52 protein-coding genes (2 of these 52 only partly in view) are annotated in these 57,411 nt (G+C 70.1%); 18 read left to right on the forward strand and 34 right to left on the reverse strand.

What is annotated here, in order from left to right; all coding sequences use genetic code 11:
* The 15 genes from EAH86_RS00775 to EAH86_RS00845 form a co-directional block, all read right to left on the reverse strand.
* Positions 1 to 777, reverse strand: the 5' portion of a protein-coding gene (locus tag EAH86_RS00775; RefSeq protein WP_241668109.1) for an alpha/beta fold hydrolase. It extends 315 nt beyond the left edge of the window; the window shows 777 of its 1,092 coding nt (coding positions 1–777); it begins with the start codon at positions 775 to 777; its stop codon lies beyond the left edge, outside the window.
* 29 nt (positions 778 to 806) lie between these two features.
* Positions 807 to 1,997 (reverse strand): CaiB/BaiF CoA transferase family protein, encoded by a 1,191-nt coding sequence (locus tag EAH86_RS00780; protein WP_140736727.1) that lies wholly within the window; start codon positions 1,995 to 1,997, stop codon positions 807 to 809.
* Entirely contained in the window at positions 1,994 to 2,596 is a 603-nt protein-coding gene (locus EAH86_RS00785; RefSeq protein ID WP_140736728.1) for a DUF1700 domain-containing protein, read from the reverse strand. The genes EAH86_RS00780 and EAH86_RS00785 overlap by 4 nt, the downstream gene beginning before the upstream one ends.
* On the reverse strand, positions 2,593 to 2,937 hold the full coding sequence (locus EAH86_RS00790; protein WP_140736729.1) for a PadR family transcriptional regulator: 345 nt from the start codon (positions 2,935 to 2,937) through the stop codon (positions 2,593 to 2,595). The genes EAH86_RS00785 and EAH86_RS00790 overlap by 4 nt, the downstream gene beginning before the upstream one ends.
* A 135-nt stretch (positions 2,938 to 3,072) precedes the next feature.
* Positions 3,073 to 5,001, reverse strand: coding sequence for a hydantoinase B/oxoprolinase family protein (locus EAH86_RS00795; protein ID WP_140736730.1), 1,929 nt, complete (start codon positions 4,999 to 5,001; stop codon positions 3,073 to 3,075).
* Complete coding sequence (locus EAH86_RS00800; RefSeq protein ID WP_140736731.1) at positions 4,998 to 7,178, reverse strand: hydantoinase/oxoprolinase family protein; 2,181 nt, start codon at positions 7,176 to 7,178, stop codon at positions 4,998 to 5,000. The genes EAH86_RS00795 and EAH86_RS00800 overlap by 4 nt, the downstream gene beginning before the upstream one ends.
* Before the next feature lie 75 nt (positions 7,179 to 7,253).
* Positions 7,254 to 8,732 carry a serine hydrolase domain-containing protein gene (locus EAH86_RS00805; protein ID WP_161988534.1) on the reverse strand — a complete coding sequence of 493 codons (1,479 nt, stop codon included), beginning with the start codon at positions 8,730 to 8,732 and terminating at the stop codon, positions 7,254 to 7,256.
* Positions 8,733 to 8,740: 8 nt separating this feature from the next.
* Positions 8,741 to 9,175, reverse strand: a complete 435-nt coding sequence (locus EAH86_RS00810; RefSeq protein WP_140736733.1) for a VOC family protein — start codon at positions 9,173 to 9,175, stop codon at positions 8,741 to 8,743.
* A gap of 158 nt (positions 9,176 to 9,333) precedes the next feature.
* Positions 9,334 to 10,230, reverse strand: a complete 897-nt coding sequence (locus EAH86_RS00815; RefSeq protein ID WP_140736734.1) for a carbon-nitrogen hydrolase family protein — start codon at positions 10,228 to 10,230, stop codon at positions 9,334 to 9,336.
* Complete coding sequence (locus tag EAH86_RS00820) at positions 10,230 to 10,844, reverse strand: SRPBCC family protein (RefSeq protein WP_140736735.1); 615 nt, start codon at positions 10,842 to 10,844, stop codon at positions 10,230 to 10,232. The genes EAH86_RS00815 and EAH86_RS00820 overlap by 1 nt, the downstream gene beginning before the upstream one ends.
* On the reverse strand, positions 10,841 to 13,300 hold the full coding sequence (cutA, locus tag EAH86_RS00825) for an aerobic carbon-monoxide dehydrogenase large subunit (RefSeq protein WP_140736736.1): 2,460 nt from the start codon (positions 13,298 to 13,300) through the stop codon (positions 10,841 to 10,843). Before cutA ends, EAH86_RS00820 begins: the two co-directional genes overlap by 4 nt.
* A complete protein-coding gene (locus EAH86_RS00830; protein WP_140736737.1) occupies positions 13,297 to 13,848 on the reverse strand; it encodes a (2Fe-2S)-binding protein in 552 nt (183 codons plus the stop codon). Before EAH86_RS00830 ends, cutA begins: the two co-directional genes overlap by 4 nt.
* Complete coding sequence (locus EAH86_RS00835; RefSeq protein WP_140736738.1) at positions 13,845 to 14,747, reverse strand: FAD binding domain-containing protein; 903 nt, start codon at positions 14,745 to 14,747, stop codon at positions 13,845 to 13,847. Before EAH86_RS00835 ends, EAH86_RS00830 begins: the two co-directional genes overlap by 4 nt.
* 97 nt (positions 14,748 to 14,844) lie before the next feature.
* Positions 14,845 to 16,308: a uracil-xanthine permease family protein gene (locus EAH86_RS00840; RefSeq protein WP_140736739.1), complete on the reverse strand. Its 1,464-nt coding sequence runs from the start codon at positions 16,306 to 16,308 to the stop codon at positions 14,845 to 14,847.
* A 289-nt stretch (positions 16,309 to 16,597) separates the two neighbouring features.
* On the reverse strand, positions 16,598 to 18,211 hold the full coding sequence (locus EAH86_RS00845; RefSeq protein WP_241668110.1) for a PucR family transcriptional regulator: 1,614 nt from the start codon (positions 18,209 to 18,211) through the stop codon (positions 16,598 to 16,600).
* 225 nt (positions 18,212 to 18,436) lie between these two features.
* On the opposite strand from EAH86_RS00845, the gene EAH86_RS20140 reads away from it, so the two are divergent.
* From EAH86_RS20140 to EAH86_RS00870, 5 genes are read left to right on the forward strand one after another with little or no spacing between them, the layout of a single operon-like run.
* Entirely contained in the window at positions 18,437 to 19,321 is an 885-nt protein-coding gene (locus EAH86_RS20140) for a DUF2877 domain-containing protein (RefSeq protein WP_161988535.1), read from the forward strand.
* A complete protein-coding gene (locus EAH86_RS00855; RefSeq protein ID WP_241668111.1) occupies positions 19,318 to 20,889 on the forward strand; it encodes an FdrA family protein in 1,572 nt (523 codons plus the stop codon). The genes EAH86_RS20140 and EAH86_RS00855 overlap by 4 nt, the downstream gene beginning before the upstream one ends.
* On the forward strand, positions 20,886 to 22,292 hold the full coding sequence (locus EAH86_RS00860; protein WP_140736741.1) for a DUF1116 domain-containing protein: 1,407 nt from the start codon (positions 20,886 to 20,888) through the stop codon (positions 22,290 to 22,292). Before EAH86_RS00855 ends, EAH86_RS00860 begins: the two co-directional genes overlap by 4 nt.
* Positions 22,293 to 22,342: 50 nt before the next feature.
* Positions 22,343 to 23,215: a bifunctional methylenetetrahydrofolate dehydrogenase/methenyltetrahydrofolate cyclohydrolase gene (locus tag EAH86_RS00865; RefSeq protein WP_140736742.1), complete on the forward strand. Its 873-nt coding sequence runs from the start codon at positions 22,343 to 22,345 to the stop codon at positions 23,213 to 23,215.
* A 5-nt stretch (positions 23,216 to 23,220) separates the two neighbouring features.
* Positions 23,221 to 23,490, forward strand: coding sequence for a DUF3017 domain-containing protein (locus EAH86_RS00870; protein WP_140736743.1), 270 nt, complete (start codon positions 23,221 to 23,223; stop codon positions 23,488 to 23,490).
* Positions 23,491 to 23,638: 148 nt separating this feature from the next.
* Here EAH86_RS00870 and EAH86_RS00875 read toward each other — a convergent pair whose 3' ends face one another.
* The gene (locus EAH86_RS00875; RefSeq protein ID WP_140736744.1) at positions 23,639 to 24,631 is read right to left on the reverse strand and encodes a malate dehydrogenase; all 993 of its coding nucleotides are present in this window, start codon (positions 24,629 to 24,631) and stop codon (positions 23,639 to 23,641) included.
* A gap of 90 nt (positions 24,632 to 24,721) precedes the next feature.
* Between EAH86_RS00875 and EAH86_RS20950 the strand changes: the two genes are divergently transcribed.
* Positions 24,722 to 25,732 (forward strand): GNAT family N-acetyltransferase, encoded by a 1,011-nt coding sequence (locus EAH86_RS20950; protein WP_338325220.1) that lies wholly within the window; start codon positions 24,722 to 24,724, stop codon positions 25,730 to 25,732.
* Between the two features lie 32 nt (positions 25,733 to 25,764).
* Entirely contained in the window at positions 25,765 to 26,169 is a 405-nt protein-coding gene (locus tag EAH86_RS00885; protein ID WP_140736745.1) for a DUF6855 family protein, read from the forward strand.
* 19 nt (positions 26,170 to 26,188) lie between these two features.
* Here EAH86_RS00885 and EAH86_RS00890 read toward each other — a convergent pair whose 3' ends face one another.
* The 3 genes from EAH86_RS00890 to aqpZ form a co-directional block, all read right to left on the reverse strand.
* On the reverse strand, positions 26,189 to 26,599 hold the full coding sequence (locus EAH86_RS00890) for a nitroreductase family deazaflavin-dependent oxidoreductase (RefSeq protein ID WP_140736746.1): 411 nt from the start codon (positions 26,597 to 26,599) through the stop codon (positions 26,189 to 26,191).
* A gap of 121 nt (positions 26,600 to 26,720) precedes the next feature.
* The gene (locus EAH86_RS00895; RefSeq protein WP_140736747.1) at positions 26,721 to 28,934 is read right to left on the reverse strand and encodes an NADP-dependent isocitrate dehydrogenase; all 2,214 of its coding nucleotides are present in this window, start codon (positions 28,932 to 28,934) and stop codon (positions 26,721 to 26,723) included.
* A 159-nt stretch (positions 28,935 to 29,093) separates the two neighbouring features.
* Positions 29,094 to 29,885 carry an aquaporin Z gene (gene aqpZ / locus EAH86_RS00900; protein WP_140736748.1) on the reverse strand — a complete coding sequence of 264 codons (792 nt, stop codon included), beginning with the start codon at positions 29,883 to 29,885 and terminating at the stop codon, positions 29,094 to 29,096.
* Between the two features lie 348 nt (positions 29,886 to 30,233).
* On the opposite strand from aqpZ, the gene EAH86_RS20385 reads away from it, so the two are divergent.
* Positions 30,234 to 30,683, forward strand: coding sequence for a hypothetical protein (locus EAH86_RS20385; protein WP_140736749.1), 450 nt, complete (start codon positions 30,234 to 30,236; stop codon positions 30,681 to 30,683).
* On the opposite strand, the gene EAH86_RS00910 is transcribed toward EAH86_RS20385, so the two are convergent.
* From EAH86_RS00910 to EAH86_RS00920, 3 genes are read right to left on the reverse strand one after another with little or no spacing between them, the layout of a single operon-like run.
* On the reverse strand, positions 30,676 to 30,990 hold the full coding sequence (locus EAH86_RS00910) for a PqqD family protein (protein WP_161988536.1): 315 nt from the start codon (positions 30,988 to 30,990) through the stop codon (positions 30,676 to 30,678). The two genes, EAH86_RS20385 and EAH86_RS00910, sit on opposite strands and share 8 nt — an antisense overlap.
* Entirely contained in the window at positions 30,983 to 31,243 is a 261-nt protein-coding gene (locus EAH86_RS00915) for a hypothetical protein (protein ID WP_140736751.1), read from the reverse strand. The genes EAH86_RS00910 and EAH86_RS00915 overlap by 8 nt, the downstream gene beginning before the upstream one ends.
* On the reverse strand, positions 31,240 to 32,067 hold the full coding sequence (locus EAH86_RS00920; protein ID WP_140736752.1) for a hypothetical protein: 828 nt from the start codon (positions 32,065 to 32,067) through the stop codon (positions 31,240 to 31,242). The genes EAH86_RS00915 and EAH86_RS00920 overlap by 4 nt, the downstream gene beginning before the upstream one ends.
* Before the next feature lie 89 nt (positions 32,068 to 32,156).
* Between EAH86_RS00920 and EAH86_RS00925 the strand changes: the two genes are divergently transcribed.
* Positions 32,157 to 33,848: a polysaccharide biosynthesis tyrosine autokinase gene (locus EAH86_RS00925; RefSeq protein WP_140736753.1), complete on the forward strand. Its 1,692-nt coding sequence runs from the start codon at positions 32,157 to 32,159 to the stop codon at positions 33,846 to 33,848.
* Between the two features lie 12 nt (positions 33,849 to 33,860).
* Here the strand turns inward: EAH86_RS00925 and EAH86_RS00930 are convergent, their stop codons facing one another.
* A complete protein-coding gene (locus EAH86_RS00930) occupies positions 33,861 to 35,408 on the reverse strand; it encodes a S10 family peptidase (protein ID WP_140736754.1) in 1,548 nt (515 codons plus the stop codon).
* A 94-nt stretch (positions 35,409 to 35,502) separates the two neighbouring features.
* Between EAH86_RS00930 and EAH86_RS00935 the strand changes: the two genes are divergently transcribed.
* Positions 35,503 to 37,359: a Type 1 glutamine amidotransferase-like domain-containing protein gene (locus EAH86_RS00935; protein WP_140736755.1), complete on the forward strand. Its 1,857-nt coding sequence runs from the start codon at positions 35,503 to 35,505 to the stop codon at positions 37,357 to 37,359.
* 39 nt (positions 37,360 to 37,398) lie between these two features.
* On the opposite strand, the gene galK is transcribed toward EAH86_RS00935, so the two are convergent.
* The 4 genes from galK to EAH86_RS00955 are packed head-to-tail and all read right to left on the reverse strand — an operon-like array spanning position 37,399 to position 42,487.
* A complete protein-coding gene (gene galK, locus EAH86_RS00940; protein ID WP_140736756.1) occupies positions 37,399 to 38,562 on the reverse strand; it encodes a galactokinase in 1,164 nt (387 codons plus the stop codon).
* The gene (galT, locus tag EAH86_RS00945) at positions 38,559 to 39,689 is read right to left on the reverse strand and encodes a galactose-1-phosphate uridylyltransferase (RefSeq protein WP_140736757.1); all 1,131 of its coding nucleotides are present in this window, start codon (positions 39,687 to 39,689) and stop codon (positions 38,559 to 38,561) included. The genes galK and galT overlap by 4 nt, the downstream gene beginning before the upstream one ends.
* Positions 39,686 to 40,498 (reverse strand): DeoR/GlpR family DNA-binding transcription regulator, encoded by an 813-nt coding sequence (locus tag EAH86_RS00950; RefSeq protein ID WP_140736758.1) that lies wholly within the window; start codon positions 40,496 to 40,498, stop codon positions 39,686 to 39,688. The genes galT and EAH86_RS00950 overlap by 4 nt, the downstream gene beginning before the upstream one ends.
* Entirely contained in the window at positions 40,499 to 42,487 is a 1,989-nt protein-coding gene (locus EAH86_RS00955) for a beta-galactosidase (RefSeq protein ID WP_140736759.1), read from the reverse strand.
* 357 nt (positions 42,488 to 42,844) lie between these two features.
* Here EAH86_RS00955 and EAH86_RS00960 point away from each other — a divergent pair, with 357 nt between their 5' ends.
* From EAH86_RS00960 to EAH86_RS00990, 7 genes are read left to right on the forward strand one after another with little or no spacing between them, the layout of a single operon-like run.
* A complete protein-coding gene (locus tag EAH86_RS00960; RefSeq protein WP_140736760.1) occupies positions 42,845 to 44,191 on the forward strand; it encodes an ABC transporter substrate-binding protein in 1,347 nt (448 codons plus the stop codon).
* A 27-nt stretch (positions 44,192 to 44,218) separates the two neighbouring features.
* Entirely contained in the window at positions 44,219 to 45,160 is a 942-nt protein-coding gene (locus tag EAH86_RS00965) for a carbohydrate ABC transporter permease (RefSeq protein ID WP_241668112.1), read from the forward strand.
* Complete coding sequence (locus EAH86_RS00970) at positions 45,157 to 46,089, forward strand: carbohydrate ABC transporter permease (RefSeq protein WP_140736761.1); 933 nt, start codon at positions 45,157 to 45,159, stop codon at positions 46,087 to 46,089. The genes EAH86_RS00965 and EAH86_RS00970 overlap by 4 nt, the downstream gene beginning before the upstream one ends.
* Positions 46,086 to 48,251 (forward strand): alpha-galactosidase, encoded by a 2,166-nt coding sequence (locus tag EAH86_RS00975; protein ID WP_140736762.1) that lies wholly within the window; start codon positions 46,086 to 46,088, stop codon positions 48,249 to 48,251. Before EAH86_RS00970 ends, EAH86_RS00975 begins: the two co-directional genes overlap by 4 nt.
* Positions 48,252 to 48,255: 4 nt before the next feature.
* Complete coding sequence (gene trpS, locus EAH86_RS00980; protein WP_194150724.1) at positions 48,256 to 49,287, forward strand: tryptophan--tRNA ligase; 1,032 nt, start codon at positions 48,256 to 48,258, stop codon at positions 49,285 to 49,287.
* A 41-nt stretch (positions 49,288 to 49,328) separates the two neighbouring features.
* A complete protein-coding gene (locus EAH86_RS00985; protein ID WP_140736764.1) occupies positions 49,329 to 49,844 on the forward strand; it encodes a 2'-5' RNA ligase family protein in 516 nt (171 codons plus the stop codon).
* A gap of 1 nt (position 49,845) precedes the next feature.
* Positions 49,846 to 50,925 carry a YihY/virulence factor BrkB family protein gene (locus EAH86_RS00990; RefSeq protein ID WP_140736765.1) on the forward strand — a complete coding sequence of 360 codons (1,080 nt, stop codon included), beginning with the start codon at positions 49,846 to 49,848 and terminating at the stop codon, positions 50,923 to 50,925.
* 3 nt (positions 50,926 to 50,928) lie between these two features.
* Here the strand turns inward: EAH86_RS00990 and EAH86_RS00995 are convergent, their stop codons facing one another.
* The 5 genes from EAH86_RS00995 to sdhC all read right to left on the reverse strand — a co-directional run bounded on the left by EAH86_RS00995 (position 50,929) and on the right by sdhC (position 55,749).
* On the reverse strand, positions 50,929 to 52,188 hold the full coding sequence (locus EAH86_RS00995; protein ID WP_140736766.1) for a D-alanyl-D-alanine carboxypeptidase family protein: 1,260 nt from the start codon (positions 52,186 to 52,188) through the stop codon (positions 50,929 to 50,931).
* Positions 52,189 to 52,301: 113 nt separating this feature from the next.
* Complete coding sequence (locus EAH86_RS01000; RefSeq protein WP_140736767.1) at positions 52,302 to 53,081, reverse strand: succinate dehydrogenase iron-sulfur subunit; 780 nt, start codon at positions 53,079 to 53,081, stop codon at positions 52,302 to 52,304.
* Complete coding sequence (sdhA, locus tag EAH86_RS01005; protein WP_140736768.1) at positions 53,081 to 54,856, reverse strand: succinate dehydrogenase flavoprotein subunit; 1,776 nt, start codon at positions 54,854 to 54,856, stop codon at positions 53,081 to 53,083. Before sdhA ends, EAH86_RS01000 begins: the two co-directional genes overlap by 1 nt.
* A 28-nt stretch (positions 54,857 to 54,884) precedes the next feature.
* Positions 54,885 to 55,355, reverse strand: coding sequence for a succinate dehydrogenase hydrophobic membrane anchor subunit (locus EAH86_RS01010; protein WP_140736769.1), 471 nt, complete (start codon positions 55,353 to 55,355; stop codon positions 54,885 to 54,887).
* A gap of 16 nt (positions 55,356 to 55,371) precedes the next feature.
* Entirely contained in the window at positions 55,372 to 55,749 is a 378-nt protein-coding gene (gene sdhC / locus EAH86_RS01015) for a succinate dehydrogenase, cytochrome b556 subunit (protein WP_140736770.1), read from the reverse strand.
* 197 nt (positions 55,750 to 55,946) lie between these two features.
* Here sdhC and EAH86_RS01020 point away from each other — a divergent pair, with 197 nt between their 5' ends.
* Positions 55,947 to 56,315, forward strand: coding sequence for a MerR family transcriptional regulator (locus EAH86_RS01020; protein WP_140736771.1), 369 nt, complete (start codon positions 55,947 to 55,949; stop codon positions 56,313 to 56,315).
* Positions 56,316 to 56,340: 25 nt separating this feature from the next.
* Here the strand turns inward: EAH86_RS01020 and EAH86_RS01025 are convergent, their stop codons facing one another.
* Together EAH86_RS01025 and EAH86_RS01030 are read right to left on the reverse strand one after the other, a co-directional pair.
* Complete coding sequence (locus EAH86_RS01025) at positions 56,341 to 57,330, reverse strand: aldo/keto reductase (RefSeq protein ID WP_140736772.1); 990 nt, start codon at positions 57,328 to 57,330, stop codon at positions 56,341 to 56,343.
* A 55-nt stretch (positions 57,331 to 57,385) separates the two neighbouring features.
* Positions 57,386 to 57,411, reverse strand: the end of a protein-coding gene (locus tag EAH86_RS01030; RefSeq protein ID WP_206665694.1) for a glycosyltransferase family 4 protein. 1,132 nt of this gene lie beyond the right edge of the window; 26 of the gene's 1,158 nt are visible here — the last part of the coding sequence; its start codon lies off the right edge, out of view; it ends in the stop codon at positions 57,386 to 57,388.

The following is a 57,411-nucleotide window of genomic DNA, read 5'->3' on the forward strand; positions in this document are numbered from 1 at the left end:
GTCGCTCTCGAGCGCCACCAGCCGCGCCCCGGCGATCCCTGCAGTGAGGCGGCGAGCCTCTTCGAAGGGGTTCATCCGATCGCCGCGTGAGTGCAGCACGAGGGTGGGGACTTCGAGGCCGGCCAACAGCGCGGAGCTGTCGGCCAGACGTCGCTGCCGCCTCGAGGCCCGTGCGGTCTCGGCGGAGGTGGACACCCGTTGGAGCTCGTCGAGCCAGACGTGCTGCTCCTCCGTGGCCCGCGGGATCATCATCGAGGTGAAGACCCGGCGGAACGCGGAGTCCGGGCGGGCCCAGCCGACCTTGATGAGCTGGTCGAAGGTGTCGTTGAGCTGCTCATCCTCAGGGTCGTCGGAGACACCGCAGGCGTAGCTGCCGTAGAAGACCAGCCGGGAGACGCGCTCGGGATGCCTGGTCGCGTAGGCGATGGCCACGGGGCCGCCCTGGGCCATCGCCTGCAACGCGAAACGCTCGTACCCGGCATCGGCGACCACGGCCTCCAGGTCGCCGAGTCGTGCCTCGAGACTGTGGTCGGTGACGTCGCGGTCGGACAGCCCGTGGCCGCGCTCGTCGAACCTGATCACCGTGTTGCTGCGGCCCCACTCCGCGAGGTAGTGCCGCCAGACCGGTGACTGCCAGTCGTACTGCAGGTGGCTGAGCCAGCAGGAGTCCACGACCATGGGCGGCCCGCTGCCGTGCACGGCATACGCGATCCGGACGCCGTCCGGCGCACGGCAGAAGCGGATCTCCTGCCTCGGCTGCTGCGCATCCACGCCCACCTCACCGATGGTACGACGCGCCCTCGGGCTCAGCCGGGGTGTTCGTCGAGCTCGTCGAGCCAGGCGCGGACACTCTCGTTGTGCTGCCCCAGCGAAGGCGGCGCGAGGTGCTCACTGCGCCCACCGGCATACGTGTTGTCGTCGAAGCGGATCGGCGGGCCGGGGATCTCGATCGGGCCGAGCACGGGGTGGTCGATGTCGAGGACCAGGCCCTGCGAACGCGTCTGGTCCCAGTCGTAGACGCGGTCGATGGTGCGGACCTCACCGGCCGGGATGCCCAGCTCGGCAAGGCGCGGGAGGAGGACGGCGAGGGGGTATGCCGCGAACGCGGCGTTGAGCGCGGCCGTCACCTGGTCGCGGGCCACCGTGCGCTCGCGGTTGGTCGCCATGCCGGGGGTCGCGGGGTCGAGGTCGAACGCCTCGGCGAGCTTGACCCACAAGGACTCGCTGCCGCAGGCGACCTGGATGTCGCCGTCCTGGCAGTGGAACAGGCCGTAGGGCGACAGCGACGGGTGGTGGTTCCCTTGGGCGCGGCCGACGTGACCGGCCACGGTGTAGGCGGTGCCCTGGAACGCGTGCGCGCCGACCAGAGCGGCGAGCAGGCTGGTGCGGACCACGCGGCCGACGCCGGTGGTGTTGCGTTCGTGCAGGGCGGTGACGATGCCGTAGGCGCCGTACATGCCGGCCAGCAGGTCGCCGATGGGGACGCCGACGCGCTGCGGGGTGTCGGCGTCGGGTCCGGTGACCGACATCAGCCCGGCCTCGCCCTGGGCGATCTGGTCGTAGCCGGGGCGACCGCCCTGAGGTCCGTCGTGGCCGAACCCGCTGATGCTCAACAGGACCAGTCTCGGGTTCAGGTCGTGCAGGCGCTCGGCCGAGAAGCCCAGCCGGTCGAGGACGCCGGGGCGGAAGTTCTCGATCAGCACGTCGCAGTGGGTGACCAGCCGGGTGAGGACGTCGCGGCCGTCGTCCGACTTCAGGTCGAGGGTGATCGACTCCTTGTTGCGGTTGGCGGCGAGGAAGTACGTCGAGATCGGGTCGTCCTCGGGTCCGACGAAGGGTGGCCCCCATCCCCGGGTGTCGTCACCGGTGCCCGGCGTCTCGACCTTGATGACGCGGGCGCCCATGTCTCCCAACATCATTCCTGCGTGCGGGCCTGCGAGGGCGCGCGACAGGTCGATGACGGTGATGTCGTGCAGGGGCCCTGTCTGGTCGGTCATCGCAGGGCTGCCTTGGTCAGCCGGACCAGGACGACAGCAGCGAGAACGAACAGGGCCACCGTGGGGATCAGGTTGAAGAATGCCGGCCCGACCAGGGCCAGCATCACAGCCATCAATGCGCCCATGCCCAGCAGGGTTGCGGGGTAGAGCAGCGCCGAGGCCAGGCGCTGTCGGGGCGTCCAGGTCCGGGCCAGCATCGACAGCGCGAAGGCCGCACACCAAGGAAGGGCGAAGAGCAGCCCCGATGCGATCACCTCCCAAGGGCCCATCGCCCACACGGTCGAGAAGGCGACCAGGAGGAGGCCCAGGGCGTTGATGGCACACGCCGTGACGGGCTGCCAGCGGGAGGGGGTGTCGTGTGTCGGGCTGGGAGCCGGGCGACCGGCATACGCCTCGTCGGCGATGGCCTGCGGAGGGCCGAGCTCGGCGAGCACGGCGCGCACCGACGCATCATCGGCGCCGGGAGCGAGGCTGCCGTCGAGGTGCTCGCGGACGCCGGCCAGCACCTCGGCGCGCTCACCTGGCTCGATCCCGTGGAGCAGCAGCTCCAGGTCGCGCAGGTAGGCGTCCACCAGCGGGTGGGTGGTGCGTGGGCTCATGGCTGTCCCCCTAGGAGCGCGGTGTCCACCGCGTCGCGAAACGGTTTCCAGGTGCGTTTGAAGGCGGCCAGCGAGGCGCGCCCGTCGCTGGTGAGGGAGTAGTAGCGGCGGGGTGGTCCCTCGGCCGACTCCTGCCACGTGGTGTCGACCAGACCGGCCTTGCGCAACCTGGCGAGCAGCGGATAGAGCGTCCCCTCGCTCGACATCAGGACCCCGTCGGGTGTGAGGCGACGCGCGATGTCCAGCCCGTAGAGCTCCTCGTGCTCGAGCATGGCCAGGACGCAGTGCTCCAGCGCCCCACGACGAAGGTGCGTCAGGATGACGTCGTCGCCGGGTACCATGCGACACAAGATAGAGCCTGTTCCGGAGAGATCGCAAGGGCGGCGCGGCGCACTGACGTGCAGTGCCCACGGGTGATCCAGGTGCTGTGCACCGACGCGTTGCTGGATGCCGCCTTCTGCACGTCGCAGCGCCGCTCACATCCAGTCGACGTCGGCCGAGGTCTTGCCGTCGGCGAGGCGGGCGTAGCCGGGGCCGCGGTCGAAGAACGGCTCCTCGGCGGGACGAGCGGCGCGCAGCTCGGCGCGCAGGGCGTCGGAGGCTGCTTCGTCGATCACCGGCTCGTCCTTGGTCCCCGACGCGACGACCCCGTATGCCGTGCGGGCGCCGTCGAAGGACACCTTGCCCCAGCGCAGGTCGCGCTCGACGTCCTCGTAGGGACGCTCGAGGGGGTCGCCCCACCCACCGCCACCGGTGGTGCGGATCCGGATCACCTGGCCGGCCTTGACCGGTTCGGAGTCGGCCAGGGCGTCGACCTCTCGCTCGTCCGGGCCGTCCAGGTCGACAGTCACGCTGAACGAGCGGCCGGCCTTGCCACCCTTGACCCCCCAGCAGGCGAGGATCGACCGGTCGGCGATCGACATGAAGTTGGCGTCCTTGAGCATCCGGATCTGCTTCTCGTAGCCAAGGCCACCGCGGTAGCGACCGGCACCTCCGGAGTCGACGGCGAGCCCGAGTCGCTCGACGATGAAAGGGAAGCGGCTCTCGGTGAACTCAGTCGGCAGGTTCCGCGAGTCGGGCACCACGTGGATGGTGTCCTCGCCGTCGGCGTAGTAGCGCCCACCCGAACCGCCACCGAGCACCTCACGCATGAGGTAGTCGTTGCCGTCCCGGTCCTTGCCGTAGACGCCGGTGTAGCGGATGGTCTCCTGGTCGGCCGGCATCTTGCCGTCGACCGCCTTGGCCACCACGCCGGCGAGCACGCCGAGCAGCCGCAGGATCACGAACGTCCTGGCGTTGGTGGGCGCCGGGAAGATCGGGGTCAGCAGGGTGCCCTTGTCGGGGAAGCGCATCTCGATGAGCGGCACGATGCCCTCGTTGACGTCGAGCTCGGCCATCCGCTCGGGGGTGTCGGCGAGGTTGCGCAGGATCGGCGCGAGCCACTTCTTGAGGAAGTTGCCACCGACGTAGTCGCCGCAGTGGTTGATCGGACCCTTGGCCTGCGGCGCGGTGCCGGTGAAGTCGATGACCAGCCGTGGTCCGCCGTCACCGGGACCGGGGCCACCAGTGGGCTCCTTGGTGAGCGTGATCCGCTGGGTGTGCAGCCTGGGCTCGTCGACGCCGTCGTGTTCCGCGTAGTCCTCCCAGACGTAGGTGCCGTCGGGGATCTTGGACAGGATCTCGCGTCGGTAGGTCTCGGTCGTCTGGTCGAGGATCGTGTCGAACGCCGCCTCGATGGTCTCGCGGCCGTAGCGCTCGAACAGCTCGGAGAGTCGTCGCGCCCCCATCAGGCAGGCCGAGCACTCGGCGTCCAGGTCGGCGGCCAGCGAGTCGGGCATCCGCGAGTTGCGGGTCATGATCCGCAGCGCGGCCTTGTTGGGAACTCCCTTGTCCCACAGCTTGATCGGCGGAACGGCCAGACCCTCCTCGTAGACGCTGGACGCGTTGCTCGGCATCGAACCCGGGACCGCACCACCGATGTCGTCGTGGTGGCCGAACGCTTGGACGAACGCCACCACCTCGCCACCGTTGAAGACCGGGACCGTGACGCACAAGTCGGGGAGATGGCCGATGCCACCCTCCGACTCGTAGACGTCGTTGTGGAAGAAGACGTCGCCCTCGGCCATCTCGTCGAGCGGGAAGTCGCGGGCGATGGGGTGGACGAGTGCGGAGTAGGACCGCCCGGTCAGCTTGCGCAGCTGGCGGTCGTGGATGCCGGCGCGGAAGTCGTGGGCGTCGCGGATCATGGGGGACCGGCTGGTGCGCGCGATGGCGGTCTCGACCTCCATCTCGACGCTGGCGAGGGTGCCCTGGACGATCTCGACGAGGATCGGGTCGACCGTGCTCCCCGGTGCGGTGAGCCGGTTGCCGTGCTCGTATGCCGTGGGCAGGCCGGCGTTGTTCATCGCGCACCTGCTGTCGTGGCTGCAGCCGTCGTGGTCGGGGCTGTTGAGGGGTTCCGCGTAATGACGAGGTTGCCGATCGTGTCGACGCGCACGGTGAACCCCGGGTGGACCGGCACGGTGGAGCCGAACTCCTCGATGACCGCAGGACCTTCGAGGGTGTCGCCGGCCCGCAGGTCGGGGCGCCAGTAGATCGGGGTGTCGGCCGGCCCGGTGTCGGCGTCGAAACACACGGCGCGCGTGCTCGTCGGCGCGGGCAAGGATGAAGAGCCGACCGAGTTTGAAGGATCCTGTGGACCATCACCCGGACTGGCCTTCAAAGTCGCGTCGCGGGTCTCGACCTCACGCAGCTCAGGACGGGTGATCGGGCCGACTCCGGTCACCCGGAGGTTGACCCACTCGACCTGCTGGCTGGGGTCGGCGCGGAAGTCGTAGCCGTACAACGCGCGGTGCTCGGCGTGGAAGGCATCGGCGACGCGGGCGGCATACGCCTCGTCGACGGTGCCCTCCGGGGCTGGGACCCGCACCTCGAAGGCCTGGCCGAAATAGCGCAAGTCGACGGTGCGCGAGTAGCGGTGCTCGTCGCGTGGGAAGCCTTCACCGTCAAGGGCTTTCGCGGCCTTGGCGGTGAGCTCGTCGAGGGTCTTCTGCACGGCGACATGGTCGAGGGTGGTGTGCTTGGAGACCATCGTCTGCACGTAGTCGTTCTTCACGTCGACGGTGAGCAGCCCGAAGGCGGAGACGTTGCCGGGGTTCTGCGGGACGACGACGCCGGCGAGGTCGAGGATGTCGACCAGGCGGCAGCCGAGCAGTGAGCCGGAACCGCCGAAGGTCGTCAGCATGAAGTCGCGCACGTCCAGGCCGCGCTTCACGGAGACCTGGCGCAGCGCGTTCGCCTGGTTCCAGGCCGAGATCTCGAGGATGCCGGTGGCGCACCGCACCGGGTCGATGCCGAGCTCCGCGGCGAGCGTGTCGATGCCGGCGCGCGCCGCCTCGACGTCGAGCGGGATCTCTCCGCCGAGCAGGTGCGGGGGGATCCGTCCGAGGACGACATGGGCGTCGGTGATGGTCGGCTGGGTGCCGCCCTTGGCGTAGCAGAGCGGGCCGGGGTCGGCGCCCGCGGAGTGTGGCCCGACCTTGAGGGTGCCTTCGGGGGAGATCCAGGCAATCGACCCACCGCCGGCGCCGACGGTGACGACGTCGATCATGGGGATCTTGCTGGGGTAGGCGCCAACGGTGCCTTCGGTGGTCAGGGTCGGCTCGCCGTCGAGGACGACGCTGACGTCGGTCGACGTGCCGCCGCCGTCACAGGTCAACACCTCGGCGAAGCCGGCCCGCTTGGCGATCAGACCGGCGCCGAGCGCACCCGCGGCGGGACCGGACAGGACGGTCGTGATCGGCTGGTGCACGACCTCGTCGGCAGACAGCACGCCGCCGTTGGACTTCATGATGTAGAACGGGATCCCGCGGGCGAAGCCGTCGAGCCGGGTGTGGATGTTGGTGACGTAGCGGCTGACGTTCGGCTTCACCGCCGCGTCGACGAGCGTGGTCATCGAGCGCTCGTACTCGCGGTACTCGCGCAGCACCTCGCTCGAGATCGACACGATCGCCTCGGGGTGCTCCCGGGTCAGGATCTCGCGCATCGCCAGCTCGTGGGTGTCGTTGGCGTACGAGTGCAGGAAGCAGACACCGAGGGTGGTGATCCCGCGGTCGCGGAACCACCGGGCCGCGGCCACGGCGGTGTCCTCATCGAACGGGCGGATCTCGTTGCCTTGGAAGTCCATCCGGCCACCGACGGTGCGGACGGCATCGGCCGGCACGATCCGCGGCGGCTTCACCCAGAAGTAGGAGTTGCCGTAGCCGTCCGGTACCGCCTGCCGGGCGATCTCGAGCATGAACTCGTAGCCCTCGCTGGTGATGAACCCGAGGCGCTCGACCTTGCCCTCGAGGAGCTTGTTGGTGGCGACGGTGGTGCCGTGGCAGACCGCGGTGATGTCGGCTCCCGAGGCGCTCATGAGGTCGAGCACTTTGGCGACGCCGTTGATGAAGCCGTCAGCCGGGTTGCTCGGCGTGGACGGCGTCTTGGTCGTCACCATCTCGCCGGAGTCCTCGTCGAACGCCACCACGTCGGTGAACGTGCCGCCGGTGTCGATGCCGATCCTGATCCGCCGCTCCGCCATGGGTGAGATTCAACCGGTCGCGCGGCTGCCTCGCCTTGGCACAAGTTGCCAACCACGCCGGAGAAGGCTGTGTCGTCAGTCCTGCGTGGGGAGCGCCGGCCCCCGCACGGCACTCCTCAGCGGGTCGGCTCCGAGCATCGGCACCTCGCGCCAGCCGAGATGCACCGTCCCGTCGGTCCGGGTGCGGACCTGCATCGTGTGGGGGGTCTCGATGAGGCGGACGTCCGCGCTGAAGCAGCCGTCACCGTCCCAGCCGCCGGAGGCGACGACGGGCAGCTCGACGCCACCCACCGCAAGCGTCGACGGCTCCCACGTGCCGTCACCGACGTCGAGGGCCACCCGGGTGCCGTGGCAGTCCAGGACCATCTCGTAGTCCGCGCCGCCGGGCGCGAGGCTCATCGCGGCATACTCCGGTGGGAGCCGGCTGTCGTCGGCACGCACCCACCACCCGGTCTCCGGTCCGGGGGCCGAGGACGACGGGGTGGGGACCGCGAGGGTGGCGATCCGCTCCTCAAGCGCGGCGTCGGCCAGCTCGTCCTCCCACTCGTCCTCATGACCGACGGCCGGCAGCAGGTGGTCCCAGACGAGGTCGAGGACGGCCTGCATGTCGAGGGTCTCGCTGGTGATGGTGATCGCCACGTCCTGGTCGGGGAGGACGATGGCGTACTGGCCGTAGGCGCCGTCCCCGCGGTAGCCGTGCCGGGCGCTCCAGAACGAGCAGCCATAGCCCTCGTGCCAGTCGGGGTTCGGGTCGGTCTCGCGGTTGGGCAGCCCGGTCGGCGTGGTGGCCGTGGTGACCCACTCGGGCGACAGGAGCTTCTCGCCGTCCCAGACGCCTCGGTCGAGGTGGAGCTGCGCCAGGGCGAGGATGGCGTCGCTGCCGACGTGGATGCCCGAGAACCCCAGCTCGCGGCCGGTCACCGTTCGGTGCCACGCCACGTCGCCCCCTCCCCGGGGGTCGAGCAGCGGCAGGACCCGGTCACGCAGCAGGGACAGCACCGACGAGCCGGTGACTCCGCGCACGGCACCCGCGGCGAGGTAGGTGGCGACCTGGTTGTAGGCCCAGGCCGTCCCCGGCTCGTGCTCGGGCGGGGACGCGAGGATCGCGGCCAGCACGGGGTCGGTGTGGTCGCCCTCGCCGGGGCGCTCGTGGGCCGCCCGCGTGACGTCCTCGCCCCAGCCCTCCCCGTCGTGACCGGTCGCCATCGTGAGGCAGTGGCCGAGGGTCAGCCGCAGGTAGCGGTCCGGCACCTCGACTCCGGCAGGCAGGTCGCCGGGCGGCAGCAGGTCGAGCACCGGTTGGTCGAGCGAGAGCCGTCCCTCGTCGACGAGCAGCCCGACCGCGGTGGCGGTGAACGACTTGCTCAGCGAGTAGACCAGCTGGACGCGCTCGGGGGCGTAGGGCGCCCACCACCCGCGCGCGACGACGTGGCCGTGCCTCGCGATCAGGAGGCTGTGCGGGTCGTGACCGTCCGACTCGAGGGCGTCGATGAGGGCGAGGATGCCGAGGGCGTCGACGCCCTGGGCTGAGGGCGGGCTGGTGGGTAGCGGCACCGTGGCGACTAGGCGTCGTCGCCGAAGCGACCGCGGTGGTCGAGCGGGATGAGTGGTTTCTCGCCGCGGACCTTGAGCTGCTGGACACCCCAGGTGTTTCCGTCGGGGTCGGCGAACCCGAAGAAGGTGCCACCGTCGCGCTCGTCGAACACGGTGACCTCGCTGCACTCGACGCCCCGGCCGACCAGCTCGTCGCGGGCTGCGTTGGCATCGGCCACGACCAGCTGCAGACCGCGCATCGAGCCCGGGGCCATCTCCTGCTGGGAGGGGAGGTTGCCGATGACGACCGAGCAGCCGGAGCCCTCGGGGGTCAGCTGGGCGACGTCCATGTGCTCGTTCGTGGTGCGGTGGTCGAGGTTGAAGCCGACCTTGTCGCGGTAGAACTCGATCGCGGACGTCAGGTCGGAAACGGGCAGGATGACAACTTCGAGGGTCCAGTCCATGCCGGCCAGTCTCGCGGCCCACGTGGATTCGTGCCACTACAGCCACAAATGGACCCTGACACGTCGCTCTCACGTGCATTCGTGCCAGATGTGGCACGAATGTCGCCGCCGACCCGCCGACCCGCCGACCCGCCGACCCCCCGGATCCACCGGGCGCGTCAGTGCGGGAAGGAGGTCTCCGCCGGGCGCTCGAGCTCGTCGCGGTGGTTGCGGATCAGGTCGAGGTTGCGGTCGCGCAGGTGGTCGAAGCCCTGACCGATGTTGGAGCCGGGCGTCAGGGACGACAGTGCCGTGGCCGGGTCGAGCAGGGCGGATACCCAGCCCTCGTGGGAGGCGGCCTTGGCGGCGATGTGGGCGTTCGGCGTCACGATGTGGGAGTTGCCGAAGTAGAGCACCCCGGCCGGGTCGATGCCCGTGGCGTTGGCGCCGATGACGAACACGTGGTTGTCGTAGGCCCGCGCCCGCGAGGTCAGCTCCCAGATGTCGGCGGACCGCAGCAGCGCACTCGGCCGGCAGATGACCTCCGCGCCCTGCACCGCCTGGATGCGGGACAGCTCGGGGTAGTCCCCGTCGAAGCAGATGATCATGCCGATCTTGCCGAGGTCGGTGTCGCAGACTGTCACCGTGTCACCGGGCGTGACCCAGCCGCCGCCGTCGACGTGCTCGCTGCAGAACGGGTGCGTCTTGCGATAGACACCCAGGACCTCGCCGTCGCGGCCGATGAGCACCGACGAGTTGTAGATGACGCCCCGCTCCGGGCCACGCTCGTAGGTGCCCAGCACGGCATACACACCAAGGTCCCTGGCGACCTGCTGGACCGGTTCGGTGACGGGACCGGGGATGTCCGAGACGAGGTCCCACAGCTCCTCGACGGAGCAGTCGGGGGTGAACCCGGTCGTGGCGGACTCCGGTACCACCACGAGCTCGGCACCGGTGTCGTCGACGCACCGACGGATGAAGTCGACGCACTTGTCGAGGTTCTTGCGCACGGCCTCCGGTGACAGCGGTCCCGGCACCGGCGCCAGCTGGATGGCAGCTGCAGTGAATGCGCGCATCAACGTCCTCCGATCGCCCATCCCACGATAACCCCGAGCAGCGCGATGGCTCCGCCGGAGACGACACCCCAGGCGTACGGATGCCCAGCAGAGGCGGCTGTGGACGTGCCCACCGCCTCGATCGGCCGCGCCCCGGCCGGGACCTCCGTGGGCTTGGCCTTCTTCTCCTTGCGGACGCCGGCAATGTCGTCGTCGACGGCTTCGAAGAACTGCCCGGCCATCTTCTTGGTGACCCCGGCCAGCATCCGCTGGCCCACGCCGCCGATCATCCCGCCGACCGCCGCGTCGGCGTCGTAGCTCAGGTCGGTGCCACCGGCTGTCGAGGGCGCCAGGTGGACCACGACGTCGGCGTCGACCGTGCCAGGCCCACCCGCACCCTGCGCCTTCATCGTGAACTGCTCGGGGTGCTGCGGGTTGAGCAGCGCGACCTTGCCCTCGTAGGTGCCCTTGATCGCGGCAACCCCGGCGGTGACGGTCATGGCGTACTCGTCGGGGCCCACCTCGGTGAGCGACTCGCACCCGGGCAGGCAACGCGCGAGGACCTCGGGGTCGTGGAACGCGTCCCACACCTGCTGCGGGCTCGCCTTGAGGGCGGCGGTGCCGGAGATCTTCATCGTGCCTCCTGGACAGGCGGAACAGGTGCGGAGCCGGGCGAGGTGGACGTATGCCGCGGGCGGGCGAGCGAGGGGATCTCACCGCGGGCGTGCCGCTGGCGCAGCTCCCACAGCTCGACCGGGGAGATCGGCATCGAGGTGATCGCGAACCCTTCGGCGTCGGAGATCGCGGAGGCGATGACGGCCGTGACCGGGATGCACCCGGCCTCGCCAGCACCCTTGATACCCAACGGGTTCAGCGGTGACGGAGTCTCGAGGTGGTCGGTCTCGATGTGCGGCACCTCGGACGCGTAGGGCATCAGGAAGTCCATGAAGCTGGCGTTGAGCAGCTGCCCCGACTCGTCGTAGACCATCCGTTCGTAGAGCGCGCCACCCACACCCTGGGCAACCCCGCCGTGCACCTGGCCCTCGACGATCATCGGGTTGATCATGTTGCCGCAGTCGTGGATGACGCAGTAGCGCAGGACGCGGATCTCCGCGGTCACCGGGTCGGTCTCGACGATCGCCGCGTGCATGCCGTTGGCGAAGGTCGCCTGGGTGGGGGAGTAGAAGTCCTTGCCCTCGAGACCGGGTTCGTCGTCGTCGGCGACAGGTGGCTTGTTCGGGTCATTGCTCCCGGCGAACTGGGTGGCCGCCTTGGCCGCGTCGTCGAAGGCGTAACGCAGCGGGTTGGACATCACCGAGACGGTGCCCAGCGACATCCGGGTGCCGGGTGCGCCCTTGACCTGCACGATGCCGTCGACGATCTCGAGGTCCTCGGCCGAGACCTCCAGCGCGTCCGCCGCGATGCGCAGCGCCTTGGCCCGGACGTTGCGGGCAGCGAGGGCGATCGCGTTGCCGCTCATCACGGCGGCGCGCGAGGCGAACGTGCCCACGGCATAGGGCATCCGGCGGGTGTCGCCGGTGGTGACGAAGACGTCTCCGATCGGGACGCCCAGCTCCTGGGCCACGATCTGCGCGAACGACGTCTCGTGGCCCTGACCTTGGGAGGTGAGGCCGGTCGACACGTTGACCCGCCCGCTCGTCTCGATCTGGATGTGGCCCCCTTCGTAGGGGCCGACACCGGTGCCCTCGACGTAGCAGCCGATGCCCAACCCGACCCGGCGGCCTTCGGCCTCGGCCTGCTCCCGGTAGGCCGCGAAGTCGTCCCAGCCCACGAGCGCCTTGAGCTTGGCCATCGAGGCCGGGAAGTCGCCCGAGTCGTACTTGAGCGGCCGGCCGTCCTGGAAGAGCAACCCGTGGTCGTAGGGCATCTCCTCGGGGAGGATGAAGTTGCGCGACCGCACCTCGGTCCGGTCGATGCCGAGGTACTCGGCGATGGCGTCCATGGTGCGTTCCATGGCGAAGCAGCCCTGCGGCCGTCCGGCGCCACGGTAGGGGGTCACGAGGACGGTGTTGGTGTAGAGCGACCAGAACTCACAGCGGTAGGCGCCGGGCTTGTAGGGCCCGAGCAGCTGGGTCGAGGTGATGATCGGGACGATGATGCCGTAGGGCGTGTAGGCGCCGTTGTCGTGCCAGAACTTCACGTCGAGCGCGAGGATGCGGCCCTGCTCGTCGAAGCCCACCTTGATCTCCTGGAGCTGTCCGCGCTCGTGGGCGCTGGAGATGAAGTGCTCCCGGCGATCCTCGGTCCACTTCACCTCCTGCTCGAGAAGCCTTGCAGCCCAAGGGATGAGGACCTCTTCGGGCCACGGGTGGTTGATCTTGACGCCGAAGCCGCCCCCCACGTCGGGCGCGATGCACTCGACCTTGGCTAGGGGCAGGTCGAGCTTGGCAGCCACCGCGGCGCGCACGCCCGTCGAGGTCTGGGTGGAGGAGAAGATGCGCAGCTCGCCCTTGTCCGTGTCCCAGCGGGCGAGGACGCCCTTGCCCTCCATCGGCATGCAGGCGCTGCGTTCGATATCGAGCTCGAGCTCGAGCGTGTGGGGTGCCGCGGCTATCGCGGCGTCGACGTCGCCGACCTCCTGGAGCATGCGGCAGGCGACGTTGCCGGGCACGTCCTCGTGGACCAGGGCCGAGCCGTCGCGGGCGTTCGCGATCCCGACGACGGGGGTGAGCAGCTCGTAGTCGACCCTGATCCGCTGACAGACGTCCTCGGCGATGTAGCGGTCGCGGGCGACGACCATGACGATCGCCTCGCCGACGTAGTTCACCTCGTCGCGGGCGAGGGCGAACTGGGTGCGGCCGTGGGTGAGGGTGGGGTGCGGGATGAGCAGGGGGAGGGGTTCGCCGACCTTGCCCGGCAGGTCCTCGTGGGTCCAGATGCCGACCAGCCCGTCGACCTCGAAGGCGTCGGTGACGTCGATGTCGACGATCCGGGCATGCGCATGGGGGCTGCGGACGAAGGCTGCGGCCAGGGCGCGGTGGCCCATGTCGTCGAGGTAGCGTCCCCCACCCGTCACCAGGCGCGGGTCCTCCTTGCGCTGGATCGGCGCGCCGAACATCGAGGTCGTCACGCGCCGTCCACCTCGGCAGTGGTCCCAGCCGCGAGCTCGGCCCTGATCTCGGCCCTGATCTCTGCCTTGATCTCGGCAGCGCGCAGCACCGACTTCACGATGTTCTGGTAGCCGGTGCAGCGACACAGGTTGCCCGAGATGGCCTCACGAGCCTCGTCCGACGTGGGGTGTGGGTGGTCCTCGAGGTAGGCGGTGATGGTGGTCAGGAACCCCGGGGTGCAGAAACCACACTGGAGCCCGTGGCACTCGGTGAACGCCTGCTGCACCGGACCCATCGAGTCGATCGTGCCGAGCCCCTCGACGGTGGTGATCTCGTGTGCTTGGGCCGTGATCGCGAACATCAGGCAGGACCGCATCGGCTGCCCGTCGACGAGGACGGTGCACGCGCCGCACACGCCGTGCTCGCAGCCCACGTGCGTGCCGGTGAGCTGCAGGTCGTGGCGCAGGAAGTCCGACAGCAGGCGGCGAGCAGGGGCCTTGGCGTGCCGTGGCACGCCGTTGACCGTGAGGGTGAGGTCGAGGAGCTCCTCGGTCACTGGTTCGGTCATGCGGCTGGCCCTTCCGTGTCGCGCGCGACCTGATGCGCGGCGACGGATCTCCTGGCGGCCTGGGCGAGGGTCAGTCGGGCGAGCTCGACGGCAAGCATGGCGCGGTACTCGGCGGTTGCGTGGATGTCGCCCTCCGGTTCGATCGCGGCGTGGACCAGGTCGGCAGCCGCGGACCAGTCGACCGATTCGGGCTCCTGACCCGCGAAGACCTCGGTCACATCCAGGCTGCGGGGCACGTCGGTGACCGAGACGAAGGACAGCCGCGCGTCAGCGATGAGGCCGTCGGAGGTGCGGACCGCCGCTGCGACTCCCGCCATGGCGTAGTCGCCGTGCCGGCGGGCGCGCTCCATGAACGAGGTACCGGTGCCGGCAGCGAACCGGCGGAACCGCACCGCGACGGCCAGCTCCTCGGGGGTCAGGGACGTCTCCAGGGCGCCCTCGAAGAAGTCTGCGACGGCGATCTCGCGAGATGCCGAGGCGGACACGGCCTCCACGACGCCGTCGGTCAGGGCGAGCATCGCCGGCATCTCACCGGCGGCGTCCGCGTGGGCGATCGACCCCACCGTGGTGCCGCGGTTCCGGATGACGGGATGGGCCACGTTGACGAGCGCCTGGCGCAGCAGCGGCAACGCGGCATACGCCTCGTCGTGGTGCTCCAGCTGCGCGTGGCGTACCAACGCACCCACCCGCACCTCGGTGTCGCTCACGGTCACGTCCGCAAGGCCTGCGACCTGGTTGATGTCCACGAGGTGGGCCGGGGAGGCGAGGCGCATGTTGAGGATGGGGATCAGGCTCTGCCCGCCCGCGAGGACCTTGCCGTCGTGCCCGACCTCGGCCAGCACCGCGACGGCGTCCGCGACGCTGCGGGGCGCATGGTGCACGAACGGCGCGGGCTTCACGGACTGATCCTGCCTTCTCGGGTCGGTGGGCGGCTAGGGCGGGATGAAAGACGGGTGCGGGCCCCCGATACCGGATCGGGGGCCCGCCAGAGTCTGGTCAGCGTCGGGTGTCGCCCTGGTCCAGGTCGTCGACCCCGTCACTGTGGCCGTAGGAGTCGTGCCCACCGACGGTGAGCAGCGCGCCGTCGGCTCGGGCTCGGAGCTCGGCCGGCGCGAGTGCCTTGGCGAGGTGGTAGGCGGCGACGGCCACGATGGTGCCGAGCGCGATGCCGCTGAGCGAGAAGCTGTCGGAGAACTTCAGCGTCACGTTGCCGATGCCGATGACGATGCCGGCCGCGACGGGCACCAGGTTGATCGGGTTGGCGAAGTCGACACCGTTCTCCTTCCAGATCTTGGCTCCGAGGAGGCCGATCATGCCGTAGAGCACCACCGTGATCCCGCCCAGGACACCACCAGGGGTCGACGCCACGAGGGCCCCGAACTTGGGCGAGAAGCCGAACAGGATCGCCACGATGGCGGCGACGTAGTAGGCGGCCGTGGAGTAGACCCTCGTGGCGGCCATCACCCCGATGTTCTCGGCATAGGTCGTGGTCGGTGAGCCGCCCACGGCGGAGGCGAGCATGGTTCCGAAGCCGTCGGCCGCGATCGCCCGGCCCATGTAGGGGTCGAGGTCGGTCTTGGTCATCTCGGCGACGGCCTTGACGTGGCCGGTGTTCTCCGCGATGAGCGCGATGACGGCGGGGACGACGAGCAGGATGGCGGCCATCGAGAACGAGGGGGCGTGCCAGCCGACGACCTCCTTGCCCGCGACCATCTCGGTGTGCGGCGGGAAGCCGATCCAGGAGGCGTCCTTGATTCCCTGGAAGTTGGTGCGGAAGTGCGTGGTGATCTTGCCGGCACCGGCGTCGTAGGAGGTGATCTGCCCGAAGCCCTTGTCGAAGATCCAGGACACGACGTAGCCGAAGATCAGCGCCAGGAAGATCGCGATGCGGCCGACGAAGCCCTTGAAGGCGACCGCGCACACGATCGTGAAGGTCATCACCAGCAGGGCGACCCACTGGTCCTGCGGCCAGTAGATGTTGGCGACCACGGGCGCGAGGTTGAAGCCGATGAGCATGACGACGGCGCCGGTCACGACGGGCGGCAGCACCTTGTGCAGGACGCCCGAGCCGAGGAAGTGGATGAGCACACCTACGAGGGCGAGCACGAGGCCGGCGATGAGGATCGCACCGGTGACGGTGGCCGAGGTGGCGCCGGTCTGGTGGCGGATGGCGATCACGGCTCCGACGAACGAGGCGGACGTCCCGAGATAGCTGGGCACCTTGCCCTTGACGATGAGCAGGAAGCAGATCGTCGCGATACCGCTCATCATGATCGCGAGCTGGGCGTTGAGGCCCATGATCAGGGGGAAGACGAACGTGGCCCCGAACATCGCCACGACGTGCTGGGCGCCGAGCCCGATGGTCTTGCCCCACGACAGCCGCTCGTCGGGAGCGACGACGTCGTCCGGGCCCATGGTGCGGCCGTCTCCGTGCAGTTTCCAACCCAGGCCCAGTGACATGCGGACTCCTTCTCCACCGGCGCGGCCCACCGAGATGGCGTGGCTCACAGCCCCTTGCGGGATAGGCGAAAACTAGCGGCCGGACCGGCCGGTGCATTGGGCAATTGTTGCTATCGAGCCCGGAGCGGCTTTCGGCAGAGTATGCGGAGTGGCGCGCTGGCATTCTGCGCCCGGCAGGAGTCGAATGGGCACTGCCGCGTCCCTCCCGCCAGAGGGCGCGGCACCTTCGTGCCCCACGGCACCTTCCTGCCCTGCGGCACCTTCCGTGCCCCGCGGCATACCCTCGGAATCAGATGCCGCGCATCTGGTGCACCTTGAGGGCCAGGGCGAGCTTGAGGCGCAGCTGGGGGTCGGTCGTGAACGGGCCGAGCATCTTCTCCAGCTTCACGATGCGGTAGCGCAGCGTGTTGTAGTGGAAGAACAGCTGGCGGGCGGTCTCGGCGACGTTCATGTTGGTGTCGATGAGGATCGACAGGGTGCGGCGCAGGTCGACGTTCTCGGGGGAGTCGTCCGCGGCCAGGCCACCGAGCGACTCGTCGACGAACCGGCGCAGGTCCGCGCTGTCGGGGATCAGGGCGAGCAGTCGGAAGACGCCGAGGCCGTCGAAGTGGGTGACCGCTGAGTCGCCGTGCAGCTGGCGACCGACGCTCACCGCGCTGAGCGCCTCGTCGTAGGCCTGGGGGAGGTCGGCGACCGAGTCGATCGGGCGCGAGACGCCGGTGGAGAAGGTGCGCCGCCCGCCGCCACCGATGCCGCTGATGACCCGGACGACCTCGGAGACGGTCCGCATGATCGCGTCCGTGTCGGCGTTGGATGGGACCCCGCACAGCGCGACGACCTCCTGGCTGAACCCCATGACGGGCGCACGCGGATCGCGCACGGCCATCGCCTGGTTCCATGCCCGCGCGAAGCGTTCCTGCAGGACCCCGACCTCCTCCGGCGAGCGCGTCGAGTGGGCATCGTCCTCGTCGGTCTCGGCCACGACCACGACCAGCCTGCGGTCGATGTCCCAGCCCAGGGCGGAGGCGTGGGCGACGGCTTCGGTGGGGGAGCCGGCGCGGCCGGAGAGGGCGTCGCGCAGGAACTCGGCGCGGTACTTGCTCTCGACCGCCGAGACGGCCTGCTCCTTGGTGATGGCCAGGGCGGCAACCGTGGCCGCTCGCTCGAGCAGATGGACGTCGTCGGCGGTGAGGGGACGATCGCCCACGAAGGCGGCGAGCAGCCCGTGGTTGAGGCTGCCGGCAGCGATGCGGACCATGGCGCGTCGGGCGTTCGCGCCGTGCGAAGGACGGATGCCGACCGGCTCGTGCTCGGTGATCAGGCGGCCCGTGCGGTCGAAGCAGTCGAGGGCCAGGGCTGCGGCAAGGTCGCCTTCGGACCCTGCCCTGGCCAGCACGCGGCCGTCGCTGCTGGTCACCATCGCGGCGCCGCCGAGGAACCCGGCGAGCCGCTGGCACAGGTCCTCCAGGCCGCCACCGGCGAGCACGACGCCGACCAGGATCTGGTGCGCCTCCTCGACGCGCTCGAGGATCCCGGCCTGCTGGTCGAGCACTGCCCCGAGGGCCTCGGTGACGATGCGCTCGGCCTGGACCGTGGGGGAGGCGAGCACCAGGGGCACACCGGCTGCTGTGGCCCGGGCGCGCCAGCCCCGGACCTGGTCGGGGCTGCCACCGGCGACGGCGATCGCCGTGACGCCGTCGAGCGAGCACTGCTCAAAGGGGTCCTGGCCGGCGGCCTCCCACGCCGCGATGGCGTCGGCGTCGGTGCAGACCAGGTGGTGGCGCGGGTCGGTCGCGGCGCCGAGCAGCGAGGCCCGGATCACCCCGCGCAGCAGCTGGTCGGGGCTGTGGACGAGCTCGGCGCCCGCGAGGGAGGGCAGGGCGAGCAGTCCGTCGAGGCTCACGCCGCCCACCAGGTCAGGGCTGGGCGCGTGGGCTGGGGGTGCCTGAGCCGGGGGTGCCTGGGGTGCCTGTGGTGCCTGGGATGCGGGGGCCGATGGCAACTCCGCGTCAACAAGGCCGCCATCCTTGGCAACATTCACCATGAGGCGACTGTAATCGCACTCGATAGCGTCGCTGCGTCAGTCCGAGGAAACACCGAGGATCACAGCCCGCACCGGAGGTCAGCCGTGGCAGCGTCCGAGACGCTCTGGCCGGCAGCGGTCTCCGAGCGCTCTGTCGGGTTGCTCCACGGTCAGCCGCGACGCGCCAGGGTCCTCGGCTCGTTCCCCACCGCGCTCTACCTCCAGGTCGGCGGTCACGCTGAGGTCCTCCCCGTCGTGACGCCCGACGGACTTCGGCTGCCGACAGCCCTGGCCGTGGCGACGGTCCTCCCCACGGTCGGTTGGGGCACCCAGCCCGGCGACGAGGTCGTGGTGGGTGGCGGCGAGGTGCGGCTCTCCGGCCTGACGATCCGCGCCCTCCGCACCTGGCGCCCGCACCAGGTGGCCGCGGCCGAGGCGGGTGCCGGTGTCCTCTCGGCTCCGCTGGCCCCCCTCCGGCTGGCCTGGCGCGCCAGCGCGCGCACGCTGACCGACGGCCTGCTGGCGGGCGACCTCGGCTCCCTTACCGACCGCGTCGGCACACTTGTCGGTGCGGGGCCGGGGCTCACCCCCAGCGGCGACGACGTCCTCTGCGGGATCCTGCTCGGCCTGCGCCTGCACCCGCGCGGCTCGGACGCCCTCAGGGAGCGGCTGTGGGCGGCGGTGCGGCCGCGGCTCATGACCACGACCAGCCTCTCGGCCGCGTTGCTCACCGAGGCGGAGCAGGGGTATGCCGTGGCGCCCGTCGTCCGCCTCGTCGAGGCCCTTGCGGGTCACGACGGGGGTCACGACGCGGGTCACGACCCGGGTCCCGTCGAGGCGGTGCAGGCGGTCCTGGCCATCGGGCACAGCTCGGGTGCCGACCTGCTGGGTGGGTTGGCCGGCTGTCTCGACGCGCTCGACGCGCTCGACTCCCCCGACCTGCTGCACCAGATCCCACGCCTGGCCACGACCCGAAGGAGCCTTCCGTGACCGACCACCTCGAGGTGCGCAGCGGGGCCTACTACGACTCCGTGAGCCTGATGCAGGTCTCCCGGCAGGTCGCGAGCGCGTCGGGCGTGGAGGCCGCCCAGGTCGCCATGGCCACCGAGCTCAACCTCGAGGTGATCGGCGGCATGGGCTTCGTGGTGCCCGATGGCGTCCAGCCCAACGAGCTGGTGGTCGCCATCCGGGCCACCGACGACGAGGGCGTCGCGAACGGGCTGTCGGCTCTCGACAGCGCACTGGCCGCCCTCAAGTCGGCCGGCTCCCGGTCGGGTGGCTTCGGCGACGCGCCGGCGCCCCGCACCCTGGGGCGGGCCATCGCCGCGGGGGAGGCCAACCTCGCGCTGGTGTCGGTGCCCGGCCAGTACGCCACGATCGAGGCCTTCGACGCGATCAACCGTGGGGTCTCGGTCATGCTCTTCTCCGACAACGTGTCGGTCGAGGACGAGGTGCGGCTCAAGGATGCCGCCGCCGCCAGCGACGTCCTGGTCATGGGTCCGGACTGCGGGACTGCCGTCGTCGCAGGGGTCGCGCTCGGGTTCGCCAACGTCGTCGAGCGCGGTCCGGTCGGCATCGTCGCCGCGTCCGGCACCGGTGGGCAGCAGGTGATGGCGCTGCTCGATGCCGCGGGGGTCGGTGTCAGCCACTGCCTCGGCGTCGGTGGCCGCGACCTGTCCGCCGCCGTGGGCGGTCGCTCCACCCGGCAGGCGCTCGCGGCGCTGGCGGCCGACTCCGCGACCGAGTCGATCCTCGTCGTGTCCAAGCCTCCGGCCCTCGAGGTGCTCGCCGACCTCGAGGGGTATGCCGCGGGGCTGGGCAAGCCGGTCCACTGGGCGACGTTGGGCGCGGGCCGCCCCGACCTCACGGCGGCCGTCGAGGCGTTCCTCTCCGCGACCGGGCTAGCCGTTCCGACCTGGCCCTCCTGGCAGCCCATCCCCAACCCCGCGAGTTTGAAGGATCGTGGGGACCAGGAGCCGCACGATCCTTCAGGCTCGGTCGGGTCAGCGGGGGAGGGTCGCTACCTGCGCGGGCTGTTCTGCGGTGGCACCCTGGCCGACGAGGCGATGCTGGTCGCCAGCGGTGAGCTCGGCGGCATCCGGTCCAACATTCCGCTCGCCCCCGAGCTGGCCCTGGACGGGGACCTTCGCGCCGACGACCACGTCGTCATCGACTTCGGCGACGACGGGCTGACCCGGGGCCGGGCACACCCGATGATCGACCCGACGCTGCGCCTCGAGCGGATCGCGGCCGAGGGCAATGACCCCCACTGCGGCGTCCTCCTGCTCGACCTCGTGCTCGGGCACGGTGCCCATCCGGACCCGGGGCCCGAGCTGGCTGACGCGATCCGGGGTGCGCGCGAGGCCGCGCGATCCGGTGGGCGTGAGCTACCGGTCGTCGTCTCGCTCACCGGCGCGCAGGGAGACCCGCAGGGCGTCAGTGCGACCGCCGCGACCCTGACCGCGGCGGGCGCCTCGGTCCACCTGTCCAACGCCGAAGCCACCAGGGCGGCGCTCTCCCTGCTGTCCGGCACCGACCACACGGGGGAGTCCCGATGACCACGCCACTGCGCGGACTGCTCGGCTCCGACCCGGTGCTGGCCACCGCCGGCGCCTCGATGTTCGCGGACGCCCTGCGCGACCAGGCCGTCGTCGTCACCGAGACCGACTGGCAGCCACCGCTCGAGGGGACCGCCGGGCAGCTGGCCAGCGTGATGGGGGACCCGCGCCGGACCGACGCGAACGCCCTTGCCCTGCAACGGATGACGGCCGCCGGTGCGGACTTCGTCGACGTCCGGCCGGCACGCGAGGCGCTCGGACTGGAGCGTGGGACGTTCCTGCACGCCGGTCCACCCATCGAGTGGGACCGTGCCTCCGGGCCGCTCAAGGGCGCCCTCATCGGCGCGATGCTCTTCGAGGGGATGGCCGAGACCCCCGAGGCTGCTGAGGTCGCCCTTGCCCGCGGCGACGTCCAGCTCGAACCGTGCCACCACCGCGACGCGGTCGGACCGATGGCCGGAGTGATCTCACCGTCGATGTGGGTCTACGAGCTGCGCGACGAGGTCCACGACCACACGTCCTGGTGCTCGCTCAACGAGGGACTCGGCAAGGTGCTGCGCTACGGCGCCTACGGGCCCGAGGTCATTGAGCGGTTGCACTGGATGAACTCGGTGCTCGGCCCGTTGCTGCAGCAGGCGATCCGCGCCGCGGGACCGATCGACGTCAAGTCGATCATCGCCCAGATGCTCCAGATGGGCGACGAGGGCCACAACCGCAACCGCGCCGGATCGCTGATGCTGCTGCGCGAGCTGCTGCCCTCGCTGATCGTCGCCGACGGGACGTCGGCCGACATCGCCGAGGCGGTGCGGTTCTCGGGTGCCAACGAGCACTTCTTCCTCAACCTGGGTATGCCGGCCTGCAAGCTGTCCACGTTGGCGGCCGAGGGGATCCCGGGCTCGACCGTGGTCACCACGATGGCCCGCAACGGCACCGACTTCGGCATCCGCACGGCCGGCACCGGCGCACAGTGGTTCACCGGTCCGGCCAACACCCCAGAAGGCCTCTTCCTCGGCTCGTACGGACCCGACGACGCCAACCCTGACATCGGCGACTCCGCCATCACCGAGACTGCCGGCATCGGCGGCTTCGCGATGGCTGCGGCACCGGCGATCGTGAAGTTCGTCGGCGGTGACGTGCCGCTCGCTCTGCGGGCCACGCGCACGATGTACGAGATCACGGTCGGTGAGCACACGGCATACCAGGTGCCCATCCTGGAGTTCCGTGGCACGCCGACCGGCATCGACGTGGCGGCAGTGGCGCGCACCGGGATCCTGCCGCAGATCAACACGGGCATGGCCGGCCGCGTCGCGGGAACCGGGCAGGTGGGGGCCGGGCTCGTGACACCACCGGCGGAGTGCTTCACCCAGGCGATCGCCGCCCTGGCAGCGAACGCCCGCGCCTGAAGCGTGGGCGGCGAGGGGACGCCCTGCTCGGCGTGGCAGGATACGGGCTCGTGACGGCACGCATCCTCGACGGCAAAGCGGTCCTGGCGACCATCAAGGACGAGCTCCGCGGGCGGGTGGACGTGCTGCGCGAGCACGGCGTCGTCCCCGGGCTCGGCACGGTGCTCGTGGGTGATGACCCCGGCAGCCGGTGGTACGTCAACGCCAAGCACAAGGACTGCGCCGAGATCGGGCTCACCAGCATCCGCCGCGACCTCCCGGCCAGCGCCACCCAGGCGGAGGTCGAGGCGGTCATCGACGAGCTCAACGCCGACCCGGAGTGCACTGGCTTCCTCGTGCAGCAGCCGACCGGGCTCGACGAGTTCGCCCTGCTGTCCCGCGTCGACCCGACCAAGGACGTCGACGGGCTGCACCCCACCAACCTCGGTTGGCTGGTCCTCGGCAAGGAGGCCCCGCTGCCGTGCACCCCCGCTGGCTGCATCGAGCTGCTGCGCCGGTTCGACGTCCCGATCGCCGGTGCCCGGGTGGCCCTGGTCGGACGCGGGATCACGGTCGGTCGACCGCTCGGCCTGATGCTGACCCGGCGCAGCGAGAACGCCACGGTGATCCAGTGTCACACCGGTACGCGCGACCTCGCCGCCGAGGTCCGTCAGGCCGACATCGTCATCGCGGCTGCCGGCCAGCCGGGTCTCATCACTGCTGACATGGTCAAGCCGGGCGCGGCAGTCCTCGACGTCGGCGTCAGCCGAGTCATCGCCGAGGACGGGAAGTCCAAGGTCGCCGGTGACGTCGCCGACGACGTGGCCGAGGTGGCCGGGTGGGTCAGCCCCAACCCCGGCGGCGTCGGCCCGATGACCCGCGCGATGCTGCTGTCCAACATCGTGGCAGCGGCCGAGCGACAGCTCGCCGAGACGTCGGCCTGACCACGATGACCGCGCCGCGCCTGGGCTGGTGGTGGTTCGCCGCCCCGGTGCTGGTGCTGGGCGTGGTGTTCTTCACCTTCGACAAGGTGCTGCTCGCCGGCTACACGATCGCCGCCGGTCTCGGTCTGGCCGCGCTGCTGCGGCTGGTGCTCCCCACCGCTCGCAGCGGTGGCCTGGCGGTGCGCTCGCGCGGCGTGGACGTGGTGACGATGGCCGCCCTCGGGATCGCCCTCGCAGTGATCACCTCGGTCCTCGACCTGCGTCCCCGCAGCTGACCCCCGGGACTTGTTGCCGGCTGGTGGTCATCAGGGGCCGGATCGGGGGTTCGGTGACGATCTCCCGGCAACAACTCGATCGCCAGGCAACGCGGAAGCGGTCGCCCCCCAAGGAGGCGACCGCTTCGACGTGTGCCGGTGCGCTGGGTCAGCCGAGCAGGCCGAGACCGCGGACGGCCTCGCGCTCCTCCTCGAGCTCCTTGACGGAGGCGTCGATGCGGGCGCGGGAGAAGTCGTTGATCTCCAGGCCCTGGACGATCTGCCAGTCGCCGTTGCTCGTGGTGACCGGGAACGAGGAGATGAGGCCCTCGGGCACGCCGTACGAGCCGTCCGAGCGGACCGACATGGACACCCAGTCGCCGGCCGCCGAGCCGAGGGCCCAGTCGCGGGCGTGGTCGACCGTGGCCGACGCCGCAGAGGCTGCCGACGAGGCGCCCCGGGCGTCGATGATCGCGGCGCCGCGCTTGGCCACCGTGGGGATGTAGGTGTCGGCCAGCCAGGCCTCGTCGTTGACCAGCTCGGCGGCGTTGCGGCCGCCCACCTCGGCGTGGAACAGGTCGGGGTACTGGGTGGCGGAGTGGTTGCCCCAGATCGTCATGTGGGTGATGTCGGTAACCGCCGCACCGGTCTTGGCGGCCAGCTGGCTGATCGCCCGGTTGTGGTCCAGGCGGGTCAGCGCCGAGAAACGCTCCTGCGGGATGTCGGGGGCGTTGCTCATCGCGATGAGGGCGTTGGTGTTGGCCGGGTTGCCCGTCACCGTGATGCGGATGTCATCTGCCGCAACGGAGTTCAGTGCCTTGCCCTGGGGGGCGAAGATGCCGCCGTTGGCCTCGAGCAGGTCGCCTCGCTCCATGCCGGGACCACGCGGCCGCGCACCCACGAGCAGGGCGTGGTTGACGCCGTCGAAGACCTTCTCGGCGTTGTCGCCGATCTCGACCTTGGCCAGCGTCGGGAACGCGCAGTCGTCGAGCTCCATGACGACACCCTCGAGCGCCTTGAGCGCAGGGGTGATCTCGAGCAGACGGAGCTCGACGGGGGTGTCCGGGCCGAAGAGCGAACCGCTCGCGATCCGGAAGAGGAGGCTGTAGCCGATCTGGCCGGCGGCGCCGGTGACGGCGACCTTGACGGGGGCAGTGCTCACGATGGGACCCTTCGCGCTCTGGTGGGATTTGCTGACTCACGACGCTAGCAGGGTGGGCGTGGCCCGCAGCCGGGTGGTTAGGGTCGGGTCATGCCGACTCCCGACTTCGTCCTGGCCCTGCGTGAACGGGTCGGCAGCCACCCTCTGTGGCTGACGGGCGTCACTGCCGTGGTGCGCAACTCGCGCGGCGAGGTGCTCCTCGCCCGACGCGTCGACAACGGCCAGTGGGCCCTGGTCAGCGGCATCCTCGAGCCGGGCGAACAGCCCGCCGAGGGACTGCGTCGCGAGATCGAGGAGGAGACCGGGGTGCTGGCCCGGATCGAGGAGCTCACGGGCGTGTGGACCCTGCCGGCGCAGCAGTACCCGAACGGCGACCGGGCCCAGTACCTCGACCTCTGCTTCACCGCGACCCACCTGTCGGGAGAGGCGCGGGTCAACGACGACGAGTCGCTCGACGTCCGCTGGTTCGCGCTCGACGACCTCCCGGAGATGATGGAACGGTCCCGCGTGCGGCTCGACCGTGCCCTGGCCTTCCGCGGCCGCGCCTGGTTCGACGGGGCTCCTGAGACCACCGACTGGTATGCCGCCGTGCCCGACGACCGCGGTCCCCTCGCCGTGCTCGGGTACGCGGACCCGGCGGGCGGTGAGGTCGTGCTGCGACGAGCAACCGCAGCCGACGTGGGCGCCATCGTGGCGCTCATCGCCGACGACCAGCTCGGGGCGACCCGCGACGACCCGGCCAACCTCGCGGCATACCTGCCGGCCTTTGCGGCGATCGACGCGGACCCGGCGCAGCTGCTCGTCGTTCTCGACGACGGCGGCACCGTCGTGGGAACCATGCAGGTGAGCTTCATTCCAGGGCTGTCGCGCGGTGGCGCGATGCGTGGCCAGATCGAGGCGGTCCGGGTGGCCGCGAGCCACCGGGGGCGGCGACTCGGCGAGCAGATGATCCGCTGGGCCGTCGAGGAGTCGGGCCGACGCGGCTGCGCCCTGGTCCAGCTCACGACGGACAAGAGCCGCGCCGATGCGCAACGGTTCTACGAGCGGTTGGGCTTCACGGCGTCACACGAAGGCTTCAAGATGACCTTGGGCACCACGTAGCCCGAGCCCGACCACGTCGACCAGGAGGACCCATGAGCGGCACCGGCACGAAGGACGACCCCTGGACGCTGAAGACCCCGCCCGGGACCGGGGACTACGCGATGTACCGCGACGACGCCGCCGACCCGGCGCAGCTGGTCTGCCAGGTGGGCTCCACGAAGCTGCTCTACGACGCCAGGGTCATCGAGGACCTGCACGCGTGGCTGCGTGAGCAGGGCGACTGGGTGCCGCTCGGCAGCGCCGACGAGCAGAAGCCGGCCAAGGACGGCACCGTCGAGGCGTGGGGCCGCTCGGAGTCCAACCCGGTCGGCGGCTGGTACGGGCTGCGCAAGGGCTATCGCGGCAGGGTCGGGATGTACCTGCCACCGCTCCTCGAGGAGCTCGGGCTCGCCGAGGTCGAGCACAACCCGCGCAACAACCGGATGCGGGCGATCTGACGCAGGCGAGCTGTTGCGCTCAGGCGACGCGGCGCAGCCGGAGCACCGGCATGACCCGGGCCGTCTTGGTCTCGTAGTCGCCGAAGCCGGGACGCTCGGCCACGATGGCCGGCCAGTGTTCGGCGCGCTCGGTGGGGTCCAGCTCCTCGGCGTCGATCATGAACGTCTGGGTGCCGACCTCCACCTCGAACCGGGGGTGGGCCACGATGTTGTGGTACCAGTCCGGGTTGGTCGGCGCACCGCCCTTGGACGCCACGACGAGCATCGAGCCGTCCTCCTGCGGGAAGTAGACGAGCGGAGTCACCCGCACCGTGCCGCTCTTGGCGCCGATGTGGTGCAGCAGGATCATCGGCGCCCCCGCGAAGTGGCCGCCGACCTTGCCGCCGTTGGCACGGAACTCTTCGATGATGCCGCTGTTCCAGTCGCTCATGTCGGGTGCAACCCCTTCGGTGGTCGCCTCATTCCGGGCGGTCCAGCAGATGGGTCCCCGGGCACAGGTATGCCGGGTGGTCACCGCTGCGGTGACCACCCGGCATACCCACTGCCGTTGCTCAGCGCAAGCTGGCGAGGGCCTCGTTGAAGGTGGCCGAGGGCCGCATCACTGCTGCGGTCTTGGCCTCGTCAGGGCGGTAGTAGCCGCCGATGTCGGCCGGGTGGCCCTGGACGGCGAGCAGCTCGTCGTTGATCTTCGTCTCATTGGTGGCGAGGGTCTCGGCGACGGTCGCGAACGAGGCCGCGAGCTCGGCGTCCTGGGTCTGGGTGGCCAGCTCGTGGGCCCAGAAGAGCGCGAGGTAGAAGTGGCTGCCCCGGTTGTCGATCTGGCCGACCTTGCGGGCCGGGCCCTTGTTCTCGTTGAGCAGCCGCTCGGTCGCGCGGTCCAGGGCCTCGCCGAGCAGCTCGGCGCGGGCGTTGTCGGTGGTGGTGGCCATGTGCCGCAGGCTCTCGGCCAGGGCCAGGAACTCACCGAGGCTGTCCCAGCGCAGGTAGTTCTCCTGGACCAGCTGCTGGACGTGCTTGGGGGCCGAACCGCCGGCTCCGGTCTCGAACAGCCCGCCGCCGTTCATGAGGGGCACGACCGACAGCATCTTGGCGCTGGTGCCCAGCTCGAGGATCGGGAACAGGTCGGTGTTGTAGTCGCGGAGCACGTTGCCGGTGACCGAGATGGTGTCCTCGCCCTTGCGGATCCGCTCCACCGAGAACGTGGCGGCCTCGACGGGGGACAGGATCTGGAGGTCGAGGCCGTCGGTGTCGTGGTCCGCGAGGTAGGTGTTGACCTTCTCGATGAGGTGGCGGTCGTGCGCACGCGTCTCGTCGAGCCAGAACACGGCGGGCGTCCCGGCTGCGCGGGCCCGGGTGACGGCGAGCTTGACCCAGTCGCGGATCGGCGCGTCCTTGGTCTGGCAGGCGCGCCAGATGTCGCCGGCTGCCACGTCGTGCTCCATCAGCACGTCACCGGCGGCGTTGACGACCTGGACGGCGCCGGTCTCGGTGATTTCGAAGGTCTTGTCGTGGCTGCCGTACTCCTCGGCCTTCTGGGCCATCAGGCCGACGTTCGCGACCGAGCCCATCGTGGTCGGGTCGTAGGCGCCGTGCGCGCGGCAGTCGTCGATGACGGCCTGGTAGATGCCGGCATACGAGCTGTCGGGGATGACGGCCAGCGTGTCGGCCTCGGCGCCGTCGGGACCCCACATGTGGCCCGACGTGCGGATCATCGCGGGCATCGAGGCGTCGACGATGACGTCGCTGGGGACGTGCAGGTTGGTGATTCCCTTGTCGGAATTCACCATCGCCAGGCGGGGCCCCTCCGCCAGGCCGCGGTCGATGGCGGCCTTGATCTCGGCACCCTTGTCACCGAGCGCGCCGAGCCCGTCGAGGATCGAGCCCAGGCCGTTGTTGGCGGACAGTCCGGCTGCCGCAAGGTCCGCGCCGTAGGTGGCGAACACGTCCGGGAGGAAGGCGCGGACGACGTGGCCGAAGATGATGGGGTCGGAGACCTTCATCATCGTGGCCTTGAGGTGGACGGAGAACAGCACGTCCTCGGCCTTGGCCCGGGCGATCTGGTCGGCGAGGAAGGCATCCAGGGCTGCGGCCCGCAGGACGGTGGCGTCGACCACCTCGCCCTCGAGGACCGTCAGCCCGTCCTTGAGGACCGTGGCGCCGTTCGCGGTGACGAGCTGGATGGTGAGGGTGTCGTCCGCCGGGAGCACCACGGACTGCTCGTTGGAGCGGAAGTCGTCAGCGCCCATCGTGGCGACGTTGGTCTTGGAGTCTGAGCTCCAGGCGCCCATCGAGTGGGGGTGCTTGCGGGCGTAGTTCTTCACCGCAGCAGGTGCTCGCCGGTCCGAGTTGCCTTCGCGCAGAACGGGGTTCACCGCGCTGCCCTTGACGCTGTCGTAGCGGGCCCGCGCATCGCGCTGCTCGTCCGTCGTGGCCTCGTCGGGGTAGTCCGGGAGCGCGTAGCCTTTGGCCTGGAGCTCGCTGATTGCCGTCTTGAGCTGCGGGAGAGACGCCGAGACGTTGGGCAGCTTGATGATGTTGGCCTCTGGCGTGGTGGCCAGCTCGCCGAGCTCGGCGAGGGCGTCGCCGAGGCGCTGGTCCTCGGGGAGGAGGTCGTCGAACGCCGCGATGATCCGGCCCGAGAGTGAGATGTCGCGGGTCTCCACGTCGACCCCGGCGGTGCCGGCGAAGGCCTCGATCACCGGGAGGAAGGAGTAGGTCGCCAGCATGGGCGCCTCGTCGGTCAGGGTGTAGATGATCTTGGCCATGGAGGCGTCTCTCTCCTGAGGTGGTCTGGATGTCGAAGCGATGCGAAGACGGTGCTCAGGTTATCGGCCCTGAGTCCTATCGTCCCTCGACGAAGACCACAGTATCTTGATATCAAGATACTTGCACAACGGCCCCTCTCGGCCGCTGGGCGCGCCTGCTCAGGTCGTGGGCTTGAGGTCCTCCGGGTCGACCACGCCGGTGATGTCCTCGTCGCGGCGGTCCACGCCCGTCACGAGGTGGTAGGTGGCTCCGGCGATCGCGGCGCCGACGATGGGTGCCAGCCAGAAGGCCCACAGCTGCGCAGGTGCGCCGTTGCCGTTGAAGAACGCGACGGCAGTGGAGCGGGCCGGGTTGACCGAGGTGTTGCTGATCGGGATCGAGATCAGGTGGATGAGGGTCAGCGCGAGGCCGATGGCGATGGGGGCGAAGCCCGTGGGCGCGCGGTCGTCGGTCGCCCCGAGGATCACGTAGAGGAAGAAGGCCGTCAGGATCGCCTCGGCACACAGGACGGCCACGAGGGTGTAGCCGCCGGGGGAGTGGTCGCCGTAGCCGTTGGCGGCGAGGTTGCCGGTCGCGTCGAACCCGGAGACGCCGCGGGCGATGCCCCACAGCGCCAAGCCGGCGACCAGTCCGCCGACCACCTGGGAGGCCACGTAGGCCGGCACGTCCCGCCACGGGAAGCGCTTGGCGACTGCGATGCCGATGGTCACGGCGGGGTTGAAGTGCGCCCCGGAGACGTGCCCCACGGCATACGCCATCGTGAGGACGGTGAGGCCGAAGGCCAGGGCCACGCCCAGGAAGCCGATGCCGAGCTGCACGCCCTGTCCGGCGACGACGTTGGGGGCGAAGAACTTCGCCGAGAAGATGGCGCTGCCACAGCCGCCGAAGACGAGCCAGAAGGTGCCCAGTGCCTCTGCGCCGAGGCGTGAGGTCAGTGCCGGTGTGCGCATGCGGGAGTCTCCTTTGGTGACAAGTGAGCCAGGGCGACCGGTGGGCCACCGCCGGGCCCGTGCCGGCACCACTCTCCCGCACCGACGTCCGTTGCACACCTGCGACACCCGCACCGAGTCGCGATCCCCTCCGCCGCGCCATCGCTGTCCATCCCGGGGTGACACGAGGCCATCAGCCAAAAGGACTAGGCGGCCATCCACGGATACGTCTAATGAATGAGGCGATACCGGGACAAAGTGTCTCATTAACTTATCACTTCTTTACCAAATGCTGGTGAAACTCATCCCCGTACTTTACGTTCACCACAACATCAAACGGGCCCAGGGGGGCTCGAGAGGCGGGGTTCGATGGATCAGCAGGGGAACGTCAAGGACAGCGCCAAGCCGCTGGTCAGCAGGCGCACGGTCGCGTTGGGTGCGGCCTGGTCGGTGCCCGTGATCGTGATGGCGACTGCGGCGCCGGCTGCCGCCGCGTCCGCCGGCAACCACAGCGCCGTCCTCGCCACCGCGACGGGGGAGAAGGGGGAGGCGGTCGGCTCGAACCGGCAGGTATCCTTCATCCTCAGCTTCGGATCCATCGTGGGCTCCAACCTCGTCAAGATCACCTCGATCGAGGGGGGCGGACCGTGGACGGTCCTGCCCACGGCGGCCGTGACGGTCGATGCCGCGCACCCGGCCGCGCCGTTCTCGCTGACCCGCCCGGACACCGACAACAGCACCCTGACGGTGGTCGTGCACTACACGGTGAACGGTGTCGCACACACGGTCTCGGTGACCGTCAAGAACAAGGCTAGGTAGGGACTGACCCCATGTCGGGCGCGTCGCGGGGGGACACCGAAGCCAGTCCCCGGGACTCCAGCTCGGCGAGGAACGTCAGCACGTCCGGTTCTACTTCGGCAGCAGGGGCGCCGAAGTCGGCCGCGACGTGTTCGACGATCTGGTCCGTCGTGGATGGCTCGGCCATGGCCGCCCAGATGGCACATGCCGAGCCCTCCATGGCGAACGGCGTGGCGGTCTGGGGAGTCGTCAGGTCAAGCACCACCACGCGACCCGGCGACTCCACCACGGCGACATCGGGGTTGCGGCGCCACACGGGGTCAGTCAAGTTCCACCAGCCCCTGGGCCGCCAGCGTCCGGAGTGCTGCATCCGTGGCCGCCGCGGGATCGACACCCTCGGGCGTCGGGCCGTAGGCCGCGAGCAACACGTCGACCAGCTCCGACACCGGGGTCCAGTCGGGGCAGGAGTCGAGCAGGGTCGTGGCCAGCGCCGAGAGGCGCACCACCTCCCGGTCGACCAGCAGCACGGCCTCACCGTCGCGATCGACCCGGTCCACAGCCGGCAGGTAGCGCGCCCTCACGAAGTCTCACCCACGAGCTCGTCCAACAGCCCGGCCACGTCGGCCGACTCACGATAGGTGATCCGATGCACACCACCCAGCGACTCGCACAGCGCCGCCAGGCGCTGCAGCGGTCGTGCCATCTCGGGCAGGTGCGAGGTCTGGGGCACCAGGGCCACCAGCGCGTCGAGGGTGGGGAGCGCCTCGACGGTGGGCGCGCCCTGGTGATGGGGATCGCGGTTGAGCAGGCACAGCGCAGCGAGGTGCACGCGGTCGCCGGGTGCCGTCAGGCCGACCGCGCTCGGCGGGGTCTCGTTCTTGAAGAGACTGTCCGGTGTACGTCGGACCGACAGGGGCTTCGGGTAGGGCACGACCGTCCGGTCGTCCAGCACGACGGTGGTCTCGTCCGTGACGTACCAGCGACCAGGACCCAGGGTGCTGACCAGGGTCGTCTTTCCGGTGCCGCCGGGAGCCACGAAGGCCGCGGCGGCACCGGTCACCGGGTCGGCGATGCACGCCGCGTGCAGCATGAGGCACTCGCCAGCGCGGGAGTCGATGGCGCAGAGCGTGATGCGCTGGGTGAGCACCTGCAACAGGTCCTCGAGGTCGGGGCGCGCAACCGCGCCGTCGGCGTCCGCCTGCGCCCACGCCTGCGGGTCACTGTCGAAGACCACCTCGGCGGTGACCTCGCCGGTGGCGCCCGCCGGGGCCGCGCAGAACTCCCACAGCAGGGGCAGCCGGTCCAGCACCTCAGCCGCCCGGTCGCCACGCACCCGCACCTCGACGTGCACGCCGAAGGCATCCACGACGGTGCTGTGGCAGGACTCCGGTTCGGCTGCGGTCACAGGCCGCACAGTAGAGCAGTCCGCACCAGCGCACAGCGCATCTGCGCCTGTGTCTCAGCGCGCGTCGACACCGCACCACAGGAGCTGCAGTGGAACTGACCGACTACCTCCGGGTGCTCCGCGCCTACTGGCGCGGCGTCGCCGTGTTCGTGCTGCTCGGGGTTGCCGTGGCGGCCGCCGTCAGCCTCGTCCAGCCCAAGATCTACCAGGCGGATGCCAGCGGCTTCGTCAGCGCGGGCACCACGAGCTCGGCCGGTGAGGCATCCGTCGGCGACAGCCTGGCCAAGTCGCGGGCTGCTTCCTACGTCGACCTGGCGAAGTCGCGGGCCACCGCCCAGACGGTGATCAGCGACCTGGGCCTCACGGCGGCGCCGGCCAGCCTGATCGGTGCCGTGTCGGTGTCGCAGCCCCTCGACACGGTGTTGATCAAGATCAGTGCCCGTGCCTCGACGCCGCGCGCGGCCCAGCAGCTGGCGGACGCCTGGGTGCAGGCGCTCAAGCAACAGGTGGACCAGGTCGAGAACCCGTCAGGTTCGTCGACGCAGGCGCTGCGCATCGTCCCGATCGAGTCGGCTGCGCTGCCGTCGTCACCCGTGTCCCCCAACACCACCCGGAACATCGGCATGGGCTTCGTGGGCGGCCTCCTCCTCGGCACCGCGTATGCCGTGGTGCGCAGCCAGCTCGACCGCAAGCTGCGGCGCGCGGAGGACATCGAGCGCCAGTTCGGCGTCACCGTGGCGGCCGCCATCCCGGCCAGCCCTGCCATGGTCCGCAAGAGCGGTGACCTCGTCCCGCTGGTCGTTGGGCGCCCTCGCGTCAAGGACCCGGTGCACGCCGCCGAAGCCTTCCTGAAGCTCCGCACGAACCTGCAGTTCATGGACATCGACAACCCCCCGCGGGTGATCGTGGTGACCAGCCCGCTGCCGGGCGACGGCAAGTCGACCATCGCCGCCAACCTGGCTGCAGCCCTGTCGATGTCCGACCGTCGCGTCGTGCTCATCGACGGCGACCTGCGCCGCCCGGTCGTGGCTGAGTCCTTCGGCCTGATCGAGGGGGCCGGGCTGACCGACGTCCTCATCGGCCGGGTCGACTACGCGGACGTGGCGCAGCGCGTGGAGTCACTGCCCAACCTGACCATCCTGGCCGCCGGTGGGACGCCGCCGAACCCGAGCGAGCTGCTCGGGTCCAAGGCGATGCGCAGGCTGCTGGACTGGCTCGCCGACAGCGGCCACACCGTGATCATCGACGCGCCTCCGCTGCTTCCGGTCACCGACGGCGCGGTGCTCACCGCCGCGGCCGACGGTGCCCTGGTTGTCGTGACTGCCGGGCGGACCCTCGACACCCAGCTGGGTGCGGCGCTGGCCAGCCTGCACGCCGTGCAGGGCCACACGCTGGGCGTCGTCCTCAACCGCGTCGAGCCGAAGGCAGCGGATAGCGGCTACTACGGCGGCTACTACGGGTCCGCGAAGCCCGCCAAGGGCCGCGCCAAGGGCACGAAGGCGCCCGATCGCCAGGCCGAGATCGCGCCCGAGCGTCAGCCGGTTCGGCTGGTGCGGGCGGTCGAGTCAGCTCAGGCGGGTCACCCGGTCGATGCCGTGCACCCGGTCGACGCAGTCCACTCGGCCGAGGCGGCCCACGCGGTCGAGGCCGCGCAAGCTGCGGCCGACGCGGTCAAGGCAGCGCAGGCGGCCCGGCCGACCAAGCCTGCTCGTGGGCCGCAGCACGGGCCGAACGCCGTCCTGCAGCCACGCGACCGGGCAGCCGCCGGGATGCGTCACTGACGGACCGGCCGCTCAGCTGGTTCTGGTCCCGCTCGACCGGGTCACGAACGCGGCCAGGTCCTGGGACTGCTGGAGCCGGGTCGGCTCGTGCACGTACATCATGTGTCCGGCCTCGTAGTAGGCGTGCTCGATGTTGGCGCGCAGCGACTCGGGGACCTCGAGGTGGGCCACCACGTCCTGTGCTCCGTAGTAGGGGGTGGCGCCGTCGTGGTAGCCGTAGGCGATGTGCACCCTGAGGTGCGGGTTGCCGCGCATGGCCCGCGCGAGCTGCGAGCTGACGTCGACCGGCTTGCCCTCGAACTCCTTGAACGACCACTCGGTCGACGCGAGCTCTGAGATCTGGGCATAGGGCAGGTCGTTCTCGTAGCCCAGCTCGTCGCGTACGTAGTGGTTCCAGGCGGCGGCGTAGGGCCCGCTGATCGCGTCATGGGACGGGTCTGCATCCCACTTCTCGGCGTTGGCGTGAACCAGTGGCCCGGTGAACCGAGCGTCGAGCCGGCCCACCGCCAGCCCCTGGTCGCGGAGCAGCTCGGTGAAGAAGCGCACGTGCTCGACCCTCAGGTCGGCCCGGTCGACGTACTCCTCCGACAGGCCGATCAGGGCGGCGAGACGGGTCACGTGCTCGGCCCGCTCCGCCGCGGTGAGGCGTGACCCCCGTGACAGCGCCCACGGGTAGTCGCGCGCGGCATACTCCTCGGCCTCGGCGAGGACGGTCTTGAGCGACTTGCGCCCGTGCTTGCCGTGGAAGTGGGCGGTGGCGGCGTAGGTCGGCAGGTAGTCGACGTGCGCCCTGTCGTTGCGGAACTCGAAGTCGACGGTCGCGAGGTCGAGGACCGAGCTGATCAGCATGACGCCGTTGACATACAGGCCGTGGCGGGTCTGCAGGTGGTCGGCGAGGGCGGCCGCCCGGATGGTGCCGTAGGACTCTCCGGCGATGAACTTCGGTGACAGCCAACGGTTGTGGCGCGTGGTCCACAGCCGGATCAGCTCGCCGACGCTCTCGATGTCGGCCTTGAACCCGTGGTAGTCCTTGGGCTTGCCGCCCTCGACGGCGCGCGAGTAGCCGGTCGACACAGGGTCGATGAAGACGAGGTCGGACACCGCGAGCAGGGTCTCGGTGTTGTCCAGCAGGCCGTAGGGGGGCGGTGTGGGGTTGCCGACGTCACCGGAGTCGACGCGGCGCGGGCCGAGGAGCCCGAGGTGCAGCCAGACCGAGCTGGAGCCCGGACCCCCGTTGAAGGCGAACGTGACGGGCCGGTTGGTGCCCTTGGGTGCGTCGACCACGTAGGACGTGACGCCCAGCTCGGCCTTGGCCTTGTGGCCCTTGAAGACGCCGTCCTGGAAGACCTCCTCACGGAGCACCATCCGCCCGGCGGTCGCGGTGTAGCGCAGCGCCCGGCGCCCGATCCTGAGGGTATGCCGCGTGGTCACCAGGTCGTCCTTGGGCGGGACCGGCGGCGGTTCGCTGTTCGGTTTGGCTCCGGGCGGTCCGCCCGCCAGCGGTGAGGACTCGGCGGGGGTCGTGGGCGCGGGTGAGGTCTGGGTGGTCTCGTCGGCCATGCGTGGCACCCTAGTGCGGGACGCTGACGGGCTGCCGAGGCTTGGCGCCTTCTCGACGGGCGGCTGAGCCGAGGCGCGGCTAGGTTCGGGTCGCATGGGGAACTCACTGCGCACACCGCTGCTCGTCGCCGTCACCTCGACCGCCCTGCTCGTCCCACTCGTTGCGACGGCCTCCGGGGCTGCGTTCGCAGCTGCGGACGGCCCCGCGGTCGGGGCCACGATGGCGCCGATCGGGGGTGGCTACGAGACGCCGTCGCTCGAGGGCTTCGGGCGGCTGGCGGCGCAAGGTGCGAGCGGCCCCACGGTGGACATCGTGGTGGTGCCCAGCGCCTACGGCGACAAGGCGAAGGACCGGGCCGAGAACCTCGTCCTCGCCCAGGAACGCACCGACCAGGTGGACGCGGCGTGCGACGCGGTCGTGACAGCGCCCTACACCGGGTGCACCGCCCGCCTGGCGGTCCTGCTCAACCGCAAGGACGCGATGGACCCAGCCAACTCAGTCGGGATCGACACGGCGGACGGCATCTACATCCTCGGTGGCGACCAGGGGCTGGCCATGAAGGTGCTCGCCGCCTCCCCGGCCGAGGCCGCCATGGGCCGGGCTGCGGCGGCGGGCGCGACGATCGGTGGCACGAGCGCGGGGGCCGCGGTGCAGTCGCGCAACATGATCAACGGCTACGTCGGGGCGCTCGGGCCGGCCGACGGGCTCCAGCGCGGCAGCACGTTGATGTGGTGGGGCGACGACGCCGACCTCGAGCGTGGCCTGGACTTCGGGTCGACGCAGGTCCTCTACGACCAGCACTTCTACCAGCGTGGGCGCTTCGGCCGGCTCCTGTCGACGATCGCCACCAGCGACGAAAGGCGCAGTGGCGCAAGCCTTCTCGGCCTCGGCGTCGACTACGCCACGGGCATCCACAACACCGGCGACCAGACCCTCAGCGGTGTGTTCGGTGCGAACTCGGCTGCCATCGTGGACTTCGAGACGTTGCACGCCACGCACCAGTGGGTGGGCAAGGTGCCCCTGCTGTCGGCCCGCAACGTCCTCACCCACCTGATCCCGCCCGGGACGGCGAGCTACGCCATCCCGACCCGCGCGCTCTCCGTGGACGGTGCCCTGGTGCCGCCGCCCGCCCCCCTCGCGTGGACCGCGCCCGCAGCGCCCGGCGCCGGCACCCTCTACCTGGGCGGCGACCTCCTGTCCGGCGATGTCCGCGCCGGGGCGCTCCCCGCGTTCGTGCGCACCACCGTCACAGCCGCCGGTGGCGCCGTGAGGCAGGCGCGGATCGTCGTGGTCTCCGCCTCCTCCGGCGACACCGCCACAGCCAGTGCGTATGCCGCGGCCCTCAAGACCGCGGGATGGGCCGGCGTCGTGCAGCAGGTCACCTATGGCACCCCGTCCTGGGCCTCAGCCGCGCTGGCCGGTGCGGCCGGCGTGGTCGTGACGGCCGCCGACCCGACGACCTTGGCTCCGGCCCTGGCCGACCCCGACTTCCGCACCCGGGTGGGAGCCGCAGTCGGGAGCACCCCTGCGTTCCTCGCCGACGACCACTTCGCCGCGGCGATGGGGAGCTGGTGGTCGCCCAAGGCGGACCCGACCAGCGCCACCCTCGAGGACGAGGGCATTGCCGCCTTCAAGGCGGCTGACGGTGACTGGCAGCCGGGACTGGGACTGGTGGCGGCCAACGTGGTGCCACGGCTCAACGGCGACTCGCGCTGGGGCCGGCTCTACGGCCTCAGCCAGGTCGATCCCACGCACCTGGCGTTCGGTGTCGCCGACGGGACGGCAGCGGCGCTGTCCCCGACAGGGGCAACGGTGGCCGGCGGCAGTTCGGTGGTCGTGCTCGACGGGCGCCAGGCGACGTTCAGCACCGCGAGCAACGGCGCCATCGGCGCCACCAACGTCGTGCTCGACGTCTTCGGCCCGGGAGAGCAGCTCACCTCGAGCAGGTAGTCACAGCCTCAGAGTCGCGGTCAGCCGGCCCGGAGGGGCTCATTGGTCACGGTCGGCCGGTCCGGAGGCGGTGACCACGAAACAGTGCGGCGCGTGGAAGCCCCGCTCTGCGAAGGCCGCCTGCACCGCTGCCTGCGCTGCGTCCGCGGCTTTGGTCGGCACCAGGGCGATGGCCGAGCCCCCGAACCCGCCGCCGGTCATCCGCGCACCCAGGGCGCCCGCTGCCACGGCGGCCTCGACCGCCGTGTCGAGCTCCGGCACCGAGATCTCGAAGTCGTCGCGCATCGAGGCGTGCGAGGTGAGGAAGAGCTCACCCACGGCCCGGAAGTCGTTGCGGCGCAACGCAGCAACCGTCGTCTCGACGCGGGCGATCTCGGTGACGACGTGCCGAGCCCGCCGTCGGAGCATGTCGTTCGACAGGGCTGCCAGGGTGGCATCGAGGTCGTCGGACGGGACCTCGCGCAGGCTCGACACCCCGAGCTCACGGGCGGCCTCCTCGCACGACGTCCGCCGCTCGGCGTACTGGCCGTCGACCAGGGCGTGCTCGGCCCGGGTGTCCATCACCAGCAGCGCCAGCCCGTGCGCGCCGAGGTCGAAGGGCACCTGCTCGGTCCGGGAGTCGCGGCAGTCGAGCAGCAGGGCGTGACCTGCCGAGGCCAGCAGGGACGCCGACTGGTCCATGCCGCCGGTGGGCGCCTCGGCGATGCTGTTCTCGGCGTCGATGCAGGCGCTGACCAGGATGCGGCGGCCGTGGTCGGTCCCCAGGAGGTCGAGCACGCAGAGGTCCGACACCGCAGCTCCGACTGCGCACTCGAGGGCAGCCGAGCTCGACAGACCTGCACCCAGCGGCACACGGCCGTCCACGGCCACGTCGAGGCCGGTCACGGCATACCCCGCCTTGCGCAGGGCCCACGGCACTCCGGCGACGTAGGCCGCCCACCCGTCCGGGTGCCCGGGGCCGACATCGGCAAGGGCCAGCTCGACCACGCCCTCGCTCTGGGCGGACACGATCCGCAGCACGTCGTCGGTGCGCGGGCTCACGGCGGCGAAGGTGCGCTGCGGCAACGCGATCGGCAGGCACAGCCCTTCGTTGTAGTCGGTGTGCTCGCCGATCAGGTTGACCCGGCCGGGGGCAGACCAGACCCCAGCGGGGTCGGCGTCGAAGGTGCGCCGGAGCAGCTCGGTCGCGGCTGCGGCGCTCACGGCGCGACTTCGCGCAGCCGCGCGGCAATCTGCTCCGGTGACACGTCGTTGACCCAGCCGCCGACGCCCGACTCGGAGCCGGCGAGGTACTTGAGCTTCTTGGGCGACCGCAGCACGGACATCACCTGCAGGTGCAGTCGCGACACGTCGCGACCCACCCGGGTCGGAGCCTGGTGCCACCCTGCGATGTAGGGCAGGCGAATGGCACTGCCGTCCTTGGCGACGTAGTAGCGGTCCAGTCGTCCGAGCAGGTCGAGGTAGACCGCGGCGAGGTCGTCGCGCTCGTCGTCGTCCAGGGCCGGCAGGTCGGGCACGTCACGGTGTGGTGCGAGGTGCACCTCGACCGGCCAGCGGGCGGCGAAGGGCACGTAGGCCGTCCAGTGCTCGCTGTCGATGACGACGCGGTCCTTGGCGTCCCGCTCGGCAGCGAGGATGTCGGCTCCCAGGAGGCGGCCGGTGCGGGCGTGGTGCTCGGTCGCCTGCGCCAGCAGGGCTGCCGAGCGTTGGGGCACATAGGGATAGGCGTAGATCTGGCCGTGCGGGTGGTTGAGCGTCACGCCGATCTGCTGACCGCGGTTCTCGAAGCAGAAGACCTGCTCGATCTCTGGAACCGCACCCAGCTCCGCAGTGCGGTCTGCCCACGCGTCGATGACCGTGCGGGCCCGCTCGGGGGTGAGGTCGGCAAACGTGGACTCGTGGTCGCTCGTGAAGCAGACCACCTCGCAGCGACCGAGGGCCGGTCGGGTCCGGATCAGCTCGTCGCCGGGCTCGCCGGGCTCGCCGGGCTCGCCGGGCTCGTGGGCGGACACCGGGGAGTAGGAGGGAAAGCGGTTCTCGAACACCACGACGTCGTAGGAGGCCTCGGGCACCTCCGACGGGACGCTGCCGGTCCCGGTCGGGCAGAGCGGGCACTCGTCCTTCGGTGGCAGGAAAGTGCGGTTCGAGCGGTGACCGGCGACGGCGACCCAGTCGCCCACCAGCGCGTCGAAGCGGATCTCCCCGGACGGGGCCCGGCTGCCGAGCGGCCGGGTGTCCTCGACGACCCTGGCAGGGGAGTCGGGGGTGTCGTCGAAGTAGATGATCTCCCGGCCGTCAGCCAGCCGACGGCTGGTCCGGGTCGGGGTCACGGCTGTGCTCGTCTGGTGCGGTCGGACCGGATTCGGGGCTCGGTGGCGATGACGAGCTCGACCCCGGCTTCCCTCACGGCCGTCCGCGCCCTGGGCCCGAGGCCCGCGTCGGTGACCAGGAGGTCGACCGCATCCAGCGGGATGATGGTGCTGAGGCCGACCGTCCCCCACTTGGTGTGGTCGGCGAGAACACACACCTGTCGCGCGGTCTGCACCAGCGCCTGGTTGGTCTCGGCCTCGACGAGGTTTGGCGTCGTCAGTCCGACCCGCGCATCCATACCGTGCACCCCGAGGAACAGCCGGTCGACGTGCAGCATCCGCAGGGCCGCGACGGCGACCGGTCCGACGAGGGCGTCCGACGGGGTGCGGATGCCGCCGGTGAGCACGACGGTCTGCCCCGGCGTGCCGGACTCGTGCAGCAGCTGGGCCACCGGCACGGAGTTGGTGACCACGGTGAGGTCGGGGACCGATCGCACGGCGCGGGCGAACTCGTACGTCGTCGTGCCAGCGGAGATCCCGATGGCCGCGCCGGGCTCGACGAGCTGCGCGGCGGCCTGCGCGATCGCGTTCTTCTGGGACCTCATCAGGGCCGACTTGGCGGTGAAGCCGGGCTCCTCGCTGCTCCGGCCACCCACGGCGAGGGCACCACCGTGCACACGCTCGACGAGACCTTCGGTGGCGAGGTGCTCGATGTCCCGGCGCACCGTCATGTCCGAGACGCCCAGCTGGTCCACCAGCTCGGACACACGCACCGCGCCGCTGTCCTCGACGAGGCCGAGGATGGTGGCGCGTCGCTGGCTGGCGAGCAACTAGACCTCCCTGATGACGGCGACCGCGCCCGCTGCGAGCGGGGTCTCGGGGGTGAACGGACGGTCGGCGACCAGGTCGTGGCCGGTCACCGGGATGACCTGCTCCTGCGCACTGTCGTTGACGAGGAACAACCAGGAGCCATCCTTGCCCCGACGACGAACGGCTTCGACACCGGGCGGCACCTGGGCCGTGGCGGCGACGCCGGCGGCGCCGGTGACCTGTTCGAGCAGCGAGCCGAGGGCCGCGTCGTCGAGCAGGGTGCTGAGGTACCAGGCGGCCCCGCTTCCCGTACCGCGCCGGGTGACGGCCGGGCGCCCCGTGAGGGGGCCCGCGGCATACCGGTCGAGGACCTCGGCGTCGACGGCGGTGACATCCTCGCTCCACAGCGAACCGGTGCCGCCACCCTCGAGCTGGCTGTTTTCGTCGCTCATCAGCGGGAAGTACTCCTCGACGCGGACGCCGAGCAGGTCGCGGAACGCTCCGGGGTAGCCGCCGAGGCGGACGTGGTCGTCGGTGTCGCTGATGCCGGAGAAGAAGGTGACCAGCACCTGTGCACCGGCGTCGGCAGCCTCCGCGACGGCCGCCGCGTGCTCGTCGCTGACGAGGTAGAGGGTCGGGACCACGACCACCTTGTATGCCGTGAGGTCGGCGCTCGGGTGCACGACGTCGGCGGTGATGCCACGGTCACGCAGCACGCGGTGCACGGCATAGGCGGTGGTGGGGTACTTCAGCGCGCTCGACGGCATCGCCGGTCCGTGCGCGGCCCATTGGGCCTGGTAGTCCCAGAGGATCGCGACCTCGGCCTCGACGCGCGAGCCGAGGACCTCGCCGAGCCGCTGCGCCACGTGGCCGAGCTCGACGACCTCGCGGAACCGGGCGCTGTCGCGACCGGCATGGGGCACCAGGGCCGAGTGGAACTTCTCCGAACCCGACCGGGACTGGCGCCACTGGAAGAACCCGAGGGTGTCCGCGCCGCGAGCCACGTGGGCCAGGCTGTCACGCAGCGTGCCGCCAGGAACCTTGGCCGGGTTGATCGGCTGCCAGTTCACCGCGCTGGTCGAGTGCTCCATGAGCAGCCACGGACGCCCACCGGCCAGGCCCCGGGTGAGGTCGCCGCTGAAGGCCAGCTCGGCCTGCGGGTGCTCGAGCTCGGCCACGACGTAGTGGTCGGTGCTGATGACGTCCTGCTCGGCCGCCCACTGGTGGTAGTCGAGGTGGTCGAAGTGTGCGAGCGTCATGAAGTTGGTGGTCACGGGGACACCGGGGGACAGGTCCGCGAGGATCGTCTTCTCGCTGCGGTGGAAGTCCAGCAGCGTGTCGGACTGGAACCGCTGGTAGTCCAGGACGTGGGTCGGGTTCGCGAAGGTCGTCGTCAGCCGCGGCGGCAGGACCTGCTCCCAGTCGGTGTAGCGCTGGCTCCAGAAGGCCGTGCCCCACGCATCGTTGAGGCGCTCGAGCGTCTCGTGCCGGCGACGCAGCCAGACACGGAAGCCGGCGGCGCAGGTGTCGCAGTAGCACGGGATGTTGTGACAGGCGTACTCGTTCGAGACGTGCCACATCGCCAGGGCGGGGTGGTCGTGGTAGCGCTGGGCGAGCTGGGTCGTCAACGCGAGGGCGTAGTCGCGATAGACAGCCGAGCTGGGGCACCACGCCTGACGGCTGCCCGGCCAGAGGGTGTGTCCCTCGTGGTCGACGGGGAGGATCTCGGGATGCGCGGCCGACAGCCACGGGGGAGGGGTGGCCGTGGCCGTGGCGAGGTCCACCGCGATGTCGTTCGCGTGCAGCAGCTCCATGATGTCGTCGAGCCACGCGAAGTCGTACTCACCCTTGGCGGGCTCCAGCCACGACCAGGAGAAGACTCCCAGGGTGACGAAGGAGACCCCGGCCTCGCGCATCAGCTCCATGTCCTCGGACCAGACCTCGCGCGGCCACTGCTCGGGGTTGTAGTCGCCACCCAGGGCGATCCGTCGGCTCGGCCATGAACGCATGGCGGACAGTCTTACGCCGCGTTGCTGGAGATGTCAACAAAAACAAACACTCGCGTGGGCCGGCCCGTCAATGCCCTCCATGGCGGGTCCGGCGCCTCCCACGGCTGCCTGCCGCCCTCACGCCGGAGTATTGGTTTATGGCGTGGTTGAGCCGTTTTCACGGCAGGCAGCGCCACGGTAGAGGATCGTCCGGTCCGTGGACGCCTGGCGCAGTCGCGACCATCTCGTGATCCCCAGACCCTTGACACGTGTTGGTTTCAGCATCATCCTCGTGACTTGTTGATGGTTAATGATCGAATCTGTCGGATGGCGGGTTCGGCCATCGCGCCGGTGCACCCCGTGTCAAAGGAGACCCGAATGACCCGCCCGACCTCTGAGGCCGAGTACCTCGCAAACCTCGTTCCTGCCTCTGTCCGCGGTGTCAGCCGCCGGACCCTGCTGCGCGGCGCCCTCGGCGCCGGCACCCTCCTCGCTGCTCCGTCGCTGCTCGCCGCGTGCGGTGGCAATGGCGGCACGTCCTCTGGCGGTGCCGCGACCGGCACCGTGACGATCGGCTCCAACCAGTCCGATGCCGTCCCGAAGGCGGCCATCCAGGCGGTCATGGACGCCTTCCAGAAGGCCAACTCCGGCCTGACGACCAAGATCAACACGATCGACCACAACTCCTTCCAGGAGAACATCAACAACTACCTCCAGGGCTCGCCCGATGACGTCTGGATGTGGTTCTCCGGCTACCGCATGCGGTTCTTCGCCTCCAAGGGCCTCGCCGGTGACGTGTCCGACGTCTGGAAGAACCTGGCCGGCATGTCTGACGCGCTCAAGACGGCCTCGACGGGTGACGACGGCAAGCAGTACTTCGTCCCCTCGACCTACTACCCGTGGGCGATGTTCTACCGCAAGAGCGTCTTCGAGAAGTACGGCTACACCGAGCCCAAGACCCTGGACGAGTTCAAGACCCTCGGCACGCAGATGAAGAAGGACGGACTCGTCCCGATCGCCTTCGGTGACAAGGACGGCTGGCCCGCGATGGGCACCTTCGACCAGCTCAACCTGCGGGTCAACGGCTACCAGTTCCACGTCGACCTGATGGCCGGCAAGGAGGCCTGGAACGGCGCGAAGGTCAAGGCCGTCTTCGACACCTGGGCCGGACTGCTCGACATGCACCAGGCCGACTCCCTCGGTCGGACCTGGCAGGAAGCTGCGCTGACGCTCCAGCAGAAGAAGGCCGGCACCTACCTGCTCGGTTCGTTCGTCGCCCAGCAGTTCGCCAAGGGGGCGGAGCAGGAGGACCTGACGTTCTTCAACTTCCCCGAGGTCGACTCCAACATCGGCGCGGACGCCATCGAGGCGCCCATCGACGGCTACATGATGGCCAAGCGTCCCAAGAACGAGGCCGGCGCCAAGAAGCTCCTCGGGTACGTGGGTTCAGCCGACGCGCAGAACATCGTCGTCAAGGCCGACCCCAGCGTCATCGCGACGAACGACAAGGCCGACCAGGCTGCCTACACCTCGCTCCAGAAGAAGTCGGTCGAGTTCGTCGGCCAGGCCAAGTCCATCGCCCAGTTCATGGACCGCGACACTCGCCCCGACTTCGCCTCCACGGTGATGATCCCGGCCATCCAGTCCTTCATCAAGAACCCGAAGGACATCGACGGCCTGATCAACAACATCGAGAAGCAGAAGAAGAGCATCTTCGCGAGCTGACGCCCGCGACGACGCCGAGGAGTCACCGTGTCGACCCAGACCACGCCCAAAGGCATCAAGCCGAAGCCGTCCAAGCCGAAGCGCACCAAGTACAAGGGCATCGACCACCTGTCCCCAGTGGACCGGGTCGTCGTCTCCCTGATGGTGGGCATCCCGACCCTGCTGGTGCTGTGGCTCGTCGTCGCCCCGGCGATCGGGTCGGTCCTGCTCTCGTTCACCAACTGGGACGGGATCGGCCCGATCTCCTCGGCCAAGAACGTGGGGCTGCAGAACTACAAGGACGTCCTCACGATCTACCCGCCGTTCGTCCCCGCGCTCCAGCACAACCTGATCTGGCTCGGGGTGACGTTCTTCATCGCCACCCCGATCGGGATGTTCCTCGCGGTGCTGCTCGACCGGGAGGTGCGTGGTTCACGGGTCTACCAGACCGCCATCTACCTCCCGGTGGTGCTCTCCGTGGCGCTCGTCGGATTCATCTGGCAGCTCATCTACAGCCGCGACCAGGGCTTCATCAACCAGGTCACCGGCAGCAGCATCGACTGGTACGGCGACCAGCGCTACAACCTCTGGGCGGCTCTGCTCGCCTCGAGCTGGAGGCACGTCGGCTACATCATGCTGCTGTACCTGGCCGGACTCAAGGGCGTCGACCCGACGCTGCGCGAGGCGGCCAAGGTCGACGGCGCGAACGAGCGCACCACGTTCTTCCGGGTGGTCTTCCCCGTCATGTTCCCGATCAACATCATCGTGTTCGTGGTGACCCTCATCGAGTCGCTGCGCGCCTTCGACCTCGTGTGGGTCATCAACAAGGGGCGCAACGGGCTCGAGCTCATCTCGACCCTCGTCACGAGCAACATCGTCGGAGAAGCCAGCCGGATCGGGTTCGGCTCGGCACTGGCCACCTTCATGCTCGTCATCTCGTCGGTCTTCATCGTCATCTACCTACGCATGGTCATGAGGGAGCAGCGATGACCGCCAGCAGCGAGGCCCCGCAGGTCGCGGTGCCCGGGATCAAGAACCCGCTCATCGGCAAGCGCACCCAGCCAGCCGGCACCAAGAAGGGCAACCGGGTCATTCAGGTGTTCCTCGCGGTGGTGGCGCTGGTCTGGATCTTCCCGGTGGGCTACGCCCTCCTCAACAGCTTCCGTGACTACGACTACACGTCGAAGCACGGCTACCTGTCCCTGGGTGGGTTCACGCTCGCCAACTACAAGGACGCCTGGGAGCAGGCGAACTTCTCGCACACGATGCTCAACTCGGCCTACATCACCATCCCGGCCGTGCTGCTGACGCTGTTCCTGTCATCGTGCGTGGCCTTCGTGGTGGCGCGGTTCGGGTTCAAGTTCAACCTCACCCTGCTCGGGCTCTTCACCGCAGCGAACCTCCTGCCTCCCCAGGCCCTGCTCATCCCGGTCTACCGGATGTTCCGCGCCATCGAGGTGCCGTTCTGGATCAGCGACTCGGGCACCCTGCTCAACTCGTACTGGGGCCTGATCCTCGTCAACGTGGCGTTCCAGACCGGGTTCTGCACCTTCGTCCTGTCCAACTACATGAAGGCCTTGCCGCGCGAGATCTACGAGTCGGCCGTCGTGGACGGGGCCGGGGTGCTGCGCCAGTTCTTCCAGCTCACCCTCCCGCTGTGCCGCCCCCCGCTCGCGGCGCTGGCGACGCTCGAGGTGACCTGGATCTACAACGAGTTCTTCTGGGCCACGGTGCTGTTGCAGTCCGGCGACAAGTTCCCGGTGACGAGCTCGATCAACAACCTGCGGGGCCAGTTCTTCACGGACAACAACCTCGTGGCCGCCGGGTCGGTCGTCATAGCACTGCCCACCCTGCTCGTCTTCTTCCTGCTGCAGAAGCAGTTCGTCGCGGGTCTGACGCTGGGAGCCACCAAGGGATGACGTCGCAGACCGCGGTCCCTCTCGTCGTACTGCGCTCCGCTGGTACCTGTCTCGCCTTCGACACCTCTGGAGAAGGTCTCCCCCGGGTCCTGCACTGGGGCGCCGACCTGCCTGACGCAGCATTGGCCGGCCTCCCCGGCCTCGTTCCCGGGCCGGTGCCGCCGAACGCCCTCGACGAGCCGTGGCCGCTGACCGTGCTGCCCACCTCCGGCGACGGCTGGCTCGGCACGCCCGGGTATGCCGCGCACCGTGCGGGTGGCGCGGCTGCGCCTCGCTGGGACGTCACCGCCGAGCTCGACGGCGAGCGCTCGCTCCGCACCACCGCCCGCGACGGGGCTACCGAGTTGGTGCTGGGGCATGCCCTCGACGAGCACGGCGTCCTGCGCGTCACGCTGTCGGTGACCAACCGCGCCGACCCGGAGGCGGCCGAGGTGCTGGACCTGGGTGCCCTCCGCGCGCTGATGCCCCTGCCGTCGCGTGCCACCGAGGTGCTCGACCTCACCGGACGCTGGTGCCGCGAGCGGTCACCGCAGCGGTCGGCGCTCCAGGACGGCACCCACCTGCGTGCCTCGCGCAGAGGGCGGACGGGTCATGACGCCACCCTCCTGCTCACGGTGGGGACGGCAGGATTCGGCTTCCGGACCGGTGAGGTCTGGTCGGTCCACGTCGCGTGGAGCGGCAACCACGAGCACCTGGCCGAGCGGCTCCCCGAGGGCGCCGGCGTCCACTCCGCGGTCCTCGGTGGCGGCGAGCTGCTCGAGCCGGGCGAGCTCCGGCTCGGACCGGGGGAGACCTACACCGCCCCCGACGTCGTCTTCGTCCACGCGACCGACGGCCTGGACGGAGTCTCGCGGCGGCTGCACCGGAGCCAGCGCTCGACGGCGACCCACAGCAACGACCCGCGCCCCCTCGTGCTGAACACCTGGGAGGCGGTCTACTTCGACCACGACCTCGGGCGCCTCACCGAGCTGGCTGACACCGCTGCCCAAATCGGGGTGGAGCGGTTCGTCCTCGACGACGGGTGGTTCGGCAGCCGCCGCGACGACCACAGCGGGCTCGGCGACTGGGTGGTCTCGACGGACGTCTGGCCGCAGGGTCTGCAGCCCCTCGTCGAGCACGTCAAGGGTCGCGGCATGGAGTTCGGTCTGTGGTTCGAGCCCGAGATGGTCAACCTCGACTCCGACCTGGTGCGGGCCCACCCGGACTGGGTGCTGGGTCCGAAGGCGGGACACCCTCGCCCATCGCGGCAGCAGCACGTGCTCGACCTCGCCAACCCCGAGGCGGCCGCCCACGTGGAGGGGCAGATCAGCGCCCTCGTCTCCGATCTCGGCATCGACTTCATCAAGTGGGACCACAACCGCGACCTGCACGAGGCGGTCCGCACGGACGCCGGTGGCGTCGACCGCCCAGCCGTGCACGCCCAGACAGCCGCGTTCTACACGCTGCTGGACCACCTGCGCGCCGCCCACCCCGACCTCGAGATCGAGTCCTGCTCCAGCGGGGGGGCCCGCGTCGACCTCGGCGTCCTCGCCCGCACCGACCGGATCTGGACGAGCGACTGCAACGACGCGCTGGAGCGGACGGCGATCCAGCGGTGGACCTCGCTGCTCGTGCCCGCCGAGCTGATGGGCACGCATGTGGGCCCGGCGACCGCCCACACCACCCACCGCACGCTGGACCTGTCCTTCCGGCTGCTCATCGCTCTGCAGGGACATGCCGGCCTGGAATGGGACATCGCACGGTGCACGTCCGAGGAGCTGAGCGCCCTGGCCGACTGGTCTGGTCTCTACCGCGAGCTGAGGCCGCTGCTGCACTCCGGTGACCTGGTGCGCGCCGACCTCCCCGACGACCGGGGCCTGCTCGTGACCGGGACGGTCGCAGCGGACGGCGAGACCGCGGCATACACCGTCCTGCGGACCCACAGCGGGACCTCGGTCACGCCGGGCCTGGTCGCGCTGCCGGGGCTTGACTCGACGCGCACGTACACGGTGCGCGTACGACGCGAGGCGGGGCTCCCTGCCGTCATCCAGCACATCGCCCCGGCCTGGTGGGACGAGGCGCTCGGCGACGGCATCCCCGTCCACGGCGCGCTGCTGGCCGGGGTCGGCCTGCCGCTGCCTGTGCTCGGTCCTGCCCAGGGTTTCCTGCTGCACCTGACCTGACAGAATGGCCCGCATGCCTGTCACGCCAGCCCCCGCTGCGCTGCCCCGGATCCTGTCCGGGATGCAGCCGACCAGCGACTCCCTGCACCTCGGCAACTACCTCGGGGCGCTGGTCAACTGGGTCAAGCTGCAGGACGACTTCGACGCCTACTACTTCGTCGCCGACCTCCACGCGTTGACCGTGCCGACCGACCCGGAGGTGCTGAGGCGCCGCACCCGGGCCACCGCGGCCCAGTACCTCGCTGCGGGTGTGGACGTCACCCGTTCCGCGGTGTTCTGCCAGAGCCACGTGACCGAGCACGCCGAGCTCGGCTGGGTGATGAACTGCCTCACCGCGGACGGTGAGGCCCGGCGGATGACCCAGTTCAAGGACAAGGTCGCCAAGGGCCAGAACGCCAACGTCGGCCTGCTGACCTACCCGATGCTGATGGCCGCCGACATCCTCATGTACGACGCGGCCTATGTGCCGGTCGGGGAGGACCAGCGCCAGCACCTGGAGATCACCCGCGACCTGGCGGAGCGCTTCAACACCAGGTTCGGCGAGACCCTCGTGGTGCCCGACGCCTACATCGTCAAGGGCGCGGCAAAGATCATGGACCTGCAGGACCCGACGTCGAAGATGAGCAAGACGGGGTCCTCGCCCAAGGGCCTCATCGACCTCATGCAGGACCCCGCGAAGATCGCCAAGAACATCCGGTCGGCCGTCACCGACACGGACGGCGAGGTGCGCTACGACCCCGAGAACAAGCCCGGCGTCTCCAACCTCCTCGTCATCCACTCGGTGCTCTCGGGCACGCCCGTCGAGGAGCTGGCTGACTCGTTCGCGGGACGCGGTTACGGCGACCTCAAGAAGGAGGTCGCCGACGTGGTCGTCGACCGACTGACCCCGTTCCAGAAGCAGCTGGCGGAGCTGCTCGGCGACCCGGCGGAGCTGGACCGGATCCTCGCCGCGGGCGCAGACCAGGCTCGCGAGGTCGCCCAGGCGACGATGGCTCGGGTGCGTGCGGCCGTGGGACTGCTCCCCAGTGCCCGCTGACCGCCCCGTGCCTGCCCAGAGCGTTCGGTAGGGTCGCCGTCGTGCCCACCATCGGTGTGTCCATCGCCATCCCCTCACCACACGCGGAGATGCTCCAGGCCAAGCGTGCGTCCTTCGGAGATCCGCTCGCCGAGTCCATCCCCACGCACGTGACGCTCCTGCCTCCGACCGAGGTGGAGGGCGACGACCTGTCTGCGGTCGTGAAGCATCTTGAAACCGTTGCCAGCCAAGGACATTCGTTTCCGATGGTGCTTCGGGGAACCGGCACCTTCCGGCCCATCTCCCCGGTGGTGTTCGTCCAGGTCTCCGGTGGGCTGGCCGACTGCGAGCTGCTGGAGAAGGCCGTCCGCCGCGGACCGCTGAAGCGCAAGCTCGACTTCTACTACCACCCGCACGTCACGGTGGCCCACCACGTGTCCGAGGACAACCTCGACCGCGCGTTCACCGATCTCGCCGACTTCGAGTGCACCTTCGCGGTGGGCGAGTTCCACCTCTACGAGCACGGCGCCGATGGTGTCTGGCGGCCGGTGCGTTCGTTCGCGCTGAACGGACGCTGACGTGCAGACACTCAGGGACTGGTGGGCCCGGCTCCAGACGACGCAGGCCTGGCGTGCCTGGAAGCGGTACGGCGACCACCGCGGCAACCTGCTGGCGGGTGGCGTGGGCTACTTCGCCTTCTTCTCCGTCTTCCCGGCAGTGTTGCTGGCCTTCACGGTCTTCGGCATCCTGCTGCGCGACCAGCCCCAGCTGCTCGAGGACACCAAGAACGCCATCAACGGACTGCTGCCCGGCTTCGTGAAGTCGCAGGACCAGCCCAACGGCATCATCAACGTCAACGCGCCCACCGGCGCCGCCCTGTCGATCTCCGGTGTCATCGCCGTGGTCGGCCTGGTGCTCGCGGGGACCGGCTGGCTGAGTGCGCTGCGCGACGGGATCCGCGCGATCTTCGGCGTGGAGGGATCGCCCGGCAACCCCGTGCTCGCCAAGCTCCGCGACGTCGGCGTCCTCATCCTCCTCGGAGTCGGCATCCTGCTGTCCGCGGGCGTCGGCGCCGTCGCTGGGGCGGCGGCGACGTGGGCAGCCGACCTCGTCGGTCTGGGCGGCCAGGGATGGGTCCTGACCGTGGTCGCCTTCGTCGTCGGGGTAGCCCTCGACGGCGTCCTCGTCGCGATCATGCTGCGGCTCCTCTCCGGGGTCCAGGTCCCGTGGCCGGCACTGCGCAACGGTGCGATCTTCGGTGGGATCGGCCTGACCGTGCTCAAGAAGTTCGGCTCGGTGCTGCTCGCCAGCACCACGGACAACAAGCTCTACTTCGGCTTCGCTCTCGTCGTCGGGCTGCTGGTGTGGCTCAACTTCATGTCGCGGATCATCCTGATCTCGGCCGCGTGGGCCGCCAACGACCTCGACACCGCGGGCGGAACGGGCCTCAGCGCCGGCCAGGCGCACAAGCTGGCCGAGGGGCCGGCGCCGGAACCGGTCGACAGCATCCGCGAGCGCACCGACGCCGGGCTCCCGACCTTTGGCCAGCGTGCAGCCGACCGGACCAGCGTGGCCGCTGGCGCGGTGCTCGGCGCGGTCGGAGCCGTGGCCCTGGGCACGGTGGCACGCGGCATACGGAGCCTGGTCCGTCGAAGGTGACGGTCAGCGGCGACGCGCGCCGCGGGCGCGGACCATTCGCCGACGCCTCCGGACTCCCCAGGCAAGGAGCAGCAGGACCACTGCGACCGCTGCGGGAGCGCGCCACCGCGTGACCGATGCGGGAATGGTTCCGCTGGCCGGGAGCGCCGCAGCAGCCCGGGTGGGTTCCTGGGCAGCCGGGCCGCCGGTCGCCGGGTCGGTCAGGGTCGGCGAGGTCGTGCTCGGCAGCACGGCGGGCGGTGCCGTGACCGTTCCCGGTGCGACGAGGTCGCCCACCGTGCCCGCCCTGTCGCCGTAGGCGAACGCCCAGTCGTACATCGCCGCCTGCGGACGCCACGACGAGTCGAGACCGTACATCTCGGTCAGCAGGTAGGTCTTCGAGCCACGGGTCACCGCAGAGATGAAGGTGCGGTTCGCGGCCTCGGTGTAGCCGTTCTTGACCCCGATGGTGCCGTCGTAGTTGTAGAGAAGCCTGTTGTGGTTGTTGACCTTGTAGGTCACGCGCTTCTTCGTCTTGGGGTCGAGGCGGCCCGGGAAGTCGACCTGCTTGGTGGCGACGTAGGTGCGGAAGTCCTTGAGCTGCAACGCCGCCCGGCCGATCAGCGCCAGGTCGTAGGCGCTTGACGTCTGCCCAGGGGCGTCCAACCCCGCCGGGTCCTTCGCGACCGTGTCATGCGCACCGAGGTATGCCGCGTGCTCGTTCATCGCGGTCAGCGTCGCCTCCCGCCCGCCACCGGCGTCGGCCAGCGCGTACGCGGCGTCGTTGCCCGACGCCATCAGCAGGGCCTGGAACAGCTGCTCCGCCGTGTAGGGCAGCCCGGGCACCAACCCGACCCGGGTCCCGTCGGCGTTCGCGTCGGCCTGCGTCACCGTGATCATCTGCCGCGCCGAGATCTCGGGGATGAGGGTGAGTGCCGTCAGCGTCTTCAGCGTGCTGGCCGGCAGCAACCGCGCATGGGCCGCCTTCGCTGCGATCACCTTCCCGGTCCCCAGGTCGGCCAGCACCCACGACACGTCGCGCAGCTTCGGCGGTGAAGGCACCCCTTCCGGCAGATCCGTGACGACCCCCATCGACGCCAGCTGCTCCCCACCGACCGACACCCGCGGATCCACCGTCGCCTTTGGCACCGGCAGCCCCTTGGTCGTCACCGACGGCGTCGGCTTCGGCGTGGTGGCAGCTTCTGCGGTGCCCGGCGAGACCGCGACCACCGAGACGAGGAGTCCGAGGAGTGCGCGCCGGAAATGGGTGGAGGCGTCGTTCATGCCAATACCCGAGTGGGCACCGAAGTGGGCGCGCCGCACCGTAGAACGAGCTTGCGAGAGGTGCAAGCGCCCACTTCGGGGGCCGCGACCCCTGAGTCCGCTCGCCTCAACGTCTAGAACCGGCTCGTCAGGAGCGCGCGCTTCACTTCCTGGATCGCCTGCGTCACCTGGATGCCACGCGGGCACGCGTCGGTGCAGTTGAAGGTGGTGCGGCAGCGCCACACCCCTTCCTTGTCGTTCAGGATCTCCAGCCGTTGCGCGCCACCCTCGTCGCGGGTGTCGAAGATGAAGCGGTGCGCGTTGACGATCGCCGCGGGGCCGAAGTACTGGCCGTCGTTCCAGAACACCGGGCAGCTCGTGGTGCAGGCGGCGCACAGGATGCACTTGGTCGTGTCGTCGAAGCGGTCGCGGTCGGCCTGGCTCTGGATCCGCTCGCGGGTCGGCTCGTTGCCGTTGGTGATGAGGAACGGCATCACCTCGCGGTAGGCGTCGAAGAACGGCTCCATGTCGACGATGAGGTCCTTCTCGACGGGAAGGCCCTTGATCGGCTCGACGGTGATCGGCTTGTCGGGGTTGACGTCCTTGATCAGCGTCTTGCAGGCGAGCCGGTTCTTGCCGTTGATCCGCATGGCGTCGGAGCCGCAGACGCCGTGGGCGCAGGAGCGGCGGAACGACAGCGAGCCGTCCTGGTCCCACTTGATCTGGTGCAGCGCGTCGAGCACCCGGTCGGTGGCGTGCGAGGTGACCTGGTAGGTCTCCCAGTGAGCCTCGGTGTCGGTCTCGGGGTTGAAGCGCGCGATCTTGAGCGTGACGGTGAAGGACGGTACGGCGCCGGCCTTGGCGGAGTCCTGGCCGGTCTTGCCCGCGGTCGTGTCGGTCGTGGTGGCAGTCATCAGTACTTGCGCTCCATCGGCTGGTAGCGGGTGACGGTCACGGGCTTGTAGTCGAGGCGGACCTCGTCGGCGAACTTCGGGCCCAGCTCGTCGTCGGTGACCGGCGCGCGGTAGGCCATGGTGTGGCGCATGAAGTTCACGTCGTCGCGGGCTTCGTAGTCCTCGCGGAAGTGGCCGCCTCGGGACTCCTTGCGGGCCAGGGCTCCGAGGGTGATGACCTCGGCCAGCTCGATGAGGAAGCCGAGCTCGACGGCCTCGAGCAGGTCGGTGTTGTACCGCTTGCCCTTGTCCTGCACGACGACGTTGGCGTAGCGCTCCTTGAGCTCGTCGATGACGCCGAGGGCTTCCTTCATGGAGGCCTCGGTGCGGAACACCTGGACGTTGCGGTCCATCGTCTCCTGCAGTGCACGACGCAGGTCGGCCACCCGCTCGCCGCTGTCGCGGGTGCGGATCGTCTCGACCATCGCCTCGACGAAGGTCGAGGGGTTGGCGGGCAGGTCGACGTACGGTGCGTTCGCGGCATACTCCGCGGCGGCGATGCCGGCGCGACGCCCGAAGACGTTGATGTCGAGGAGGCTGTTGGTGCCGAGGCGGTTGGACCCGTGGACCGAGACGCAGGCGACCTCGCCGGCCGCGAAGAGGCCCGGCACGACGTCGGTGTTGTTGCTCAGCACCTCGGTCTCGACGTTGGTCGGCACGCCACCCATGGCGTAGTGCGCGGTCGGGTAGACCGGAACCGGCTCGGTGTAGGGCTCGACTCCGAGGTAGGTGCGGGCGAACTCGGTGATGTCGGGCAGCTTGGCGTCGATGTGGGCCGGCTCGAGGTGGGTCAGGTCGAGCAGGACGTAGTCCTTGTTCGGCCCGGCGCCACGGCCCTCACGCACCTCGTTGGCCATCGAGCGGGCCACGATGTCGCGGGGCGCGAGGTCCTTGATGGTGGGGGCATAGCGCTCCATGAACCGCTCGCCGTCGGCGTTGCGCAGGATGCCGCCCTCGCCGCGTGCGGCCTCGGACAGCAGGATGCCGAGACCGGCCAGGCCGGTCGGGTGGAACTGGAAGAACTCCATGTCCTCCAACGGGATCCCGCGACGGAAGGCCACGCCCATGCCGTCACCGGTCAGCGTGTGGGCGTTCGAGGTGGTCTTGAAGACCTTGCCGGTGCCACCGGTGGCGAAGACGACCGACTTGGCCTGGAAGACGTGCAGCTCCCCGGTCGCCAGCTCGTAGGCCACGACACCAGCGGTGTGCTCGACGCCGTCGGCGCCGGTGTTCATGAGCAGGTCGAGGACGTAGAACTCGTTGTAGAACTCGACGCCCTGCTTGACGCAGTTCTGGTAGAGCGTCTGGAGGATCATGTGGCCGGTGCGGTCTGCTGCGAAGCAGGACCGGCGGACGGCGGCCTCACCGTGGTTGCGGGTGTGCCCGCCGAACCGGCGCTGGTCGATCTTGCCCTCGGGCGTGCGGTTGAACGGCAGGCCCATCTTCTCGAGGTCGATGACCGCGTCGATGGCCTCGCGGCACATGATCTCGGCAGCGTCCTGGTCGACGAGGTAGTCGCCACCCTTGACGGTGTCGAAGGTGTGCCACTCCCAGTTGTCCTCCTCGACGTTGGCGAGGGCGGCGCACATGCCACCCTGCGCCGCGCCGGTGTGCGACCGGGTCGGGTAGAGCTTGGTCAGCACCGCCGTGCGGGTGCGGGTGCTCGACTCGAGCGCGGCACGCATGCCTGCGCCGCCGGCCCCGACGATGACCACGTCGTACTTGTGCGTCTGCATCAGTGCTGTTTCCTTTGGCGATCTAGGGTCATCGTGCGCACACGGAGAGAGTGGAGGACGGGTCGAGGCACGGGTCGAAGGTGAAGATGACCAGCGTGCCCAGCACCATCACGAGCAGCGCGCTCGCCACCAGCAGACCCTTGAGGATCCACCGGGTGCGGTCCTTCTCGGTGTAGTCGTTGATGATCGTGCGGACCCCGTTGAAGCCGTGCAGCTCGGCGAGCCACAGCATCAACATGTCCCAGGTCTGCCAGAACGGGCTGCTCCACTTGCCGGCGACGAACGCGAAGTCGATGCCGTGGATGCCCTCGCCCAGCATGAGGTTGACGAACAGGTGCCCGAAGATCAGCACGAGTAGCAGGATGCCGCTGGCCCGCATGAAGACCCACGACCAGAGCTCGAAGTTGCCGCGACCCTTGGAGACCCGGCGGTAGCGGGACTTCTTGGCGGAGACGGCGTCGGGGCCGGCGTGGTAGTTGGTCTCGGTGGTGGCGCTCATGAGTTTCCCCGGCCTCTCAGTGCGTGAACACGATGGTCAGGTGCCGGATCGCGAACGGCGCGAAGAGCACGACGAAGCCGATGGCCACAGCCCAGAAGAGCTGTCGCTGGTACTTCGGGCCCTTGGCCCAGAAGTCGACGGCGATGATGCGAAGACCGTTGAGCGCGTGGAAGATCACCGCGGCGACCAGGCCCGCCTCCCCGATGCCGACGACGGGGTTCTTGTAGGCCTCCATCACCTGGTTGTAGGCGTCGGGGGAGACCCGGACCAGCGCGGTGTCGAGCACGTGCGCGAACAGGAAGAGGAAGAGAAGGAGACCGCTGATGCGGTGGGCCACCCACGACCACATGCCCTCACGGCCGCGGTAGAGGGTCCCGTTGGCTGCCTGCGCCACTGCGCGTCCCTTTCGAAGCAGATTTCACGGCTTCGTCGTCGAGCGTCGATGGCCGTAGTTCGCCCGTCAGGTTATCGGCCCGGCCCCCGGGACCGTGAACGGCCCGGCTGTGAGAAACCAGACAGGCCGTGTTACCCGCTGGTATGCCGAGTCCGAGGTCTTGACTTCGAGCCCACTCCAACCCCCACGCTGGGGTCATGGACCTGACCATCGCCGAGACGGCCGAGCGCACCGGGCTCACCGCGCACACGCTGCGCTACTACGAACGCGACGGACTGATGCTGGAGGTACCGCGGTCCTCCAGTGGACACCGCCGCTACAGCGAGGGCGAGCTGGGCTGGATCGAGCTGATCACCCGGCTGCGCACCACGGGCATGCCGATCCGCGACGTTCGTCGCTATGCGCAGCTCGTGCGCGCCGGCGAGGGCAACGAGGCCGAGCGCCTCGAGATCCTGTGTCGACATCGCGACGCCGTCCGGGACCGGCTCGAGGCCGAAGCCCGGCACCTCGCCGCGATCGAGCGCAAGATCGCGGTCTACCTCGGCGAGGCCGACAACTGCCACTGAGCCCCGGCCGGTCACGGTCGCCGGGTCACCACACCCGCTCGCGTTCGCCGTCGAGCATGGCCTGCTGCTCGGCGGTGAGCTCGAGGTCGACGGCCTCGATGCTCTCGTCGAGCTGGGCCACCGAGGAGGCGCCGACCAGCGGGATGGCGGGCACCGGCGCTCCGAGCATCCAGGCGATGACGACCTGGTTGCGCGTCGCCCCGGTCTCCCGAGCCACTTCGTCGAGCACCGCCAGCCGAGCCGGGGTGCCCGGATGGTCGAACGCGTCAGGCAGCGGCTTGTCGTCGCGGGTGTAGGCGCCCTTCAGCAGCGGCGAGTAGGCCACCATCGTCAGGCGCGGGTCGTCGGCCAGCCAGCTGAGCAGCGCACCGTCCGCGACGCCGACAGTGCCCTCGGGCGACGCAAGCCCGGGCTGGTCGGTCCGCGGCCGCAGGTACGAGTGCTGGAACTGCACCACGTCGTAGGCCGGCCGGTCCTCGGCCAGGCTCCGCGAGCGCTCCAGCTCCCACGCCCAGAAGTTGCTGGCCCCGAGCATGCCGACCGCGCCGTCCTCGACCAGACCGGCGAGCCCGTCGACCTGCTCGGCCAGCGGCGTGCCGGGGTCGCGCAGGTGCGCGTAGTAGAGGTCGATCTGCTCGATGCCGAGCCGCTCCCGGCTGCGGTCCACCTGCTCGCGGACGACGGCAGGGGACAACCCTTCGATGTCGCGGAAGTCGCGCGAGGGGGACAGCGGACGTGCCCCGACCTTGGTGGCGACGACCATCCGGTCGCGCTGGCCGCTCTGGGCGAGCCAGCGCCCCAGCACTGCCTCGCTCTCGCCACCCTGGGTGCCGTTGGCCCAGAAGGCGTAGTTGTTGGACGTGTCGAGGAACGTGCCCCCGGCAGCTGCGTACCGGTCGAGCAGGGCGAAGGCGGTCGGCTCGTCCGTGGCAGTGCCGAACCACATGGCGCCCAGGGCGAGCACGCTCACCTCGCGCTGGCGGGCGGGGTCGGTGCCGATCTTGCGGTACTTCATGGAGCTCTCCTGTCACTCGGTGGGAACGACGGTTCCCCTTCGAGCGCGCTCCAAGTCAAGACCCGGTGCGCCACCCGACGA

Origin of the sequence: Pedococcus bigeumensis (assembly GCF_006438965.1) — a bacterium.
Lineage (GTDB): Bacteria > Actinomycetota > Actinomycetes > Actinomycetales > Dermatophilaceae > Pedococcus > Pedococcus bigeumensis_A.

Coding starts and splice junctions, on each gene's coding strand:
- EAH86_RS00780 (WP_140736727.1), bottom strand. CDS start 1,997: ATGACCGACCAGACAGGGCCCCTGCACGACATCACCGTCATCGACCTG.
- EAH86_RS00785 (WP_140736728.1), bottom strand. CDS start 2,596: ATGAGCCCACGCACCACCCACCCGCTGGTGGACGCCTACCTGCGCGAC.
- EAH86_RS00790 (WP_140736729.1), bottom strand. CDS start 2,937: ATGGTACCCGGCGACGACGTCATCCTGACGCACCTTCGTCGTGGGGCG.
- EAH86_RS00795 (WP_140736730.1), bottom strand. CDS start 5,001: ATGAACAACGCCGGCCTGCCCACGGCATACGAGCACGGCAACCGGCTC.
- EAH86_RS00800 (WP_140736731.1), bottom strand. CDS start 7,178: ATGGCGGAGCGGCGGATCAGGATCGGCATCGACACCGGCGGCACGTTC.
- EAH86_RS00810 (WP_140736733.1), bottom strand. CDS start 9,175: ATGGACTGGACCCTCGAAGTTGTCATCCTGCCCGTTTCCGACCTGACG.
- EAH86_RS00815 (WP_140736734.1), bottom strand. CDS start 10,230: ATGCGCGCATTCACTGCAGCTGCCATCCAGCTGGCGCCGGTGCCGGGA.
- EAH86_RS00820 (WP_140736735.1), bottom strand. CDS start 10,844: ATGAAGATCTCCGGCACCGCCGCCCTCAAGGCGAGCCCGCAGCAGGTG.
- EAH86_RS00830 (WP_140736737.1), bottom strand. CDS start 13,848: ATGACCGAACCAGTGACCGAGGAGCTCCTCGACCTCACCCTCACGGTC.
- EAH86_RS00840 (WP_140736739.1), bottom strand. CDS start 16,308: ATGTCACTGGGCCTGGGTTGGAAACTGCACGGAGACGGCCGCACCATG.
- EAH86_RS00860 (WP_140736741.1), top strand. CDS start 20,886: ATGACCACGCCACTGCGCGGACTGCTCGGCTCCGACCCGGTGCTGGCC.
- EAH86_RS00870 (WP_140736743.1), top strand. CDS start 23,221: ATGACCGCGCCGCGCCTGGGCTGGTGGTGGTTCGCCGCCCCGGTGCTG.
- EAH86_RS20950 (WP_338325220.1), top strand. CDS start 24,722: ATGCCGACTCCCGACTTCGTCCTGGCCCTGCGTGAACGGGTCGGCAGC.
- EAH86_RS00885 (WP_140736745.1), top strand. CDS start 25,765: ATGAGCGGCACCGGCACGAAGGACGACCCCTGGACGCTGAAGACCCCG.
- EAH86_RS00890 (WP_140736746.1), bottom strand. CDS start 26,599: ATGAGCGACTGGAACAGCGGCATCATCGAAGAGTTCCGTGCCAACGGC.
- EAH86_RS00895 (WP_140736747.1), bottom strand. CDS start 28,934: ATGGCCAAGATCATCTACACCCTGACCGACGAGGCGCCCATGCTGGCG.
- aqpZ (WP_140736748.1), bottom strand. CDS start 29,885: ATGCGCACACCGGCACTGACCTCACGCCTCGGCGCAGAGGCACTGGGC.
- EAH86_RS20385 (WP_140736749.1), top strand. CDS start 30,234: ATGGATCAGCAGGGGAACGTCAAGGACAGCGCCAAGCCGCTGGTCAGC.
- EAH86_RS00930 (WP_140736754.1), bottom strand. CDS start 35,408: ATGGCCGACGAGACCACCCAGACCTCACCCGCGCCCACGACCCCCGCC.
- EAH86_RS00935 (WP_140736755.1), top strand. CDS start 35,503: ATGGGGAACTCACTGCGCACACCGCTGCTCGTCGCCGTCACCTCGACC.
- EAH86_RS00955 (WP_140736759.1), bottom strand. CDS start 42,487: ATGCGTTCATGGCCGAGCCGACGGATCGCCCTGGGTGGCGACTACAAC.
- EAH86_RS00960 (WP_140736760.1), top strand. CDS start 42,845: ATGACCCGCCCGACCTCTGAGGCCGAGTACCTCGCAAACCTCGTTCCT.
- EAH86_RS00970 (WP_140736761.1), top strand. CDS start 45,157: ATGACCGCCAGCAGCGAGGCCCCGCAGGTCGCGGTGCCCGGGATCAAG.
- EAH86_RS00975 (WP_140736762.1), top strand. CDS start 46,086: ATGACGTCGCAGACCGCGGTCCCTCTCGTCGTACTGCGCTCCGCTGGT.
- trpS (WP_194150724.1), top strand. CDS start 48,256: ATGGCCCGCATGCCTGTCACGCCAGCCCCCGCTGCGCTGCCCCGGATC.
- EAH86_RS00995 (WP_140736766.1), bottom strand. CDS start 52,188: ATGAACGACGCCTCCACCCATTTCCGGCGCGCACTCCTCGGACTCCTC.
- EAH86_RS01000 (WP_140736767.1), bottom strand. CDS start 53,081: ATGACTGCCACCACGACCGACACGACCGCGGGCAAGACCGGCCAGGAC.
- sdhA (WP_140736768.1), bottom strand. CDS start 54,856: ATGCAGACGCACAAGTACGACGTGGTCATCGTCGGGGCCGGCGGCGCA.
- EAH86_RS01010 (WP_140736769.1), bottom strand. CDS start 55,355: ATGAGCGCCACCACCGAGACCAACTACCACGCCGGCCCCGACGCCGTC.
- EAH86_RS01020 (WP_140736771.1), top strand. CDS start 55,947: ATGGACCTGACCATCGCCGAGACGGCCGAGCGCACCGGGCTCACCGCG.
- EAH86_RS01025 (WP_140736772.1), bottom strand. CDS start 57,330: ATGAAGTACCGCAAGATCGGCACCGACCCCGCCCGCCAGCGCGAGGTG.